General features: G+C 71.2%; 49 protein-coding genes, 1 pseudogene and 1 riboswitch. Of the genes and pseudogenes, 30 read left to right on the forward strand and 20 right to left on the reverse strand.

Going from position 1 to position 56,555, the window contains the following annotated elements:
- From ACFVYS_RS36520 to ACFVYS_RS36530, 3 genes are all read right to left on the reverse strand, one after another.
- Window positions 1-682: biotin/lipoyl-containing protein (locus tag ACFVYS_RS36520; RefSeq protein WP_389509193.1), on the reverse strand; the 682-nt coding region annotated here is incomplete at its 3' end.
- 68 nt (window positions 683-750) lie between these two features.
- Entirely contained in the window at window positions 751-2,139 is a 1,389-nt protein-coding gene (gene lpdA, locus ACFVYS_RS36525) for a dihydrolipoyl dehydrogenase (RefSeq protein WP_389509195.1), read from the reverse strand.
- A gap of 305 nt (window positions 2,140-2,444) precedes the next feature.
- The gene (locus tag ACFVYS_RS36530; RefSeq protein WP_389509197.1) at window positions 2,445-3,971 is read right to left on the reverse strand and encodes a leucyl aminopeptidase; all 1,527 of its coding nucleotides are present in this window, start codon (window positions 3,969-3,971) and stop codon (window positions 2,445-2,447) included.
- 344 nt (window positions 3,972-4,315) lie between these two features.
- Here ACFVYS_RS36530 and ACFVYS_RS36535 point away from each other — a divergent pair, with 344 nt between their 5' ends.
- Entirely contained in the window at window positions 4,316-5,137 is an 822-nt protein-coding gene (locus tag ACFVYS_RS36535) for an endo alpha-1,4 polygalactosaminidase (protein WP_389509199.1), read from the forward strand.
- Between the two features lie 4 nt (window positions 5,138-5,141).
- On the opposite strand, the gene ACFVYS_RS36540 is transcribed toward ACFVYS_RS36535, so the two are convergent.
- A complete protein-coding gene (locus tag ACFVYS_RS36540; protein WP_389509201.1) occupies window positions 5,142-5,987 on the reverse strand; it encodes an adenosylcobinamide-GDP ribazoletransferase in 846 nt (281 codons plus the stop codon).
- Between the two features lie 67 nt (window positions 5,988-6,054).
- On the opposite strand from ACFVYS_RS36540, the gene ACFVYS_RS36545 reads away from it, so the two are divergent.
- Window positions 6,055-6,819 (forward strand): hypothetical protein, encoded by a 765-nt coding sequence (locus ACFVYS_RS36545; RefSeq protein ID WP_389509203.1) that lies wholly within the window; start codon window positions 6,055-6,057, stop codon window positions 6,817-6,819.
- Here ACFVYS_RS36545 and ACFVYS_RS36550 read toward each other — a convergent pair.
- The 3 genes from ACFVYS_RS36550 to cobT form a co-directional block, all read right to left on the reverse strand.
- A complete protein-coding gene (locus ACFVYS_RS36550) occupies window positions 6,798-7,631 on the reverse strand; it encodes a hypothetical protein (protein ID WP_389509205.1) in 834 nt (277 codons plus the stop codon). The genes ACFVYS_RS36545 and ACFVYS_RS36550 overlap by 22 nt on opposite strands.
- Window positions 7,628-9,358, reverse strand: coding sequence for a phosphatidylglycerol lysyltransferase domain-containing protein (locus ACFVYS_RS36555; protein ID WP_389509207.1), 1,731 nt, complete (start codon window positions 9,356-9,358; stop codon window positions 7,628-7,630). Before ACFVYS_RS36555 ends, ACFVYS_RS36550 begins: the two co-directional genes overlap by 4 nt.
- Before the next feature lie 72 nt (window positions 9,359-9,430).
- Window positions 9,431-10,654, reverse strand: coding sequence for a nicotinate-nucleotide--dimethylbenzimidazole phosphoribosyltransferase (gene cobT, locus ACFVYS_RS36560; protein ID WP_389509209.1), 1,224 nt, complete (start codon window positions 10,652-10,654; stop codon window positions 9,431-9,433).
- A gap of 149 nt (window positions 10,655-10,803) precedes the next feature.
- Here cobT and ACFVYS_RS36565 point away from each other — a divergent pair, with 149 nt between their 5' ends.
- Window positions 10,804-11,703, forward strand: coding sequence for a class I SAM-dependent methyltransferase (locus ACFVYS_RS36565; protein ID WP_389509211.1), 900 nt, complete (start codon window positions 10,804-10,806; stop codon window positions 11,701-11,703).
- A gap of 3 nt (window positions 11,704-11,706) precedes the next feature.
- Here the strand turns inward: ACFVYS_RS36565 and ACFVYS_RS36570 are convergent, their stop codons facing one another.
- Entirely contained in the window at window positions 11,707-12,930 is a 1,224-nt protein-coding gene (locus ACFVYS_RS36570; RefSeq protein WP_389509213.1) for a bifunctional adenosylcobinamide kinase/adenosylcobinamide-phosphate guanylyltransferase, read from the reverse strand.
- Between the two features lie 114 nt (window positions 12,931-13,044).
- Between ACFVYS_RS36570 and ACFVYS_RS36575 the strand changes: the two genes are divergently transcribed.
- The gene (locus tag ACFVYS_RS36575; RefSeq protein ID WP_020130018.1) at window positions 13,045-13,257 is read left to right on the forward strand and encodes a hypothetical protein; all 213 of its coding nucleotides are present in this window, start codon (window positions 13,045-13,047) and stop codon (window positions 13,255-13,257) included.
- Between the two features lie 87 nt (window positions 13,258-13,344).
- On the opposite strand, the gene ACFVYS_RS36580 is transcribed toward ACFVYS_RS36575, so the two are convergent.
- Both ACFVYS_RS36580 and ACFVYS_RS36585 read right to left on the reverse strand, forming a co-directional pair.
- On the reverse strand, window positions 13,345-14,055 hold the full coding sequence (locus ACFVYS_RS36580) for a class I SAM-dependent methyltransferase (RefSeq protein WP_389509258.1): 711 nt from the start codon (window positions 14,053-14,055) through the stop codon (window positions 13,345-13,347).
- 83 nt (window positions 14,056-14,138) lie between these two features.
- Window positions 14,139-14,735 carry a DUF3043 domain-containing protein gene (locus tag ACFVYS_RS36585; RefSeq protein WP_389509215.1) on the reverse strand — a complete coding sequence of 199 codons (597 nt, stop codon included), beginning with the start codon at window positions 14,733-14,735 and terminating at the stop codon, window positions 14,139-14,141.
- 318 nt (window positions 14,736-15,053) lie between these two features.
- On the opposite strand from ACFVYS_RS36585, the gene ACFVYS_RS36590 reads away from it, so the two are divergent.
- From ACFVYS_RS36590 to ACFVYS_RS36615, 6 genes are all read left to right on the forward strand, one after another.
- Window positions 15,054-15,830: a PspA/IM30 family protein gene (locus tag ACFVYS_RS36590; RefSeq protein ID WP_389509260.1), complete on the forward strand. Its 777-nt coding sequence runs from the start codon at window positions 15,054-15,056 to the stop codon at window positions 15,828-15,830.
- Window positions 15,831-15,864: 34 nt separating this feature from the next.
- Window positions 15,865-16,143: a hypothetical protein gene (locus tag ACFVYS_RS36595; protein ID WP_355703225.1), complete on the forward strand. Its 279-nt coding sequence runs from the start codon at window positions 15,865-15,867 to the stop codon at window positions 16,141-16,143.
- Between the two features lie 229 nt (window positions 16,144-16,372).
- Complete coding sequence (locus ACFVYS_RS36600) at window positions 16,373-17,596, forward strand: sensor histidine kinase (RefSeq protein ID WP_389509217.1); 1,224 nt, start codon at window positions 16,373-16,375, stop codon at window positions 17,594-17,596.
- On the forward strand, window positions 17,593-18,276 hold the full coding sequence (locus ACFVYS_RS36605; RefSeq protein ID WP_389509219.1) for a response regulator: 684 nt from the start codon (window positions 17,593-17,595) through the stop codon (window positions 18,274-18,276). The genes ACFVYS_RS36600 and ACFVYS_RS36605 overlap by 4 nt, the downstream gene beginning before the upstream one ends.
- 256 nt (window positions 18,277-18,532) lie before the next feature.
- Entirely contained in the window at window positions 18,533-21,640 is a 3,108-nt protein-coding gene (locus ACFVYS_RS36610) for an efflux RND transporter permease subunit (protein ID WP_389509221.1), read from the forward strand.
- Between the two features lie 94 nt (window positions 21,641-21,734).
- A complete protein-coding gene (locus ACFVYS_RS36615; RefSeq protein WP_389509223.1) occupies window positions 21,735-23,972 on the forward strand; it encodes a PQQ-binding-like beta-propeller repeat protein in 2,238 nt (745 codons plus the stop codon).
- A 63-nt stretch (window positions 23,973-24,035) separates the two neighbouring features.
- On the opposite strand, the gene nadA is transcribed toward ACFVYS_RS36615, so the two are convergent.
- Complete coding sequence (gene nadA, locus ACFVYS_RS36620) at window positions 24,036-25,220, reverse strand: quinolinate synthase NadA (protein WP_389509225.1); 1,185 nt, start codon at window positions 25,218-25,220, stop codon at window positions 24,036-24,038.
- A gap of 277 nt (window positions 25,221-25,497) precedes the next feature.
- Here nadA and ACFVYS_RS36625 point away from each other — a divergent pair, with 277 nt between their 5' ends.
- Entirely contained in the window at window positions 25,498-25,854 is a 357-nt protein-coding gene (locus ACFVYS_RS36625) for an iron-sulfur cluster assembly accessory protein (protein WP_015033024.1), read from the forward strand.
- A 96-nt stretch (window positions 25,855-25,950) separates the two neighbouring features.
- Here the strand turns inward: ACFVYS_RS36625 and ACFVYS_RS36630 are convergent, their stop codons facing one another.
- Window positions 25,951-27,828: a hypothetical protein gene (locus ACFVYS_RS36630; RefSeq protein ID WP_389509227.1), complete on the reverse strand. Its 1,878-nt coding sequence runs from the start codon at window positions 27,826-27,828 to the stop codon at window positions 25,951-25,953.
- A 129-nt stretch (window positions 27,829-27,957) separates the two neighbouring features.
- A complete protein-coding gene (locus ACFVYS_RS36635) occupies window positions 27,958-28,167 on the reverse strand; it encodes a hypothetical protein (RefSeq protein WP_267020338.1) in 210 nt (69 codons plus the stop codon).
- Window positions 28,168-28,297: 130 nt separating this feature from the next.
- On the opposite strand from ACFVYS_RS36635, the gene ACFVYS_RS36640 reads away from it, so the two are divergent.
- Window positions 28,298-29,272: a carbohydrate kinase family protein gene (locus ACFVYS_RS36640; RefSeq protein ID WP_020130005.1), complete on the forward strand. Its 975-nt coding sequence runs from the start codon at window positions 28,298-28,300 to the stop codon at window positions 29,270-29,272.
- A 1-nt stretch (window position 29,273) separates the two neighbouring features.
- Here the strand turns inward: ACFVYS_RS36640 and ACFVYS_RS36645 are convergent, their stop codons facing one another.
- Window positions 29,274-30,656 carry a cysteine desulfurase/sulfurtransferase TusA family protein gene (locus ACFVYS_RS36645; protein WP_389509228.1) on the reverse strand — a complete coding sequence of 461 codons (1,383 nt, stop codon included), beginning with the start codon at window positions 30,654-30,656 and terminating at the stop codon, window positions 29,274-29,276.
- Between the two features lie 340 nt (window positions 30,657-30,996).
- Between ACFVYS_RS36645 and coxB the strand changes: the two genes are divergently transcribed.
- The 4 genes from coxB (at window position 30,997) to ACFVYS_RS36665 (ending at window position 35,469) form a co-directional block, all read left to right on the forward strand.
- Entirely contained in the window at window positions 30,997-31,956 is a 960-nt protein-coding gene (gene coxB, locus ACFVYS_RS36650) for a cytochrome c oxidase subunit II (protein WP_171396787.1), read from the forward strand.
- Window positions 31,953-33,689 carry a cytochrome c oxidase subunit I gene (gene ctaD, locus ACFVYS_RS36655; protein WP_389509230.1) on the forward strand — a complete coding sequence of 579 codons (1,737 nt, stop codon included), beginning with the start codon at window positions 31,953-31,955 and terminating at the stop codon, window positions 33,687-33,689. The genes coxB and ctaD overlap by 4 nt, the downstream gene beginning before the upstream one ends.
- Window positions 33,686-34,084 (forward strand): cytochrome c oxidase subunit 4, encoded by a 399-nt coding sequence (locus ACFVYS_RS36660; RefSeq protein ID WP_020130001.1) that lies wholly within the window; start codon window positions 33,686-33,688, stop codon window positions 34,082-34,084. Before ctaD ends, ACFVYS_RS36660 begins: the two co-directional genes overlap by 4 nt.
- Before the next feature lie 131 nt (window positions 34,085-34,215).
- Window positions 34,216-35,469: an Ig-like domain-containing protein gene (locus ACFVYS_RS36665; protein ID WP_389509232.1), complete on the forward strand. Its 1,254-nt coding sequence runs from the start codon at window positions 34,216-34,218 to the stop codon at window positions 35,467-35,469.
- Window positions 35,470-35,526: 57 nt separating this feature from the next.
- On the opposite strand, the gene ACFVYS_RS36670 is transcribed toward ACFVYS_RS36665, so the two are convergent.
- A complete protein-coding gene (locus ACFVYS_RS36670; RefSeq protein ID WP_057599607.1) occupies window positions 35,527-35,931 on the reverse strand; it encodes a response regulator transcription factor in 405 nt (134 codons plus the stop codon).
- A gap of 178 nt (window positions 35,932-36,109) precedes the next feature.
- Here ACFVYS_RS36670 and ACFVYS_RS36675 point away from each other — a divergent pair, with 178 nt between their 5' ends.
- The 6 genes from ACFVYS_RS36675 (at window position 36,110) to ACFVYS_RS36700 (ending at window position 43,280) form a co-directional block, all read left to right on the forward strand.
- Window positions 36,110-36,730, forward strand: coding sequence for a heme-copper oxidase subunit III (locus tag ACFVYS_RS36675; protein WP_020129998.1), 621 nt, complete (start codon window positions 36,110-36,112; stop codon window positions 36,728-36,730).
- A 65-nt stretch (window positions 36,731-36,795) separates the two neighbouring features.
- Window positions 36,796-37,608 carry a c-type cytochrome gene (locus ACFVYS_RS36680; RefSeq protein ID WP_057599605.1) on the forward strand — a complete coding sequence of 271 codons (813 nt, stop codon included), beginning with the start codon at window positions 36,796-36,798 and terminating at the stop codon, window positions 37,606-37,608.
- On the forward strand, window positions 37,605-38,666 hold the full coding sequence (locus tag ACFVYS_RS36685) for a ubiquinol-cytochrome c reductase iron-sulfur subunit (protein ID WP_020129996.1): 1,062 nt from the start codon (window positions 37,605-37,607) through the stop codon (window positions 38,664-38,666). The genes ACFVYS_RS36680 and ACFVYS_RS36685 overlap by 4 nt, the downstream gene beginning before the upstream one ends.
- Window positions 38,663-40,309, forward strand: coding sequence for a cytochrome bc complex cytochrome b subunit (locus ACFVYS_RS36690; RefSeq protein WP_389509235.1), 1,647 nt, complete (start codon window positions 38,663-38,665; stop codon window positions 40,307-40,309). The genes ACFVYS_RS36685 and ACFVYS_RS36690 overlap by 4 nt, the downstream gene beginning before the upstream one ends.
- 169 nt (window positions 40,310-40,478) lie before the next feature.
- Window positions 40,479-41,543 (forward strand): anthranilate phosphoribosyltransferase, encoded by a 1,065-nt coding sequence (gene trpD, locus ACFVYS_RS36695; RefSeq protein WP_389509237.1) that lies wholly within the window; start codon window positions 40,479-40,481, stop codon window positions 41,541-41,543.
- A gap of 79 nt (window positions 41,544-41,622) precedes the next feature.
- A riboswitch (SAM riboswitch) is annotated at window positions 41,623-41,739 on the forward strand.
- 179 nt (window positions 41,740-41,918) lie between these two features.
- Window positions 41,919-43,280 (forward strand): aminotransferase class V-fold PLP-dependent enzyme, encoded by a 1,362-nt coding sequence (locus ACFVYS_RS36700; protein ID WP_389509239.1) that lies wholly within the window; start codon window positions 41,919-41,921, stop codon window positions 43,278-43,280.
- A gap of 32 nt (window positions 43,281-43,312) precedes the next feature.
- Here the strand turns inward: ACFVYS_RS36700 and ACFVYS_RS36705 are convergent, their stop codons facing one another.
- Together ACFVYS_RS36705 and ACFVYS_RS36710 are read right to left on the reverse strand one after the other, a co-directional pair.
- Window positions 43,313-43,594, reverse strand: coding sequence for an Lrp/AsnC family transcriptional regulator (locus ACFVYS_RS36705; protein WP_020129992.1), 282 nt, complete (start codon window positions 43,592-43,594; stop codon window positions 43,313-43,315).
- Window positions 43,591-44,373, reverse strand: a complete 783-nt coding sequence (locus ACFVYS_RS36710) for a rhomboid family intramembrane serine protease (RefSeq protein ID WP_389509241.1) — start codon at window positions 44,371-44,373, stop codon at window positions 43,591-43,593. The genes ACFVYS_RS36705 and ACFVYS_RS36710 overlap by 4 nt, the downstream gene beginning before the upstream one ends.
- Window positions 44,374-44,546: 173 nt before the next feature.
- Between ACFVYS_RS36710 and ACFVYS_RS36715 the strand changes: the two genes are divergently transcribed.
- The 5 genes from ACFVYS_RS36715 (at window position 44,547) to ACFVYS_RS36735 (ending at window position 49,909) form a co-directional block, all read left to right on the forward strand.
- The gene (locus ACFVYS_RS36715) at window positions 44,547-44,786 is read left to right on the forward strand and encodes a hypothetical protein (protein WP_020129990.1); all 240 of its coding nucleotides are present in this window, start codon (window positions 44,547-44,549) and stop codon (window positions 44,784-44,786) included.
- A 69-nt stretch (window positions 44,787-44,855) separates the two neighbouring features.
- Window positions 44,856-46,199, forward strand: coding sequence for an NYN domain-containing protein (locus tag ACFVYS_RS36720; RefSeq protein ID WP_389509244.1), 1,344 nt, complete (start codon window positions 44,856-44,858; stop codon window positions 46,197-46,199).
- Window positions 46,200-46,410: 211 nt separating this feature from the next.
- Window positions 46,411-47,445: an NlpC/P60 family protein gene (locus tag ACFVYS_RS36725; RefSeq protein ID WP_314222675.1), complete on the forward strand. Its 1,035-nt coding sequence runs from the start codon at window positions 46,411-46,413 to the stop codon at window positions 47,443-47,445.
- A gap of 199 nt (window positions 47,446-47,644) precedes the next feature.
- Window positions 47,645-48,667, forward strand: a complete 1,023-nt coding sequence (locus ACFVYS_RS36730; RefSeq protein WP_389509246.1) for an NlpC/P60 family protein — start codon at window positions 47,645-47,647, stop codon at window positions 48,665-48,667.
- Window positions 48,668-48,706: 39 nt separating this feature from the next.
- Window positions 48,707-49,909 (forward strand): hypothetical protein, encoded by a 1,203-nt coding sequence (locus ACFVYS_RS36735; protein ID WP_389509247.1) that lies wholly within the window; start codon window positions 48,707-48,709, stop codon window positions 49,907-49,909.
- Here the strand turns inward: ACFVYS_RS36735 and ACFVYS_RS36740 are convergent.
- Complete coding sequence (locus ACFVYS_RS36740) at window positions 49,897-50,427, reverse strand: PadR family transcriptional regulator (protein WP_389509248.1); 531 nt, start codon at window positions 50,425-50,427, stop codon at window positions 49,897-49,899. The two genes, ACFVYS_RS36735 and ACFVYS_RS36740, sit on opposite strands and share 13 nt — an antisense overlap.
- Window positions 50,428-50,558: 131 nt before the next feature.
- On the opposite strand from ACFVYS_RS36740, the gene ACFVYS_RS36745 reads away from it, so the two are divergent.
- Window positions 50,559-51,887: an MATE family efflux transporter gene (locus ACFVYS_RS36745; RefSeq protein WP_389509250.1), complete on the forward strand. Its 1,329-nt coding sequence runs from the start codon at window positions 50,559-50,561 to the stop codon at window positions 51,885-51,887.
- Here ACFVYS_RS36745 and ACFVYS_RS36750 read toward each other — a convergent pair.
- On the reverse strand, window positions 51,848-53,083 hold the full coding sequence (locus ACFVYS_RS36750) for a glycosyltransferase 87 family protein (RefSeq protein ID WP_389509252.1): 1,236 nt from the start codon (window positions 53,081-53,083) through the stop codon (window positions 51,848-51,850). The genes ACFVYS_RS36745 and ACFVYS_RS36750 overlap by 40 nt on opposite strands.
- A gap of 78 nt (window positions 53,084-53,161) precedes the next feature.
- Here ACFVYS_RS36750 and ACFVYS_RS36755 point away from each other — a divergent pair, with 78 nt between their 5' ends.
- Together ACFVYS_RS36755 and ACFVYS_RS36760 are read left to right on the forward strand one after the other, a co-directional pair.
- Window positions 53,162-54,304, forward strand: coding sequence for a glycosyltransferase family 4 protein (locus ACFVYS_RS36755; protein ID WP_389509254.1), 1,143 nt, complete (start codon window positions 53,162-53,164; stop codon window positions 54,302-54,304).
- Between the two features lie 59 nt (window positions 54,305-54,363).
- A pseudogene (locus ACFVYS_RS36760) lies at window positions 54,364-54,618 on the forward strand (GMC oxidoreductase); the annotation flags it as partial.
- A gap of 28 nt (window positions 54,619-54,646) precedes the next feature.
- Here the strand turns inward: ACFVYS_RS36760 and ACFVYS_RS36765 are convergent.
- Window positions 54,647-56,443, reverse strand: a complete 1,797-nt coding sequence (locus ACFVYS_RS36765; RefSeq protein WP_389509256.1) for an AMP-dependent synthetase/ligase — start codon at window positions 56,441-56,443, stop codon at window positions 54,647-54,649.
- Window positions 56,444-56,555 lie beyond the last annotated feature (112 nt).

A 56,555-nucleotide genomic window follows, 5' to 3' on the forward strand; every position in this document is an offset into this window, starting at 1 on the left:
GGGCCGGGGCGGCGGCCGGCGCCGGGGCGGCGGGGGCCGGGGCAGCGGCCGGAGCCGCGCCCGGGGCGCCGATGACGGCGAGCTTGGCGCCGACCTCGGCGGTCTCGTCCTCGCCGACCGTGATCTCGAGCAGGACACCGGAGACGGGCGCCGGGATCTCGGTGTCGACCTTGTCGGTCGAGACCTCGAGCAGCGGCTCGTCCTCCGTGACCTCCTCGCCGACCTGCTTCAGCCAGCGGGTGACGGTGCCCTCGGTGACGGACTCGCCGAGCGCGGGCAGGACGACGTCCGTGCCCTCGGCGGAGCCGCCGCCGGTGGCGGCCTCGGCGGTGGGAGCGGGGGCCGGGGCCGCCTGCTCGGTGGATGGCGCGGCAGCGGCCGGCTCCGGTGCGGGCTCGGCGACCGGCTCGGCGGCCGGAGCCGGAGCGGCGGCCGGAGCTCCGGTGCCGTCGTCGATGACGGCCAGCTCGGCGCCGACCTCGACCGTCTCGTCCTCGGCGACCTTGATGGAGGCCAGGATGCCGGCGGCAGGGGAGGGGATCTCGGTGTCGACCTTGTCGGTCGACACCTCGAGCAGGGGCTCGTCGGCCTCGACGCGCTCACCCTCGGCCTTCAGCCAGCGGGTGACAGTGCCCTCGGTGACGCTCTCGCCGAGCGCCGGAAGGGTTACGGAAACCGCCATGGTTTCGGTTGCTCCTTACGAATTGCGGAAGTCTGTGTCGTCGCGGAGTCGCTTCTTCGACCGAGGGGTCAGTCGTGCGAGTGCAGCGGCTTGCCCGCCAGGGCCAGGTGGGCCTCGCCGAGCGCCTCGTTCTGCGTCGGGTGGGCGTGGATGAGCTGCGCGACCTCGGCGGGCAGCGCCTCCCAGTTGTAGATCAGCTGGGCTTCGCCGACCTGCTCGCCCATGCGGTCGCCGACCATGTGGACGCCGACCACGGCACCGTCCTTCACCTGGACGAGCTTGATCTCGCCCGCGGTGTTCAGGATCTTGCTCTTGCCGTTGCCCGCGAGGTTGTACTTCAGAGCGACGACCTTGTCCGCGCCGTAGATCTCCTTGGCCTTGGCCTCGGTGATGCCCACGGAGGCGACCTCGGGGTGGCAGTACGTCACCCGGGGGACACCGTCGTAGTCGATCGGGACGACCTTCTGACCGGCCAGACGCTCCGCCACCAGCATGCCCTCGGCGAAGCCGACGTGCGCGAGCTGGAGGGTCGGGACCAGGTCGCCGACGGCGGAGACGGTCGGGACGTTGGTGCGCATGTACTCGTCGACCAGGACGTAGCCGCGGTCCATGGCGACGCCCTGCTCCTCGTAGCCGAGACCGGCGGAGACGGGCCCGCGGCCCACCGCGACCAGCAGGACCTCGGCCTCGAACTCCTTGCCGTCGGCCAGCGTGACCTTGACGCCGTCCGCGGTGTACTCGGCCTTGGAGAAGAAGGTGCCCAGGTTGAACTTGATGCCGCGCTTGCGGAACGCGCGCTCAAGAAGCTTGGAGGAGTTCTCGTCCTCGACCGGGACGAGGTGCTTCAGGCCCTCGATCACCGTCACGTCGGAGCCGAAGGACTTCCACGCCGAGGCGAACTCGACGCCGATGACGCCGCCGCCCAGGATGATGGCGGACTTCGGCACACGGTCCAGGACGAGGGCGTGGTCCGAGGAGATGATCCGGTTGCCGTCGATCTCCAGGCCCGGCAGCGACTTCGGCACGGAGCCGGTCGCGAGCAGCACGTGGCGGCCCTGGACGCGCTGTCCGCCCACGTCGACGGAGGTCGGGGAGGACAGGCGGCCCTCACCCTCGATGTACGTCACCTTGCGGGAGGCGATCAGCCCCTGAAGGCCCTTGTAGAGCCCGGAGATGACACCGTCCTTGTACTTGTGGACGGCGGGGACGTCGATGCCCTCGAAGGTGGCCTTGACGCCGAACTGCTCGCTCTCGCGGGCCTGGTCGGCGATCTCGCCGGCGTGCAGCAGGGCCTTGGTGGGGATGCAACCCCGGTGCAGGCAGGTGCCGCCGACCTTGTCCTTCTCGATCAGGGCGACGTCCAGTCCCAGCTGCGCCCCGCGCAGGGCCGCGGCGTAACCGCCACTACCACCGCCGAGGATCACTAGGTCGAAAACGGTGCTGGCGTCGTTCGCCACGTCACGTCCTCCATGCATGTGCGCCGTGCGCCGGTCGTCGCTGACCGCCGGCGGCTGGTGTCCGGCCGCTCTTTCTTCGGCCCTGTGGTGGGGGCCCTGTCCTGCCGAGGCCCATCTTCGCACTTGCGGGAGGCGAACGAGACGCGGGGCCGGGGTGTGAGACACCCCACGCTCACTTGTGACATGGGGGACCGGCCCCCTCCAGGGGCGCGGGGAACTGCGCGACCGGCCACGTTCGGCCCGCACCCGCCACCTGACGGCCGGGCCCGAGTGACCAGGCGCACAGTCCCCTTCTCCCGGAGGGACTAGCCGAGGTCGCCGGAGGCGGTCAGCTCGGCCAGCCGCACCAGCGTCCGCACGGCGGTGCCGGTACCACCCTTGGGCGTGTACCCGAAGGGCCCGCCCTCGTTGAACGCGGGACCGGCGATGTCCAGGTGCGCCCAGGTGATGCCCTCGCCCACGAACTCGCGCAGGAAGAGACCGGCCACCAGGCCGCCGCCCATCCGCTCACCCATGTTGGCGATGTCCGCGACGCTGGAGTCCATACCCTTGCGCAGGTGCTCCGGCAGCGGCATCGGCCACGCAGGCTCGCCGACCTCCTCGGCGGCCTCGTGCAGCGCGGAGCGGAACGCGTCGTCGTTCGCCATGATCCCGAAGGTCCGGCTGCCCAGCGCCAGCATCATCGCGCCGGTCAGGGTCGCCACGTCGACGATCGCGTCCGGCTTCTCCGCGGAGGCCGCCCACAGCGCGTCCGCGAGGACCAGCCGGCCCTCGGCGTCCGTGTTGAGGACCTCGACGGTCTTGCCGCTGTACATGCGCAGCACGTCACCCGGGCGGGTGGCGGAGCCGGACGGCATGTTCTCGGCCAGCGCCAGCCACCCGGTGACGTTCACCTCGAGCCCGAGCCGCGCGGCGGCGACGACCGCGGCGAAGACCGCCGCCGCACCGCTCATGTCGCACTTCATCGTCTCGTTGTGCCCGGCCGGCTTCAGCGAGATGCCGCCCGAGTCGTAGGTGATGCCCTTGCCGACGAAGGCGAGGTGCTTCTTGGCCTTGGAGGACGTGTAGGACAGCTTCACCAGGCGCGGGGCAGCGGCCGAGCCGGAGCCGACGCCGAGGATGCCGCCGTAGCCGCCCTTGGCGAGCGCCTTCTCGTCGAGCACCTGCACCTTGATGCCGTGCTCCTTGGCCGCCGTCTGGGCGAGAGCGGCGAACGCCTCGGGGTCGAGGTCGTTCGGCGGCATGTTGATCAGGTCGCGGGCGCGGTTGAGTTCCTCGCCGACGGCGGCGGCACGCAGCAGCGCGGCCTTGTGGGCGGCGTCGCGCGGCTTCCCGCCGAGCAGGGCGGCCTCGGCGAGCGGTGCCTTGCCGTTCTTGGCCTTGGCGTCGTCGCCGTTGTGCTTGTACGCGTCGAAGGAGTACGCGCCGAACACCACGCCCTCGCCGATCGCGCCGATGTCGGCGGCGTCGGTCACCGGCAGGGCGAAGGCGGCCTTCTTGGCGCCGGTGAGGGTGCGGGCGGCCGCGCCGGCCGCCTTGCGCAGCGCCTCGGGGTCGAAGCCGGCGTCCTTCTCGGGCTCCTGGCCGAGCCCCACCGCGAGCACCAGCGGTGCCTTGAAACCGGCCGGGGCGGGCAGCTTGGTCAGCTCGCCCTCGGCCCCGGAGGCGCCCAGGGTTTCCAGGATGCCGGCGAGCCTGCCGTCGTAGGCCTTGTCGACGGCTTCGGCGCCTGGGGCAACGATCGGGCCTTTCGCGCCCTTGGCGACACCGATCACGATCGCGTCGGCCCGGAGGCCGGGCGCCGCGGCGGTGCTGAGAGTGAGAGCAGTCACGGTGGTGAAATCTCGCTTCCGATGTGGAGTTGCGGTGGCCGGAGTGTGTGGGTCGACCGGGCCCGACAGCCGACCCTAGATCCGGGTCGTGGGTGCGGTCGTATCCGGGGGTGTGCCTCACCGGCGCGGCGAACCGGCGTGACGGATCCCGGAATGAGCGTACGCGTGCGTGTGCGGTCGCTCACGCACGCGCGTGTTCACCTGTCGGTGGCGTCGTGGCCACTTCTCGATCCTCGCACCCCGTGAACCGGGCCACACCCCTCGGGTCGGGGTGGAGCGACGGCACGCGGCAGACATGGGCGATCATCGTCGGGTACGTCGCCGCACGATCCTGGAGCCGCCCGGTGAGACGCCCGACCCTGCTGCTGCCCCTGCTCGCCCTGTTGCTGGCGGGCTGCGCCTCCGCGTCGGACGGCGGATCGGACGACCGGCCCGACGACGAGGCGGGCGTCGGGACGGCGGACGGCCGGATCTGGCAGCCGGCCCCCGGCATCGACTGGCAGTGGCAGTTGAGCGGCCGGCTGGACACCGGCGTCGACGTACCGGTCTACGACATCGACGGCTTCGACCACACCGCGGCCACGGTCGCGGGGCTGCACGACGACGGCCGCAAGGTCATCTGCTACCTCTCCACCGGCGCCTGGGAGGACTGGCGCCCGGACGCGGCGAAGTTCCCGAAGTCGGTGATCGGCAAGGGCAACGGCTGGGAGGGCGAACGCTGGCTCGACATCCGCGCGTTGGACGTCCTGGAGCCCCTGATGGCGGCCCGCCTCGACATGTGCCGCGAGAAGGGCTTCGACGCGGTCGAGCCGGACAACATGGACGGCTACAAGAACACCACGGGCTTCCCGCTGAAGGCCGCCGACCAGCTCCGCTACAACCGTCTCATCGCCGAACTCGCCCACGACCGGGGCATGTCGGTCGGACTGAAGAACGACCTCGACCAGATCCCCGAACTCGTCGACGACTTCGACTTCGCGGTCAACGAACAGTGCGCCGAGTACGACGAGTGCGCGCACCTGACCCCCTTCATCGAGGCGGGCAAGGCCGTCTTCCACGTCGAGTACGAACTCCCCACGAGCGAGTTCTGCGCCGACTCCCGTCGGCTGCGCCTGAGTTCGCTGCTGAAGAAGTACGAGCTGGGGGTGTGGCGGGAAGCCTGCTAGCCGTTCAACGGCCCAGGCAGAACACCACGAGCGCGGTGGTCGCCGCCGTCTCCGCCAGAGCGCCGAAGACGTCGCCGGTGACCCCGCCGAAACGCCGCGTGCAGTGCCGCAGCAGCAGTTCGGCGACGGCGAGGGCGGCGAGGACCGCGAGCGCCGGCCGGACGGCGTCGTACGGCTCGAACAGGGCGCCCGGCTCGACGTGCCCGATCAGGACGACGACGCCGCCCTCGTACGGTCCGCACCACGCTCCCGCGACCGCCGCCGCCAGCGTCACGGCGACCACGGTGAGCACCGCCCCCCGCACCGGGACCACCCCGGCGACCGCCGCCCCCAGCCCTTCCGGTCGCGCGGCCGGCACCCCGGCGCGTGCCGCCAGGGTCAGCGCGAGCCGGGCGGTGGCCGCCGAGACGACGGCGGCCACCGCGCCCAGCGCCCACGAGGTGTCGTAGAGCTGCGTCAGCGCGGCCACCTGGGCGAGCACCACGAGGACGAGCGTCAGCACGCCGAACGGGCCGATGTCGGACTGCTTCATGATCCGCAGCGCGTCCTCGGCGGGCTTGCCGCTGCCGAGTCCGTCCGCGGTGTCGGCCAGCCCGTCGAGGTGCAGACCGCGGGTGAGGACGGCGGGCACGGCGGCCGAGGCGACGGCGGCGAGCAGCGTGCTCGCGCCCAGGTACAGCAGCAGCAGGCCGAGCCCGGCCGCGCAGCCGCCGACGACCAGCCCGACCGCGGGAGCGCCCAGCATCCCCCCGCGCGCGGCCTCGCGGTCCCAGCGGGTCACCCTGACCGGGAGCGCGGTGAGGGTGCCGAAGGCGAAGCGGAGGCCGTCGAAGGGCGAGGTCGTGGACACGGCGGCAGACTAGCCCGGACGGTCCGCCCACGAGGCAGCCCGCCCCCCGCCCCGGGAGACTGGTGACATGGTCGACTGGGTGCAGCGCAACATCGTCGAACCGGGCAAGGTCCCGCTGCTCATCGCCCTGACCGCGTTCGTCCTCACCTTCCTGATCACCCGGATCATCACGCGCCTCATCCGGGCGGGCAAGGGTCCCTTCGGCAACATCAGCTCCGGCGGGGTGCACATCCACCACGTGGTGCCCGGTGTCGTGCTGACCGTCGCGGGCGGCTTCGGCGCGGTGGCGAGCGGCCGGCACGGCTTCGGTGCCGGTGCCTTCGCGGTGGTCTTCGGCATCGGCACCGGCCTGGTCCTCGACGAGTTCGCGCTGATCCTGCATCTCGACGACGTGTACTGGACCGAGGCGGGCCGCAAGAGCGTGGAGGCCGTGGTCCTGACGGCGGCGCTGGGCGGACTGCTGCTGGTGGGCTTCTCGCCGTTCGGCGTCAACGACATGAACCAGGACGAGCTTCAGGACCGGGGCGGCGTCATCTCGACCGTCGTGCTCAACTTCCTGTTCTCGCTGGCCGTGCTGAGCAAGGGCAAGGCCAAGATGGCCGTGTTCAGCGTCTTCATCCCGTTCCTGGGCCTGGTGGGCCTGGTGCGGGTGGCCCGGCCCGGCTCGCCGTGGGCCCGCCGGCTCTACCGGCGGCGGCCCCGCGCCCGGGCGAAGGCGATGCTGCGGGCCTACCGCCACGACCGCCGCTGGGCGGGGCCGCGCCGGGTGGTGGGGGACTGGCTGGGCGGGAAGACGACCGCGGAGCTCGCTCAGTCCGAGGAGCGGAACTGAGCGATCCGGTCCGGGCCGGGTGGGTGCGCCGTACGGCGGCTGCGGGGCTTCGTGGCCGGCCGCGCCCCGTGGCGCGGCCGCGGACCGGCACCGCCCCGTACGCCCCGGCGCAGCCGTGTGCCCGCACCGCCCCTCGGCCCCCCGGCGGGCCGCCCGGGCCCCCGGGTGCGCCTGCGGGACTCCGCCACCGCGCACAGCGCCAATACCGCCGCGATCGCCGCCAGATGCTCCTTGCCCGCCAGGTTGTCCTTCAGCAGTACCTCCACCACCATCGCGACGATCACCGCCCCCGCCGTCACGTACGCGCGGTAGCGCCAGCCCAGGAACACCGCGAGGCCGACCACGGCAGCCGACGGGCCGGTGTCCACGATCCGGGCGTCGGCGGCGGGCAGGCCGAACGGGCTGCCGGGGCCGAGAGCGATGCCCACGCGCGCGTACAGCGTGCCCGCGAGTGTGGCGGCGTAGGCGATGACGAGGGTCCGCCACCAGCCCAGGGAGAGCTCCGCGATCCCGAACACCAGCAGGATCTGCGCGAGGGCGCCCCAGACCGGCAGATCCAGCGCGGGCACGAACAGGGACAGCGGGGTGCGCAGCAGGGCGAGCCCGAGCGGGTCCTCGGCCCGCACCGCTCCGAGGGCCTGGACCGGGCCGTAACCCCACGGCCGGTTCTGCACGACCTGGGTCACCGACGTCAGACACACCGCCCCGAGGGTCATCGGGACCGCCCGCCACCGGCGCCGCACCAGGGGGACGCGTACCGCCTCGTACAGCGGTCCCCACTCGGCGCGGGCCCGGCGGGCGACCGCGTTCACCGGTGGGTCTCCAGGTGCCCCCGGCGGCGCAGCCACTTCGGCGGCCCCGGCGCCTCCAGGAACCCCTCCGCCCGCGCCGACGCGACACCGATGCGGGGCAGGTCCGCGCTCTTCTCGAAGAGCAGGAAACGGGGCTCCCAGATGGGCCGGTACTTGGCGTTGGCGCGGTACAGCGACTCGATCTGCCACCAGCGGGAGAAGAAGCAGAGCAGCGACCGCCACAGCCGCAGCACCGGTCCGGCGCCCAGGCGCGCACCCCTTTCGAACACCGAGCGGAACACGGCGAAGTTCAGCGAGACCTGGGTGATCCGGAGCGTCCGCTCCTCGCGGGCGTGCCGGAGCAGTTCGATGACCATGAACTCCATCAGCCCGTTGTCGCAGTCGCGGTCCCGCCGCATCAGGTCGAGGGAGAGCCCGTGGGGTCCCCAGGGCACGAAGGAGAGCAGGGCCCGCAGTTCACCGCCGGCGTCGGCGCACTCCAGCATCACGCAGCGGCCGTCCCGCGGGTCCCCCAGCCGCCCCAACGCCATGCTGAACCCGCGCTCGGTGGCCCCGTCGCGCCAGTCGTCGGCGCGCCGGAGCAGGGAGGCCATCTCGTCGGCCGGGATGTCCTCGTGCCGGCGTACCCGCACCGTGTACCCGGCCCGGCGGACCCGGTTGCAGGCCTGCCGGACGGTCCGCATGGCCCGCCCCTCGAGGGTGAACTCGGCGACCTCGACCAGGGCCTCGTCCCCCAGTTCCAGCGCGTCCAGCCCGTGCCGGGCGTACACGGTCCCGGCCTCCTCGCTCGCGCCCATCACCGCCGGGATCCACCCGTGCGCCCGCGCCTCGGCGAGCCACGGTCCGATCGCCCCCGGCCAGGCCTCCGGATCCCCGATCGGGTCCCCGGACGCCAGCGACACCCCGCCGAGGACGCGATAGGCGACGGCCGCCTTCCCGGTCGGCGACCAGCACACGCTCTTCTCCCGCCGCAGCGCGAAGTAGCCGAGCGAGTCCCGCTCACCGTGCCGGTCGAGGAGCTCCCGCAGCCGCTTCTCGTCGTCCTCGGTGAGCGGATCGACGGCCCGGCGGGAGCGGAAGGCGGCGTACAGGACGGCGAGGACGAGCGCCGTGCTCAGCACGTTGACGGCGACGTCGACCCAGGTGGGCGGGGCGATGCCGGGGACGCGGTACTCGTCGGCGGCCACGGAGACCAGCCGCAGCGCGCCGTAGCGCCAGCGTTCGAGGAAGGTGGAGGGGGCGGACGCCCGGTTGGTGACCGTCACCAGCAGCGCGGCCAGCAGCGAGGTGCCCAGCAGCCCGCCGGCGCCGACGGCCGCGGCGAGCCGCGGATTGGACCGGTCGCCCTTCGCGTAGAACTCCCGCCGCCCGGCCAGCAACGCCACGACGAAGACGGCGGTCAGCGCGAGCGAGACCCAGTTCTGCGGGTGCCGCCGGACCTCCGGGAACGCCATGGCCAGCGCGAACAGCCCCAGGAAAGCTCCGCTCAGGCCCAGGTTGAGGATCCACGCGGCCCGTTTGCGCCGTCGCATCGTGACGGCCAGGAACGCGGTGAAGACCCCGGAGGCGAAGCCGGCCGTCAGCAGATACGGCGTGAAGAGGTTCTCCTGGTTGTGCCGCCGGACGTCCTGCCCCAGGGAGACCCACACCGCACTGAGGAAGTTGACGAACGCGACGGCACGCAGGTACCAGACGGCGAAGGCGGCGGCGCCCCGGGTGTTGCCCATGAGGGGTGATCATATGGGTGCACTTCAGGGAATCCGCTCTTTTGGCGCCTCCTGTCCCTTTAAGCCGCTTCGCTACTCCGTTTCCCGCTTCTCCTGATGCTGCTCGCCGGGGACTGCGGATGCCGCGGACGCCTCCGATGCCTCCGATGGCACGGAAGCCGCGGACGCCTTTGCCGCTTCCGGCTCCTCCGACTTCTCCAGCTTCTCCGGCTCCTCCAGCTTCTCCGGCTCCCCCGGCTTCTCCGGTTCTTCCGGCTTCTCGGGGAGTTCGGCCGCCAGTGCGGCGGCGGCCTGCACCAGCGGGAGCGCGAGCAGGGCGCCGGCGCCCTCGCCGACCTTCACGCCCTGGTCCAGCAGCGGCTCCAGGGCCATCCGGTCGAGTGCCTTCGCCTGTCCCGGTTCACCGCTCTTGTGTGCGGCCAGCCACCAGTCCGGCGCCCGGAACGCGACCCGCTGTCCCACGAGCGCGCAGGCGGCCGCCACCACGCCGTCCAGCACGACGGGCAACTTCCGTACCGCGCACTGGAGCAGAAAACCCGTCATGGCGGCGAGGTCGGCCCCGCCCACCGTCGCCAGCAGTTGCAACTGCTCCCCGAGCACCGGCCGCGCCCGCCTGAGCGCGTCGCGGACCGCCGCGCACTTGCGCATCCACGTCAGGTCGTCGATCGCCTCGCCGCCCCGCCCGGTCACCACGGACGCGTCGGTCCCGCACAGCGCGGCCACCAGCGCGCCCGCGGCCGTCGTCCCGCCGACGCTGATGTCGCCGAGCACGACCAGGTCCGTGCCGGAGTCGGCCTCCTCGTCGGCGACGGCCACGCCCGCCCGGAAGGCCGCCTCGGCCTCCTCGAGCGTGAGCGCGTCCTCGATGTCGATACGGCCGCTGCCGCGCCGCACCCGGTGCCGTACGACGTCCTCGGGGAACAGGTCCGGATCGCAGTCCAGCGCCATGTCCACGACGCGCACGGGCACGCCGAGCCGGCGGGCGAGCACGGACACCGGACGGCCGCCCTCGATGACCTCCCGCACCAACTCCGAGGCGCTGCCCGCCGGTCGGGCGGAGACGCCGAGCTCGGCGATGCCGTGGTCACCGGCGAACAGCACCACCCGCGGCCGCTCGACCGGCCGCACGGGCGACGAGCCCTGTGCCGCCGCCAGCCACTCACCCAGATCGTCCAGGCGCCCCAGCGATCCGGGCGGCACGATCTGACGGTCCCGGCGCGCCTCCGCGTCGCGGCGCACCCCACCGTCGGGGCGCTCGATCAGATCGGTGAAGTCGTCGAGATTAAGCGAGCTCATTCGCCGAACAGTACCGGCACCGATCGAACGGTTCCGCGCCACATCGCCACCACATCCGCGTGACGTCATTGCGCCCAAGATCGGTATCCCATACGTTCCGTTTTGACGCTAATTGTCGTTCGCTCTCGATGCCCTCCCCGGAGCCGCTCATGCCCCCCAGGCCCGTCCACGAGCCGCGCCGCGACGACTGCCCCTGGTGCGGCTCGAAGCGCCTGCGCACCCGGCTGCGCGCACCCGACCTGCGCCACCGCCGGCCGGGCACCTTCGTGGTCGACGAGTGCCGGGACTGCGCGCACGCCTTCCAGAACCCCCGCCTGACCCCCGAGGGGCTGGCGCTGTACGGCGCCGAGGGTGAGGAGCGGTCCGACCGCGGGCACCTCAGGGCGACGGCCCGGACGATGCTGCCCTTCCCCGAGCCGGAGAGCTGGCTGGACGTGGGCACGGGGGACGCGTTCTTCCCGGCGGCGGCCAGGGAGCTGTTCACCTACACGGCGTTCGACGGGGTGGACCCGACCCCGAGGGTGGAGCGGGCGAGAGCCGCGGGCCGCATCGACGAGGCACACCTGGGCCCCCTGACGGCGCCGGAGGTGCTGTCCCGCCTGCGCGGCCGCTACGACGTGGTCAGCATGCTCCACCACCTGGAACACACCCGGGACCCGAGGCGGGAGCTCGCGGCGGCGCTGACGGCCCTGCGGCCGGGCGGCCATCTCCTCGTCCAGCTCCCGGACCCGGCCAGCGCGTCCGCGGCCGTGCTCGGCAAGTGGTGGCACTCCTACGACCAGCCCCGCCACCTCCACCTGATCCCGCCGGCCAACCTACGGGCCGAACTCGAGGCCCAGGGCTGCGAGATCGTCGTGACGGACCATCGCACGCCGCACACCCCGCACGACCTGTCGACGGCCGTCTCGCTCTACCTGAACAGGAGCCGGCTGCGCCGGACGGCCGGGCCGCCGACCGCTCTGGCCGCCGTACTCGACCTCCTGCTGGCCCCGGCCCTGCGCCGCACACGCTTCTCGAACGCCTACCAGGTCATCGCGCGCAGGAACTGACCGTCAGGCGCCCGCCCCCGGCCCCCGCAGCACCAGTGCCTGGCCCGCCACCACCAGGACCACCTCCTCGCACTCGGCGGCGACGGCCGCGTTCAGCCGCCCCAGCTCGTCCCGGTACCGCCGGCCCGACGCGGTGGCCGGCACGATCCCCGATCCCACCTCGTTGGAGACCAGGACGACGGTCCGCCGGGCCGAGCGCACGGCCTGCGCGAGTTCCACCACCCGCGCGCGCAGCGCCCGTTCACCGCCGTCCGCCCACTGCGCGTCGTCCCACGCCCCGACGGAGTCCATGACGTCCGTCAGCCACAGGGACAGACAGTCGATCAGCAGCGGGGCGCCGTCCCGCGCCAGCAGCGGCACGAGGTCGCAGGTCTCCACCGTCCGCCACGACCCCGGCCGCCGGTCGCGGTGCGTCGCGACCCGGGACGCCCACTCGGTGTCGCCGCCCCGGGTCCCGCCGGTGGCGACGTACAGCACGTCCGGGAAGGACTCCAGCCGTCGTTCCGCCTCCACCGACTTTCCCGACCGGGCCCCGCCCAGCACCAGCGTCCGCCGCGACACGTCCGGCACGTCCTCGTAAACCCCCACGATCAGCGTCGAGCCGTCCGGCACCGCCCGCGCCCCGGCCGCCGCGAGCCGGCGCCGCAACTCCGCGCCCGGTGGCACGTCATGGTCCAGATGGACGGCGACCACATCGGTCGCCGGCCCCACCGCGCCCACCGCCCGCAGCTTCGCCAGCGCGTCCGGGCGCCCCACCAGATCCGCCAGGACCATGTCGTACGGCTCGGCGGCCTCGGACCCCTCCTCCAGGCCGGCCGGCGCGCCGCCGGGCGGCAGATACAGCAGCCGCTGCCCGTCCGGGCCGGCCACCGCGTACCCGGTGCCGGGCGCGTCCATCGCCACCGCCCGCACCCGATGCCCCGTCAGCAGCGGCGACTCCCGCCAGTCCGGCACCCGGCCGGGCTGCGGCAGTCCGGCCGGCACCTCCACCGGGGGCCCGTCGTGCGGATGCGTCAGCAGCACCTGCCGCACCCCGCCCAGCGAATGCCCGGCCCGCGCGGCCGCGAACGCCGCACCCGGCGTCAGATCGAGCAACAGGGCCCCGTCGACGAGCAGCGCGGTCGCCGCCCGTGCGTCAGCCCCCAGCGAGGTCGCGCACACGGCGCATGAGCAGTCGGGGCGGGGCAGTCCCGCGGGGGCACCGGTACCGAGCAGAGTGACTTCCACGGAGCTGATTTTCGCGCGTCTGACCAGCTCTTGCGCATCCGACTAGGCTGCACAGCAGAAGCCGGACCAAGATCCGGCTTCTGCTCTGCACGTGGTCACAGCTGGGAGGCGTACATGGCGGCATGGACGTGGCGGTTCGAGAAGGCCGACGGGACGGAGGTCCAACCAGCGGTACAGCCCGAGGAGTTCACCACGCAGGGGGACGCGGAGTCCTGGATCGGGGAAGTGTGGAAGGACCTCCTCGAAGGCGGCGCGGACCAGGTGCGGCTCTTCGAGGACTCCGCCGAGATCTACGGCCCGATGAGCCTGCACGCGAACGAGGCGTAGCCCTCCGTCGGGGTGGTCGCCGCACGGCCACCCCGGCCACCGCTCACCCGGACGAGTGAAGAACGCCGGTCCGGCCCAGCCCTGTGCTCAGCCGCGTACCCCGCACAGATGCAGCAGCGCCGCCACCTGCCGGTAGGGGTCGGTCCGCCCGGCCCGCTCCTCGGCGGACAGCAGGCTCTCCCACTGCCGCGGGTCCTGCGGGATCTCCGTCCCGTCCGCCGCCGTGTCCGTGAACACCCGCACGCCGTACCAGGCCTGGAGCGGTGCCCCGATCCCGGCCAGCGCGTCGGTCAGCGTCGCCAGCCGGTCCGCCCGTACGTCGAGCCCCAGCCGGTTGCGGTAGGCGACGGTGTCGAAGGCGCCGAGCGCGCCCGCCCAGTCGCCGGACAGACCCGGCCGCATGGCCAGCGCGTCCGCGTTGCGCACGAGCAGCGACAGCAGCCCGCCCGGGGCCAGCATCCGACCGAGCCCCGCGAGCAGCGCGTCCGGCTCCTCGACGTACATGAGCACGCCATGGCAGAGCACCACGTCGAAACTGCCGGGCAGGAAGTGCACACCGGTGTCCCGGCCGTCGCCCTCGATGATCCGCATCCGCTCCCGGATGCCCTCAGGCTCGCCGCACAGGGCCTCCCGGGCCGCGGCGATCATCGTCGCGTCCCGTTCGAGCCCGGTCACCTGGTGCCCGAGCCGGGCCAGCCGCAGCGCCTGCGTGCCCTGGCCCATCCCCACGTCGAGCACGCGCAGCCGCTGCCCCACCGGGTAGCGCCCCGTTATCTGCTCGTCGAGCTGCCGGGCCACCAGCTCCTGTCGTACGACGTCACGCAGCCCACCCAGCCTGTTCAACCAGGCCTCGGCCGCCCCCCGGGAGAAAGACGCAGTGCTCAGGGCCGTGCTCCGCGCTTGGTCTGCGGCTTGGGCAGCCGGAGCCGACGCATCTGCAGGGAGCGCATCAGCGCGTACGCCACCGCGCCCCGCCGGTTCTGGTCGGGGAAGCGCTCGGCGAGCTGCTTGCGCAGCCGGAAGCTCGTGACGAACGAGTCCAGCACGATCAGCACGATCACGACCAGCCACAGCAGCAGCGCGATGGTCTGGAGCGAGCCCACCCGCACCATGCTCAGCACGAGGATGACCACGGCCATCGGCAGGAAGAACTCCGCCACGTTGAACCGGGAGTCGATGAACTCGCGCGCGAACTTGCGGACGGGGCCCTTGTCGCGGACCGGCAGATACCGCTCGTCCCCGCCGGCCAGCGCCTGGCGCTGCCTGTCCAGCTGGGCGCGGCGCTCGCTGCGCTGCCGCTTGGCGGCGTCCTTGCGGGACGTCGAGGTGTTGGCGACGCTGCGGCGCTGGGACTGGGCCTCACTGCGCTTGGGCGTGGGCCTGCCCTTCTTGGCCTGCGGGTCACGGGGCTGCATGGAGTCGGTCACCACGGCCTTGTCGGCGGGGGCCTTCTCTTCCTTGGCACGGCTACGGAACACAAAACCCAAGGGTAAGCGCTCGCGGACATGGACCCCAGCCCGGACGGGAACGATCCGGCAACACCAGTCGTCTGTAGAGGGGACAGACCGGGACAGGAGCGGGAAAGAGGGGGCGCAGGGTGACCGATCGCTCACCCTGAAGGTCACCTACTCCCTACGCCGGAGCAAGGTCTTGGTCAGTCGTCCTTGGGGATGAGCGCATCCGTCCCCGAACAGTGCGTCAATGGATGCAGGGCCCGTACTGTGGGTTCTGTCGCAGAGCTGGAGCTGGACGTCAGAAGGGGGCGCGCGAAGCCCATGAGCGGTGTCATGAAGCGTATGGGGATGATCTTCCGCGCGAAGGCGAACAAGGCCCTTGACCGGGCCGAGGACCCGCGCGAAACCCTCGACTACTCGTACCAGAAGCAGCTGGAGCTTCTCCAGAAGGTCCGCCGCGGTGTCGCCGACGTCGCGACCTCGCGCAAGCGCCTGGAACTCCAGCTGAACCAGTTGCAGTCGCAGTCCTCCAAGCTGGAGGACCAGGGCCGCAAGGCGCTCGCGCTCGGCCGTGAGGACCTCGCCCGCGAGGCGCTCTCCCGCCGTGCGGCGCTCCAGCAGCAGGTCACCGACCTCGAGACGCAGCACTCCACGCTCCAGGGCGAGGAGGAGAAGCTCACCCTCGCGGCCCAGCGCCTGCAGGCCAAGGTGGATGCCTTCCGTACGAAGAAGGAGACCATCAAGGCCACCTACACCGCCGCCCAGGCCCAGACCCGCATCGGCGAGGCCTTCTCCGGCATCTCCGAGGAGATGGGCGACGTCGGCCTGGCCATCCAGCGCGCCGAGGACAAGACCGCCCAGCTCCAGGCCCGCGCGGGCGCTCTCGACGAGCTCATGGCCTCCGGCGCCCTCGACGACCCGACGGGCATCGCGAAGGACGACCTCCAGGCCGAGCTGGACCGGCTCTCCGGTGGTACGGATGTAGAGCTGGAACTGCAGCGCATGAAGGCCGAGCTCGCCGGAGGCAGCTCGGCCGGGCAGCAGGCCATCGAAGGCGGCAAGAACCAGCCGCAGTCCCAGCAGCAGCCGCAGGACACCCCGCGCTTCGACAAGCAGTAGCCCGGCGCCGGGGGCCGGAGCCGAGGAGGGCGACATGATCGTTCGGATCATGGGGGAGGGCCAGTGGACGCTGGCCGACTCCCATCTCGTCGAACTGAACAAGCTGGACGACGAACTGCTCGCGGAGATGGAGAGCGGCGACGAGGACGGCTTCCACCGCACCCTCGGCGCCCTCCTGGACGCTGTCCGCCGCCTCGGCGAGCCCCTGCCGGACGACGCCCTGGAACCCTCGGAACTGATCCTCCCGGCACCGGAAGCGAGCCTGGACGAGGTCCGGGACATGCTCAGCGACGACGGCCTGATCCCAGGCTGAGACCGCAGCCGGCCCCCCAGCGCCGGTCACGGTCGTTTCAGCCCGTCCGGCGATTGAGGACGAGGCCCGTTCTGGGTCGATGGCGGGGTCGCGGGCGGCGGCTTGTCAGTGCAGGTCACGGTCATTTCAGCCCGTCCGGCGATTGAGGACGAGGCCCGTTCAGGGCCGACGGCGGGGTCTGGGGGCGCCAGCCCCCAGCTACGGCAAGGAAAGCGACGGCAACTACAAAGTGACCCTCCTTTCCCGGGCCGAGTGCCGGCTCAAGGCCCACCCCCTCGCCCTGGACGCCGGCCTGGCCGCAGGCGTACTGCTCTGCATGCTGGCCGGCTCCTTCGTCGACCCCCACGGAGGGCACGGCGTCAGCTGGCGCATCCGCAGCCCGGACCCGCTCAGCCTGCTCCTGATGACCCTCTCCGCCGTCGCCCTCGTCTTCCGCCGCAGCGCCCCCATGACGGTCCTCGCCCTCACCGGCGCCGCCTCCGTGACCGAGTCCGTCACCGGCGACCCCCGGGCCCCCGTCGCCATGTCCGCCGTGATCGCCCTCTTCACCGTCGCCGCCACCACCGACCGCGCCACCACGGTGCGCGCCGGTCTGCTCACCATGACGATCCTCACGGGCGCGGCCATGCTCGCCGGACCGCTGCCCTGGTACGCCCAGGAGAACCTGGGGATCCTCGCCTGGACCGGCATCGGCGCCACCGCCGGAGACGCGGTCCGCAGCCGCCGGGCCGTCGTCCAGGCCATCCGGGACCGCGCCGAGCGCGCGGAACGCACCCGGGAGGAGGAGGCCCGCCGCCGGGTCGCCGAGGAGCGCCTGCGCATCGCCCGCGACCTGCACGACGTCGTCGCCCACCACATCGCCCTGGTCAACGTCCAGGCCGGAGTCGCCGCGCATGTCATGGACAAGCGGCCCGACCAGGCCAAGGAGGCCCTCGCGCACGTCCGCGAAGCCAGCCGCTCCGCGCTCAACGAACTGCGGGCCACCGTCGGGCTGCTGCGCCAGTCCGGCGACCCCGAGGCCCCCACCGAGCCCGCACCCGGCCTGGACCGGCTCGACGAACTGGCCGGCACCTTCCGCAGCGCCGGCCTCCAGGTCGAGGTGGCCCGTACCGACCACGGGACCAAGCTCCCGGCCGCCGTCGACCTGGCCGCCTACCGGGTCATCCAGGAAGCCCTCACCAACGTCCAGAAGCACGCGGGTTCCGGGGCGAAGGCCGAGGTCAGCGTCGTACGCGTGGGACCGAACATCGAGGTCACGGTCCTCGACAACGGGCGTCCCGCGGACGACGGGCCCCCGGCGGCCGGCGGCGGCCACGGCCTGCTCGGCATGCGCGAGCGCGTCACCGCGCTGCGCGGCACCCTCACCACCGGTCCCCGCTACGGAGGCGGCTTCCGCGTCCATGCGATCCTGCCGGTCAAGACCCGCACGGCCACCACGGGGGAGAACGCATGACCATCCGTGTCCTGCTCGCCGACGACCAGGCGCTGCTGCGCAGCGCGTTCCGCGTGCTCGTCGACTCGGAGTCCGACATGGAGGTGGTCGGCGAGGCGTCCGACGGCGCCGAGGCGGTCCGGCTGGCCAAGGAGGAGCGCGCCGACGTCGTCCTGATGGACATCCGCATGCCCGGCACGGACGGTCTCGCCGCCACCCGGCTGATCAGCGCCGATCCCTCCCTCGCGCACGTCAGGGTGGTCATCCTGACGACGTTCGAGGTCGATGACTACGTGGTGCAGTCGCTGCGGGCCGGCGCCTCCGGCTTCCTCGGCAAGGGCAGCGAGCCGGAGGAGCTGCTGAGCGCGATACGGGTCGCCGCCGGCGGGGAGGCCCTGCTCTCGCCGACCGCCACCAAGGGTCTGATCGCCCGCTTCCTGGCCCAGGGCGGCGCGCTGGACGACGACCACGACCCGGCCCGCTCGGCCCGGCTGGACGCGCTCACCGTGCGCGAGCGCGAGGTCCTCGTGCAGGTCGCCGGCGGCCACTCCAACGACGAGATCGCCGAGCGCCTCGAGGTCAGCCCGCTCACCGTGAAGACGCACGTCAACCGGGCCATGGCCAAGCTGGGCGCACGCGACCGGGCGCAGCTCGTGGTGATCGCGTACGAGTCGGGGCTGGTACGTCCGAGGGTGGAGTGACCCCGGCCCTGCCGTACTGCGCCCGGAGTAGGCGCGGGATAAGTAAATAGACCTGGAGCGTACGGATCGCCGTACCGGCATGGCCCAGGGTGAAGAGGCCACACGTGTCACACCCGTCACGCCTGTCACTCCTGTCATGCGTGTCACTCCTGTCATGCGTGTCACTCCTGTCACGCGTGCCGCACCTGTCACGCGTGTTCCACACCCGTCACGCCTGGCACCGCTTCTGCCGCTCACAGAGACGAGACCCGTACCCATGTCCTGGCTGTCCCGCTTCAGCCTCGCGCAACGGGCCCTGATAGGCCTCATGTCCATCGTCGCGATCGCCTTCGGCGCGATCGCGATCCCGCAACTGAAACAGCAGCTCCTGCCCACCATCGAACTCCCGATGGTCTCCGTCCTCGCGCCCTACCAGGGCGCCTCCCCGGACGTCGTCGAGAAGCAGGTCATCGAGCCGATCGAGGACAACCTCGAGGGGGTCGACGGCATCACCGGCGTCACCTCCACGGCGAGCGAGGGCAACGCCGTGATCGTGGCGTCCTTCGACTACGGCAACGACACCAAGCAGCTCGTCGCCGACGTCCAGCAGGCCGTGAACCGGGCCCGCGTCCAGCTCCCTGACGCCGTGGACCCGCAGGTCGTCGCCGGTTCCACCGACGACATGCCGACCGTCGTCCTCGCGGTCGCCTCCGACCGGGACCAGCAGGCCCTCGCCGACCAGCTCGACCGGAGCGTCGTCCCGGCGCTGCGGGACATCGACGGCGTCGGCCAGGTCACCGTCACCGGGGTCCGGGATCTCCAGGTCTCCGTCACCCCGGACGACGCGAAACTGGCGAAGGCCGGTCTGACCACGCAGTCCCTCGCCCAGGCGCTCCAGGCGGGCGGCGCGACCGTCCCGGCCGGCTCCTTCGACGAGGCGGGCAGCAACCGCACGGTCCAGGTCGGCGGCGGCTACACGTCCGTCGCGCAGATCGGGGACCTGCGGATCCCGGGGCTCGCCGGCCGAAAGCCGGTCCGGCTCGGTGACGTGGCCGCGGTGCGGCAGGAGGAGGCCCCGGCGGACTCCCTCACCCGCACGGACGGCAAGCCCAGCCTCGCCGTGATGGTCACCATGGACCACGACGGCAGCGCGGTCGCCATCTCCGACGCCGTCGACGAGAAGCTGGCCGACCTGCGCCAGGACCTCGGCTCGGGCGCGACGATCACCGTCGTCAGCGACAGCGGTCCGGCCGTCGCGAAGGCCATCGAGGGCCTGACCACGGAAGGCGCCCTCGGTCTGCTCTTCGCCGTCCTCGTCATCCTGGTCTTCCTGGCGTCGATCCGCTCGACGCTGGTGACGGCGGTCAGCATCCCGCTCTCCGTGGTCCTGGCGCTGATCGTCCTGTGGACGCGGGACCTCTCGCTGAACATGCTGACGCTGGGCGCGCTGACCATCGCCGTCGGCCGTGTCGTCGACGACTCGATCGTCGTCCTGGAGAACATCAAGCGCCACCTCGGCTACGGCGAGGAGCGGCAGTCCGCGATCATCACGGCAGTCCGCGAGGTGGCCGGGGCGGTCACCTCCTCCACCCTCACCACGGTCGCCGTGTTCCTGCCGATCGGCCTGGTCGGCGGCATGGTGGGCGCCCTGTTCGGCGCGTTCTCCCTCACCGTGACGGCGGCCCTGCTGGCCTCCCTGCTGGTCTCGCTGACGGTCGTCCCCGTCCTGTCGTACTGGTTCCTGCGGGCCCCCAAGGGCACCCCCGAGGACGCCGAGGAAGCCCGCCGCGCGGCCGAGGAGAAGGAGGCGAAGAGCCGCCTCCAGCGCGTCTACGTCCCCGTGCTGCGCTTCGCCACCCGGCGCCGTCTCACCAGCGTGGCGATCGCGGTCGTCGTGCTGATCGCGACTTTCGCCATGGCGCCCCTGCTGAAGACCAACTTCTTCGACCAGGGCGAGCAGCAGGTCCTGACGGTCAAGCAGGAGCTGAAGCCGGGCACCAGCCTGGCCGCGACCGACGCCCGGGCCAAGAGGGTCGAGCAACTCCTCGCCGGCACCGAGGGCGTGAAGGACTACCAGGTCACCGTCGGCTCCTCCGGCTTCATGGCGGCCTTCGGCGGCGGCACCGACACCAACCAGGCCTCCTACCAGGTGATGATCGAGGACTCCGCCTCCTACAAGGACGTCCAGAAGCGGGTCGAGGACGGGCTGAAGAAGCTCGACGGCATCGGCACGACCACCGTCACCGCCGGTGACGGCTTCGGCAGCCAGGACCTGAGCGTCGTCGTGAAGGCGGCCGACGCGGGTGTGCTGCGCACGGCCGCCGAGCAGGTCCGCAAGGCCGTGGCCGGCCTCGACGACGTCACGGACGTGACCAGCGACCTCTCGCAGAGCGTGCCGCGCATCTCGGTCAAGGCGAACGCCAAGGCCGCCGCGGCCGGCTTCGACGACCAGACGCTGGGCGCGGCGGTCGCCCAAGCGGTCCGTGGGACGACGGCCGCGAAGGCGGTCCTGGACGACACCGAGCGCGATGTCGTCATCACCTCGGCGAAGCCCGCCGCGACGCTCGCCCAGCTCGAGGCCCTGCCTCTGGGCACGGTGAAGCTCGGTGACATCGCCACCGTGGAACTGGTCGACGGCCCGGTCGCGATGACCCGCATCGACGGCCGCCGGGCGGCCACCGTCACCGCGAAGCCGACCGGCGACAACACCGGCGCGGTGAGCGCCGACCTCGCCTCGAAGCTCGACGCGCTGAAGCTCCCGGCGGGTGCCACGGCCGAGATCGGCGGGGTCTCGCAGGACCAGGACGACGCGTTCAAGAACCTCGCCCTGGCGATGCTCGCGGCGATCGCGATCGTCTTCATGCTGCTGGTGGCGACCTTCCGGTCGCTGGTCCAGCCGCTGATCCTGCTGGTCTCCATCCCCTTCGCGGCGACCGGCGCCATCGGGCTGCTGCTCGTCACCGGCACCCCGATGGGCGTCCCGGCGATGATCGGCATGCTGATGCTCATCGGCATCGTGGTGACCAACGCGATCGTCCTGATCGACCTCGTCAACCAGTACCGCAAGCAGGGGTACGGCGTGGTCGAGGCCGTGGTCGAGGGCGGGCGGCACCGGCTGCGCCCCATCCTCATGACGGCGCTGGCGACCATCTTCGCCCTGCTCCCGATGGCCCTGGGCGTCACCGGCGAGGGCGGCTTCATCGCCCAGCCGCTGGCGGTGGTCGTGATCGGCGGTCTGATCAGCTCGACCCTGCTCACCCTGCTGCTCGTCCCGACGCTGTACGCGATGCTCGAACTCCGCAAGGAGCGCCGGGCGAAGAAGCGTGCCGCGAAGCGGCAGCAGCCCGCGCAGCCCGAGAAGACCCCGGAACCGGCCGGAGTCTGACACCGCCGCGCCGAACCCCCTTCCCCCGTACGGGTTACATATCCTGTGAGCTCTCACTGCTCGCACTGCTCGACGGGGGAAGGGGACCAGGGCGTTGCCACTGCACAAGGACGACCCGAAGGCGCTCGGCGGATACCGGATCGTCGACCGGATCGGATCCGGTGGCATGGGCGTCGTCTACCTGGGCCGGTCCCGGTCGGGGCGTGAGGTCGCCGTCAAGGTGGTGCACGCCCAGTACGCGGAGGACAAGGTCTTCCGGGCCCGCTTCCGGCAGGAGATCGACGCCGTCCGCAAGGTGAGCGGTGCCTTCACCGCCCCGGTCGTGGACGCCGATCCGGAGGCCGAACGGCCCTGGATGGCCACCCAGTACGTGCCCGGACCCGCGCTCTCCGCCCGCATCCGGGGCAACGGCCCGCTGAAGGGCGCGGAGCTGCGCCGGCTGGCCCTGGGCCTGGTGGAGGCGCTGCGGGACATCCACCGGGCCGGGGTCGTCCACCGCGACCTCAAGCCCTCCAACGTCCTGATGGCCGGGGACGGCCCCCGGGTCATCGACTTCGGCATCTCCCGGGCCACCGAGAACCAGACCCTCACCGAGACCGGTCACGCCATCGGCACCCCGCCGTTCATGTCCCCGGAGCAGTTCAAGGACGCCCGCTCGGTCGGCCCCGCCTCGGACGTCTTCTCCCTCGGCGCGCTGCTGGTGTTCGCCGCGACCGGCCGCGGCCCCTTCGACACCGACAGCCCCTATCTGACGGCGTGGCGGGTGATGCACGAGGAACCGAAGGTGGACGCGGTCGCCGAGCCGCTGCGCGCGGTGCTGACCCGCTGTCTGGCCAAGGAGGCCGCCGACCGGCCCGGACTCGATGAGCTGGCCGGGGAGTTCGCGGAGGCGCTGCCCGAACCCGCGGCGGGTGACATGGAGACGGTGACCCTGCGGCTGCCGCCCGCGCCCGCGGCGGACGAGGAGCCGGGCCCGGCCGTTGCCGCGCCCCGCACCGGCCGGCGCTCCCGGCTGCGCCGGTGGCCGGTCCTCGCCGGAGTGGCGGGCCTGCTGACCGTGACCCTCACCGGCTATCTGCTCGACCTCGGTCCGTTCGCCGGCAGCGGGAGGTCGGGGCAGTCCGACAGCACGGGCTCCGAGTCCATGGCCTGGGACCCCCTGCCCAACGGCTGGAAGCCCTGGCGGACCTCGGTCTACGGCACCGCCGTGAGCGGGGTGGCGAAGCCGCTGGAGGGTGCCGGGACTTCCTACGGCACCTCCCTGTCCTGCGCGATGGGCAAGGACGCCCTGTACTGCGGGGGCGACGGCGTCCTTCCGGTCCGCGTCGACGGGACGACGGGCCGTCTCGCCTGGCGGGCGGACTCCCAGCCCTCGGGCCTGGCACAGGAGAGGTACGACAGCACGGTCCTCGGGGTGCACGACGGCGTGCTGGTGGCAACGCAGTCGGTGCTGAACAGCGCGGGCAACGGCCAGATCCCCACCGCCGTCGCCCTCGACGCCACCACCGGCAAGCGGATCTGGTCGCGCCCGTTGAACCAGACGGGCCGTGTCGACCCCGCGGTCGTGGGCGATCTGCTGATGACCGCGGACGGCTACCGCGTGACCGCCCGCGCACTGCGCGACGGCAGCAAGCGCTGGACGGCCACCCTGCCCGTCGCGGCCAGCTACGGCTGCCGGTTCTACGACGTCGACGGCGTCCCGTACGCCGGCTGCTCCGACGCGGGTACCCCGTCGCGCACCGTGTTCTACGCCGTCGACCCGGCCGACGGCTCGACCCGGAAGGTGAGCGTGCCGGACGGCGACGTCGAGTACGTCGGCGCCGTCGGCGGCGATCTGGCCTTCGTGGCGGGCGTGCCCCGGGACCTCGGGAACTCCGGGGAGTCGGCGTACGGCGAGGTCGTGCTGATCGACCCGGACACCGGCGACGTACGGAGGAAGACGCTGCCGGACAGCCCGCGCGGCCGGGTGGCCCTGGTGGGCGGAGTGCTCTGTTTCGCGTCCTCCGCGGGGCAGTTGGTCGCCCACGCGCCCGAGACCGGGGAGCGGCTGTGGCAGACCTCGACGATCCTCGAGCAGCCCGGCACACCCGTCGCCGACGGCCAGGGGCAGGCGGTGTTCGCGGCCAGTGCCTCCGGGCGGGTCGCGGCCGTCGACCTCGAGACGGGCGACCTGCTGTGGGAGTCCGCCGCGTGGGCCGAGCAGGTCGTCGGGGCCGACTACTCCTCGGCGCAGATCTACCTCGACCAGGGCGCCCTGGTGGTGCTCAGCCCCGACGGGACGGTCTTCACGCTGGACCCGGCCCACCCCGACCAGGAGCCGCTGTCGGGGTGATCCGGGCCCACCGCGTCCGGCGACGTCAGGGGCCGGTGGGCCAGGGGTGCCAGGGCGGTGCGGCTACGGCAGCGCCAGCATCCGCTCCAGCGCCAGCTTCGCGAACGTCTCGGTCTCCCGGTCGACCTGGATCCGGTTGACCAGCTTGCCCTCGGCGAGGGACTCCAGGGTCCAGACCAGGTGGGGGAGGTCGATCCGGTTCATCGTCGAGCAGAAGCACACCGTCTTGTCGAGGAAGACGATCTCCTTGCCCTCGGGCGCGAAGCGGTTCGCCAGCCGGCGCACCAGGTTCAGCTCCGTGCCGATGGCCCACTTCGAGCCGGCCGGGGCCGCCTCCAGCGCCTTGATGATGTACTCGGTCGAGCCGACGTAGTCCGCCGCGGCCACGACCTCGTGCCGGCACTCGGGGTGCACGAGCACGTTCACCCCGGGGATCCGGGCGCGGACGTCCTCGACCGACTCCAGGCTGAAGCGGCCGTGCACCGAGCAGTGGCCCCGCCACAGGATCATCTTCGCGTCGCGCAGCTGCTCGGCGGTCAGCCCGCCGTTGGGCTTGTGCGGGTTGTACAGGACGCAGTCCTCCAGGGACAGGCCCATGTCCCGTACGGCGGTGTTGCGGCCGAGGTGCTGGTCCGGCAGGAAGAGGATCTTCTCGCCCTGCTCGAAGGCCCACTCCAGGGCCCGCTGGGCGTTGGAGGAGGTGCAGATCGTGCCGCCGTGCTTGCCCGTGAACGCCTTGATGTCCGCGGACGAGTTCATGTACGAGACGGGCACGACCTGCTCGGCTATACCGGCCTCGGTCAGCACGTCCCAGCACTCGGCGACCTGCTCGGCGGTGGCCATGTCGGCCATCGAGCAGCCGGCGGCGAGGTCGGGGAGGACCACCTTCTGGTCGTCGGACGTCAGGATGTCCGCGGACTCGGCCATGAAGTGCACACCGCAGAACACGATGTACTCGGCCTCCGGGCGGGCGGCCGCGTCCTTGGCCAGCTTGAAGGAGTCGCCCGTGACGTCGGCGAACTGGATGACCTCGTCGCGCTGGTAGTGGTGGCCCAGCACGAAGACCTTGTCACCGAGCTTCTCCTTGGCGGCGCGGGCCCGCGCGACCAGGTCCGGGTCCGAGGGCGAGGGCAGGTCGCCGGGGCACTCGACGCCCCGCTCGCTCCTCGGGTCGGCCTCACGGCCGAGCAGCAACAGGGCGAGCGGAGTCGGCTGTACGTCGAGCTCCGTGGTCTGGGCGGTGGTCACGGCACGCACCTTTTCTACTTTTCGTCGATCTGACGTTATCTATCATAACCCGCTTCACGTCACTTTGACGATGGTCATCGCGTCGATGTGACGTGAATCCCGCGCCCCGGACGGCGCCGCTCCGGAGGCCGCTGTCCGCCGCATCGCGCGTGTGCGAGCATGAAAGGCAAGAAGAGGAAAGAAGTGGAAACACGACTCCTCGGCGCGGAATGAATCCGCGGTCCCGACGGTTGGAAACGTCGGCAAGCAGTCTCCGTACAACCCGGGAGAGATGTAGATGTCCGTATCGGACGAGAAGACCACTGTCAGCGACGGCATCCTCCTGTCCGACGCTGCCGCGGCGAAGGTCAAGGCCCTGCTCGACCAGGAAGGCCGCGAGGACCTGGCACTGCGCGTCGCCGTTCAGCCCGGCGGCTGCTCCGGCCTGCGCTACCAGCTCTTCTTCGACGAGCGTTCGCTCGACGGTGACGTGGTGAAGGACTTCGACGGCGTCAAGGTCGTCACCGACCGGATGAGCGCCCCGTACCTGGGCGGCGCCTCCATCGACTTCGTCGACACCATCGAGAAGCAGGGCTTCACGATCGACAACCCGAACGCGACGGGCTCCTGCGCCTGCGGCGACTCCTTCAGCTAGGTCGCCCGTTCGCACCGCTGAACGACACGAAGGCGGCGGCCCCCTCCAACGGGGCCGCCGCCTTCGCGTTCGCGCCGCGCGAACGGCTACCGGGCGCTACTGGGCCTGCGGCAGCCGCGCGCCCGCCTTCTCCAGCGGGATCGCCGCGCCGTCCGACCCGACGACCTTCCGGCTGCCCAGCGACTCGTTCAGGTGCACGGTCTGGTGGTACTCCTTGGCGATCAGGATGCAGACCTTGTCCTTCCAGGGCGTCTCGGTCACGGTGACCTTCACCTCGTCACCGCTCTCGGCCGCCGTGGCCTTGTAGTCGCCGCACACCCCGCCGGTGAAGCTCACGACCAGGTCGTCGCCCTCGGCGGTGTAGCCGTCCACCTTCACGTCCCGCGTGCCCGAGGAAGCGGTCGGCGTCGGCGTGGGCGTCGTGGCGGACTTCAGATAGGTCGGCTCGACGGCCGGCTGCGTCACCGTGTAGCCGTCCGCGGCCCCCGAGCCCTTCACGTCGAACAGCCAGGACGGCACGAGCACCTGCCGTCCGCCCGAGGTGTGCGGGGCGAGCCCGAGCACCGCGTCCTCGACCGTCGCCGTCTGCCCCTGGGGAGCCGTCGTCGACGCACCGCAGGGGCTCTCCAGCCGGTCCTTCAGCGGCACCGGACTGGCACAGCCGCCGATGCCCATGCGGTGGTCCGTCCCCGGCGCCGCGTTCAACGCGTCCAGCGCCTCCCGCGCGCTCAGCAGCGGGTACGTGTCGCCCTTCACCGGCGTTTCGAGCTGCCCGTTCCCGCCGACCACCTCGCCCTGGGCGCCGACGCTGATCCCGGTCGTCCAGCCGTAGGTGGGCAGCCCGCCGAACACCGGCTCGGCGTTCACCACCCGCCGGCTGCCCATGACCTGGCTCGCGTCCAGCTGGGCGCCGTCCTGCCCGACCGCCTCGAGAACCGGCGCCGCCGCCTTCTTCGCGGCCGCCTCGCTCACCGGGGCGCCGGACTCGGCCGAGGGAGTCACGGTGCACTTGTCGGTGCCGGCCGTGCAGTTGTCGGTGCCGGGCGCGTACCGGGTGAAGGTCCACATCCCCGGTGCCTGCCGGTTCACCCGCAGCACCGGGCCGGAACCGTCGTTCCCGGCGCCGACCTTCCACGCCTCGCCGTCGACGACCGGCGTCCCCTCGGCCCCCAGCGCCTTAGCCAGCCGGGCCACCTCGTCCTTGGTGACCTCGCCCTTCGCCCAGTACACCGGCGCGGAGCCGGGACCGTCGGGAAGGGTGCCCGCGGCCTTGTAGGTCACCCCGTAGGGGTTCGGCTCACCGGGGGCGATGCCGCTCGTACCGCCCTCGGGGGTATCGGTACCCGTACCCGTACCCCCGGAGTAGTCGTCCAGAAGGAGTGCCGCGGGCGTGCCGTCCCCGGACGGCGCCCCGGAACCGGCGTTCCCGCCGGAGCCGCCGACCGCGCTGGAGGTCAGATAGGCCCCGCCTCCGCCCACCAGCAGCACGGCGGCCGCGACGGAGGCGATGAGCACGGGGGAGCGGCGGCGCGGTCCGGCCGGGGGCACGCCCTCGGCCACCGGCCCGACGACGTGCTCGTCCGCGCCGGAGCCGGAATCGCCCGGCACCCCGCCGACACCGGCGCCGGTGTCGGCGCCGACACCGGCCTCGGCCGCAGCGGCCTGCTCACCGGCGTCGGCGTCGGTGTCCGCGGTAGTGGCGTCCGCGGTGCCGGTGTCCGCGGTGTCGGTCTTGGCGGTGGTGCCGCCCTCGGAAACGGCGGGAGCCCCGGCGTCGGAGCCGGCCGGGGTGCCGGTCGGGCCGGCCTCCTCGTCCACAACGCCGGTCTCCGCGGCCGGCGCCTCCTCGGTCGGCGCGTCCTCGGCCCGCGCTTCCTGGGCCTCGGTCTCGCGGACCTCGGCCTCGGCCGTCTCCGAACCCGTCTCCTCCGGCTCGCGCGCGGCGTCGTCGTTCTCGGGTCGCTCGGTGTTCACCGCATCGCTCCTTCGGCTGCCCTGCTGGCGTACCTCACATCCCCTTTACGGGGGACGGCGATGGGACGCGACGGGGGAGCGCACGGTTCCCTTCCGAGCGCCGTACCGAAGGAAATCGAGGGATTACCCCTAGTTGCCGTAGTCCGGCATCGCCTCCAGGAGCCGCGCCGACGCCGCCGGAACGATCACGCCGAGAATGAGTGACGGGGAGACCGGACGGGAAGTGATCTTCTCCGGGGCGGCCCAGTGCCGAGCCATCCGGGCGCCGTCACCGCGCAGCGACGCCAGGTCGCCGTCGAGGTCGGCCGGAGCGGGGGCGTGGACCTTGAGGTTCGTCATAGCCGAACCGTATGCACGCCGGAGGCCGCGAAGAAAGATCTACTATCGGGTAGTTTCGGCTGCTTCAGTGGCGCGGATCCACCGGGTAGCGTGAACTGTCAATCCCCCTCCCCTCAGGAGAGTCCACGCCGTGCGCATCGCAGTCACCGGCTCCATCGCCACCGACCACCTCATGACGTTCCCCGGCCGCTTCGCCGACCAGCTCGTCGCGGACCAGCTGCACACGGTCTCGCTCTCCTTCCTGGTCGACAACCTGGACGTGCGCCGGGGCGGCGTGGGCGCGAACATCGCCTTCGGCATGGGCCAGCTGGGGACCGACCCGATCCTGGTCGGCGCCGCGGGCGCGGACTTCGACGAGTACCGGGCCTGGCTCGACCGGCACGGCGTCGACACCGGGTCGGTCCGGATCTCCGAGACCCTGCACACCGCCCGTTTCGTGTGCACCACCGACGCCGACCACAACCAGATCGGCTCCTTCTACACCGGAGCGATGAGCGAGGCCCGCCTCATCGAGCTGAAGACCGTCGCCGACCGGGTGGGCGGCCTGGACCTGGTCCTGATCGGCGCCGACGACCCGGAGGCGATGCTCCGGCACACCGAGGAGTGCCGTACCCGGTCGATCCCCTTCGCGGCCGACTTCTCCCAGCAGATCGCCCGTATGAACGGCGACGAGATCCGGATACTGCTGGAGGGCGCGACGTACCTGTTCTCCAACGAGTACGAGAAGGGCCTCATCGAGTCCAAGACGGGCTGGACGGACGCCGAGATCCTCTCCAAGGTCGGCCACCGCGTCACCACCCTCGGCTCGCGCGGCGTCCGTATCGAGCGGGCCGGCGAGGACCCGATCGAGGTCGGCTGCCCGGAGGAGGAGGCCAAGGTCGAGCCCACGGGCGTCGGCGACGCCTTCCGCGCCGGCTTCCTCTCCGGCCTGGCCTGGGGCGTCTCCCACGAGCGTGCCGCGCAGATCGGCTGCATGCTCGCCACTCTCGTGATCGAGACGGTGGGCACCCAGGAGTACCAGCTGCGCCGCGCCCACTTCATGGACCGCTTCACCAAGGCCTACGGCGACGAGGCCGCAACCGAGGTCCGCAAGCACCTGGCCTGATTCAGGACAGCCGGCGGACCACATAGGCCGAGCCGCGGTCCGCCGGCTCCTCACCGACGTACTCCTGGTCCCGCATCTCGCACCAGGCGGGGATGTCCAGACGGGCCGCCTCGTCGTCGGACAGCACCCGTACCGTGCCCCCGACCGGCACCTCGCCGATGACCTTCGCCAGCTCGATGACGGGAATCGGACACCGCTTGCCCAGCGCGTCCACGACGAGCTCGTCGCCGCGTACACCGGCACCGGTCACCGCAGCGGGCGCCCCGAGCTTCTCCCGCACCCCCGCCACCGCCCCCGGCAGCACGGCGAGGAACCGCTCGACGTCCTCCTCGGCGACCCCCGTCGGCAACGAAACCCGCACGTTTCCCTCACTCAGCACCCCCATCGCCCTCAGCACATGGCTGGGCGTCAGCGTGCTGCTGGTGCAGGACGACCCGGAGGAGACGGAGAACCCCTCCCGGTCCAACTCGTGCAGCAGCGCCTCCCCGTCGACGTACAGACAGGAGAAGGTGACGATCCCGGGCAGCCGCCGCAGCGGATCCCCGACGACCTCCACATCCGGTACGACGGCCGCCACCCGCGCGCGGATCCGCGCCGTCAGCTCCCGCAGCCGTACCGCCTCGGCGGCCGCCTCCGCCCGCACCGCCCGCAGCGAGGCCGCCGCGGCCACGATCGCCGGAAGGTTCTCGAACCCGGCCGCTCGCCCCGACTCCCGCTCGTCCACCGGCCCTTGGACGGCGAACCGCGCCCCCTTGCGCACCGCGAGAAGCCCCACCCCGGACGGCCCGCCCCACTTGTGCGCGCTCGCCGCCAGCAGCGACCAGGGCCCCTCCACGGGCCCCCAGCCGAGCGACTGCGCCGCGTCCACCAGCAGCGGCACCCCCGCCGCCCGGCACAGCTCGGCCACGGCCGCCACCGGCTGCTCGGTCCCCACCTCGTGGTTGGCCGACTGGAGACAGGCCAGCGCCGTGTCGGACCGCAGGGCGTCGGCGTACGACTCGACGGCGACGGCACCGGTCCTGACCACCGGCACCCGGGTCACCGCCCCGCCCTCCGCCTCGAACGCCTCTGCCGAATGGAGTACCGAGGAGTGTTCGACGGCTGACACGATCAGGTGACGTCCGACCCGTCGGCGCCCGGCCAGCGCGCCCGCGATCCCGGTGTGCACGGCCCGCGTTCCGGAAGCGGTGAAGACCAGTTCGTCCGGCCGGCAGCCCACCGCCTCGGCGGCCGCCTCCCGGGCGGCGTCCAGCAGCATCCGCGCCCGCCGCCCTTCCCGGTACAGGCGGGCGGGGTCGGCCCACCCCTCGTCGAGCGAGGCCAACAGGGCCTGGCGGGCCACGGGATGCAGGGGAGCGGCAGAAGCGGCGTCGAAGTAGGACACACGGCAACGGTAAAGCGCCGGTGGGACCGGTACCCCACCCCGGGGACGCGGGACCGTTCCGATCCGCGGCTCCGCCGCGCGGGCGCGACAGGCCCCAGGAGGCCCGCAGCCGTCATACATGCCGCATTGACGAGCTATGAGGCACTATCAGGCGCTCATCCCACCCCTTCGGGGTGACCCACGGCGCGTATGCCACCCTCCCCGCGAACCCCCGAAGGGCGTCGGCTAGGGTTTGGTCCGCATAAACATCCAAACCCCTGCCCGACGCAGGGCGGCGACCGACCCGCGAGAAGGCAGGCCGCAGCCAACCGCGCGGGCGAGACTCTCGGGAAGGCGCTACGTGAGTCCCAACGGCTCCGACCGCTCGCCGCGGCGCCCGATGCGGCGGAAGCTGCTCCAGGCAATGACCGCGGGCCTGGTCCTGGCGACCGCCACCGGTTGCACATACAAGGACTTCCCCCGCCTTGGTATGCCCACCCCCGTCACAGAAGAGGCTCCGCGGATCCTCTCCCTGTGGCAGGGCTCCTGGGCAGCCGCGCTGGCCACCGGCGTGCTGGTGTGGGGCCTGATCCTGTGGAGTGCTTTCTTCCACCGGCGCAGCCGCACCAAGGTCGAAGTTCCTCCGCAGACCCGGTACAACATGCCCATCGAGGCGCTGTACACGGTGGTTCCGATCATCATCGTCTCGGTGCTGTTCTACTTCACAGCCCGTGACGAGTCGAAGCTGCTGAGCCTCGACAAGAAGCCCGATGTCACGGTGAACGTGGTCGGCTTCCAGTGGAGCTGGTGCTTCAACTACATCGAGAGCGTCGACGGTTCCGACGGGGACGCGAAGACCGACAAGAACCTGGCCGCGATCCCGGACCGGTTCAAGACGGACTTCCCCGACAACGCCGGCGGCGTCTACACCTGCGGTACTCCCGGTGAGCGGAACCCGCAGACCAACAACCCCGGCCCGACCCTCTGGCTCCCTGAGGGCAAGACGGTCCGCTTCGTCCTCACCTCGCGTGACGTCATCCACTCCTTCTGGGTGGTGCCGTTCCTGATGAAGCAGGACGTCATCCCGGGCCACACCAACTCCTTCCAGGTGACCCCCAACAAGGAGGGCACCTACCTGGGCAAGTGCGCCGAGCTCTGCGGCGTCGACCACTCCCGGATGCTCTTCAACGTGAAGGTCGTCTCCCAGGAGCGCTACGAGCAGCACCTCAAGGACCTCGTGAAGAAGGGGCAGACCGGTTACGTTCCCGCGGGCATCGAGCAGACGAGCCACGAGAAGAACCGGGAGACGAACAACCTGTGAGCATCCTCAACGAACCCCAGGGTGCCGCCGCAGCTGAGGACTCGTACGAGAACGAGCTGCCGGTCAGGCGCAAGCAACCCGGCAACGTCGTGGTGAAGTGGCTGACGACCACCGACCACAAGACCATCGGTACGTTGTACCTGGTCACGTCGTTCGCGTTCTTCTGCATCGGTGGCGTGATGGCGCTCCTCATGCGCGCCGAGCTCGCCCGACCGGGCCTGCAGATCATGTCGAACGAGCAGTTCAACCAAGCGTTCACGATGCACGGCACGATCATGCTGCTGATGTTCGCGACGCCGCTGTTCGCCGGCTTCACGAACTGGATCATGCCGCTCCAGATCGGCGCGCCCGACGTCGCGTTCCCGCGGCTCAACATGTTCGCCTACTGGCTGTACCTGTTCGGCTCGCTGATCGCCGTCGCCGGCTTCCTCACCCCCCAGGGTGCGGCCGACTTCGGCTGGTTCGCCTACGCCCCGCTGTCGGACGCGGTCCGCAGCCCGGGCATCGGCGCCGACATGTGGATCATGGGTCTGGCCTTCTCCGGCTTCGGCACCATCCTCGGCTCGGTCAACTTCATCACCACGATCATCTGCATGCGCGCGCCCGGCATGACGATGTTCCGGATGCCGATCTTCACCTGGAACGTCCTGCTGACCGGTGTCCTGGTCCTGCTGGCCTTCCCGGTCCTGGCGGCCGCGCTGTTCGCCCTGGAGGCGGACCGCAAGTTCGGTGCCCATGTCTTCGACGCGGCCAACGGCGGCGCGTTGCTGTGGCAACACCTCTTCTGGTTCTTCGGCCATCCAGAGGTGTACATCATCGCCTTGCCGTTCTTCGGGATCATCTCCGAAGTGATCCCGGTGTTCTCCCGCAAGCCGATGTTCGGCTACATGGGCCTGATCGCGGCCACCATCTCGATCGCCGGTCTCTCCGTGACGGTGTGGGCGCACCACATGTACGTCACGGGTGGCGTACTGCTGCCGTTCTTCTCCTTCATGACGTTCCTCATCGCCGTACCGACGGGCGTGAAGTTCTTCAACTGGATCGGAACGATGTGGAAGGGCTCACTGTCCTTCGAGACACCGATGCTGTGGGCGACGGGCTTCCTCATCACCTTCACCTTCGGTGGTCTGACCGGCGTCATCCTGGCCTCGCCGCCGATGGACTTCCATGTGTCCGACTCGTACTTCGTGGTGGCGCACTTCCACTACGTCGTCTTCGGCACCGTCGTCTTCGCGATGTTCTCCGGCTTCCACTTCTGGTGGCCGAAGTTCACCGGCAAGATGCTCGACGAGCGCCTCGGCAAGATCACCTTCTGGACGCTGTTCGTCGGCTTCCACGGCACCTTCCTGGTCCAGCACTGGCTGGGCGCCGAGGGCATGCCGCGTCGGTACGCCGACTACCTGGCGGCCGACGGCTTCACCGCCCTGAACACGATCTCGACGATCAGCTCGTTCGTCCTCGGTCTGTCCGTCCTGCCGTTCTTCTACAACGTGTGGAAGACCGCCAAGTACGGCAAGCCGGTCGGCGTCGACGACCCGTGGGGCTACGGCCGCTCCCTGGAGTGGGCCACCTCCTGCCCGCCGCCGCGCCACAACTTCCTCACCCTGCCGCGGATCCGCAGTGAATCCCCGGCGTTCGACCTGCACCACCCCGAGATCGCCGCGCTCGAGCAGCTGGAGCACGCCGGCCACGGTGCCAGTGCCATCTCGGGCAGCAAGGAGGCCGGCAAGTGAAGATCCAGGGCAAGATGTTCGTCTGGCTGAGCGTCTTCGTCCTCGTCATGGCGATCGTCTATGGCGTGTGGTCGAAGGAGCCGGCCGGTACCACGGCCCTCTTCCTGGCCTTCGGCCTGTGCATCATGATCGGCTTCTACCTGGGCTTCACCGCCCGGCGGGTCGACGCGGGCGCGCAGGACAACAAGGAGGCGGACGTCGCGGACGACGCCGGCGAGCTGGGCTTCTTCAGCCCGCACAGCTGGCAGCCGCTGTCGCTGGGCATCGGCGGCGCCCTGGCCTTCCTGGGGGTCGCTGTCGGCTGGTGGCTGCTGTACTTCTCCCTGCCGCTGATCCTCATCGGTCTGTGGGGCTGGGTCTTCGAGTACTACCGCGGTGAGAGCCGCACCCAGTAGCACGCACTGAACGCATGCTGAGCCCGGACACTCCGTCAGGAGGGTCCGGGCTCACGCTTTTGCCGCAACGGTGCTCCTCCGTCCGTGTCACTCAGCGCGCCGCGGCCGACCCGGCTCCCTAGCGTGAAGCCATGAGCCACGAACCCCGCCCTCGCACCGTCGTCGGCTGCACCCTGCTGGTGATCGCCCTGGGCGCGGTCGCCAGCGCCTGCGGCTCGGACGGCAACCCGCTCTCCGCGCGTCCCTACGACGCGACGGACCAGATCTCCTTCAACAACCTCGGTGGCGACGGGAAGAAGTCCGACCCGGACAAGCCCCTGGAGGTCACCGCGGAGGACGACGACCGCATCACGGACGTCACCGCCGTGGACGCCGCAGGCCGTTACGTGGCGGGCGAACTCGCCGCCGACGGCAGCCGCTGGCACAGCACCGAGCCGCTGGCCGCGAACGCCCACTACACGGTCCGCGTGAGCACCGAGGACGACGACGGCGCCCCCGGCCGCCGGGTGCTCACCTTCGACACGGGCAAGCCCACCTCGAAGAAGCGCCTGGGGGTCGTGTTCGGCCCCGACGCGGGCGAGTACGGCGTAGGCCAGCCCGTTACCGCCAAGCTCGACCAGCCCATCAAGGACCCCGCCCAGCGGGCCGTCGTCGAACGCGCCCTCAAGGTCGACTCGACGCCGTCCGTGCAGGGCGGCTGGCACTGGGTGGACGACAAGGAACTCCACTACCGGCCGCAGGAGTACTGGCCCGCCCACGCCAGTCTCCGGGTGCACAGCAACCTGGACGGCATCAAGATCAGCGACCGGCTGTGGGGCGGCCCCACGAAGGACCTCAAGCTCACGATCGGCGACCGGGTGATCGCCGTCACGGACGCGTCGTCGCACTCCATGACGGTCTTCAAGAACAACGAGGAGATCAACCAGATCCCCGTCACCACCGGCAAGCCCGGCTTCGAGACCCGCAACGGCGTCAAGGTCGTCCTGGGCAAGGAGTACTTCGTACGGATGCGCGGCACCACCGTCGGTATCGCGGAGGGCTCCTCGGAGTCCTACGACCTGCCCGTGTACTACGCCACCCGCGTCACCTGGAGCGGCGAGTACGTCCACGCCGCCCCCTGGTCCGTGGGCTCCCAGGGGTACGCGAACGTCAGCCACGGCTGCACCGGCATGAGCACGTCCAACGCCGAGTGGTTCTTCGACAACATCCGCCAGGGCGACGTCGTCCAGGTCGTCAACAGCTACGGCGACACGATGGAGACCTTCGGCAACGGCTTCGGCGACTGGAACCTGGACTGGAAGAAGTGGACCAAGGGCAGCGCGCTCACGGGCGGCAAGCAGAAGGCGGAGCCAGACACCTCGAGACTGCGGCCTGCCGCGGTCTAGGCACTGCCGGAGGTCGGTTGCCGGGGGCGCGGGGATCCCCACACCCCTGTGCCCCCGCTAGGCGCTCTGTGTAAGGCTCTTGCGCCGCATCAGGGACGCCAGGGCCGAAGCGAACTCCACGGGCTCCACAGGCAGCGTCACAGCCGCGTCAGCGCGGCTCCAGGTGGCGAGCCAGGCGTCCTGGGGCCGTCCGATGAGCAGAAGCACCGGCGGGCAGCGGAACACCTCGTCCTTGATCTGCCGGCACAGCCCCATGCCGCCCATGGGCGCGGCCTCGCCGTCCAGGACGACGACGTCGACGCCGCCCCGGTCCAGCTCCCGCAGCACCGCCGCAGGCGTCGCGCACTCCAGGAACTCCACCACGGGGACGTCCGGCGCGGGCCTGCGCCCGGTCGCGAGCCGGACCTGCTCGCGGGTGTTGGCGTCGTCGCTGTAGACCAGCACCGTGGCGGTCGCCTGCATGCTTCCTCCGTGACATCAGCGTCGTACGGACAGAACCGATGCCGCGGATGCTACTCCCTTGAACACGTCGTCAACACCGCTTGGAACACCACTTCGATGGGCCATACGGGCAGTACACACGGTGCGAACACTCCGAACGGCACCCCCCGGAGTGAGGGCGGGATAAGGGACCGACATAATGTCGGTCGTGGCGACAGCAACGACAGTAGAAACCGGGCACGCGCACCCGTCGGTCAATCGGCCGAACCTCACCAGTGTCGGAACCATCATCTGGCTGAGTTCCGAGCTGATGTTCTTCGCGGCCCTCTTCGCGATGTACTTCACCCTGCGATCGGTGACGGGTCCTGATCACTGGAAGGAAATGGCCGAGGCCCTGAACTTCCCGTTCTCGGCCACCAACACCACGATCCTGGTGCTCTCCTCGCTCACCTGCCAGCTCGGCGTCTTCGCCGCCGAGCGCGGGGACGTGAAGAAGCTCAGGATGTGGTTCATCGTCACCTTCATCATGGGTGCGATCTTCATCGGCGGTCAGATCTTCGAGTACACGGAGCTGGTGAAGAAGGACGGGCTCTCGCTCTCCTCCGACCCGTACGGCTCGGTGTTCTACCTGACCACCGGCTTCCACGGCATGCACGTGACGGGCGGCCTCATCGCCTTCCTGTTCGTCCTCGGGCGCACCTACGCGGCCAAGAGGTTCACCCACGAGCAGGCGACCGCGGCCATCGTCGTGTCCTATTACTGGCACTTCGTCGACGTCGTCTGGATCGGCCTCTTCGCCACGATCTACATGATCAAGTAGCCGGGCACGCTCGCTCCCGCACATCCCAAGCATCGACGCAGAAGATCCTGACACCGGGGTAATCCGTGAAAAAGCTCTCCGCACGACGACGCCATCCGCTGGCGGCGCTCGTCGTCCTACTCCTCGCGCTGGCGGCTACCGGGGGGCTGTACGCCGCGTTTGCGCCCGCGAGCAAGGCGCAGGCAGACGACACCGCCCAGTCCCTCGCCATCGACGAGGGCAAGAAGCTCTACGCCGTTGGCTGCGCAAGCTGCCACGGCACCGGCGGTCAGGGGACCTCCGACGGCCCGAGCCTGGTCGGCGTGGGCGCCGCGGCCGTCGACTTCCAGGTCGGCACCGGGCGTATGCCCGCGGCCACCTCGCAGGGCGCCCAGGTGCCCGCGAAGAAGGTCATCTACACGCAGGCCGAGATCGACCAGCTCGCCGCGTTCATCTCCTCCCTGGGCGCCGGCCCGTCCGTCCCGACCGACGCCGAGTACGGCCCGGAGGGTGCGGACATCGCCAAGGGTGGCGAGCTGTTCCGCACCAACTGCGCGCAGTGCCACAACTTCACCGGCAAGGGCGGTGCCCTCACCAAGGGCAAGTACGCTCCGACCCTCGAGGGCGTGGACCCGAAGCACATCTACGAGGCCATGCAGACCGGCCCGCAGAACATGCCTTCCTTCCCCGACACCACCCTGTCGGAGCAGAACAAGAAGGACATCATCGCGTACCTGCACGCGGTCAACAGCGACGAGACGAACAACCCCGGTGGTCTGGAGCTGGGCGGCCTCGGGCCGGTCAGTGAGGGCCTGTTCGCGTGGATCTTCGGTCTCGGTGCCCTGATCGCGGTAGCCGTCTGGGTCGCCGCTCGGACCGCAAAGGCCAAGAAGTCATGAGTAGCCAAGACATTCCAGAAGAGAACCTGCCCGCTGAGCAGGGCCACGCGCACGGCAGCGCCGTAGGCGTCGCGGACGAGCAGAACCCGTTCGCGGACCCGGGGCTGCCGCCTCACGAGCATCGCATCCAGGACATCGACGAGCGGGCCGCCAAGCGGTCCGAGCGTGCGGTCGCCTTCCTGTTCACGCTGTCGATGCTCGCCACGGTCGGTTTCATCGCCTCGTACGTGGCGATCCCGGCCGACAAGTCGATCTTCGTGTTCCCGATCGGCCACCTCAGCGCGCTGAACTTCGCGCTGGGTCTGACGCTGGGCACGGCGCTGTTCACCATCGGCGCCGGCGCGGTCCACTGGGCCCGCACCCTGATGTCCGACGTGGAGGTCGCCGACGAGCGGCACGCGATCGCCGCGCCCCCCGAGGTCCGTGCGAAGGTTCACGCGGACTTCAAGCAGGGTGCCAAGGAGTCCGCGCTCGGCCGTCGCAAGCTGATCCGCAACACGATGTTCGGCGCGCTCACCCTCGTGCCGCTGTCCGGTGTCGTGCTGCTGCGCGACCTCGGCCCGCTGCCCGAGGACAAGCTGCGTCACACGCTGTGGGCCAAGGGCAAGCTGCTCGTCAACATGAACACGAACGAGCCGCTGCGTCCCTCGGACGTCGCCGTCGGTTCGCTCACCTTCGCCAAGCCCGAGGGCCTGGAGGAGCACGACGAGGAGTTCCAGAACGAGATCGCCAAGGCGGCCCTGATGATCGTCCGGCTCCAGCCGGACAACATCAAGGACAAGCAGGAACTCGACTGGTCCTACCAGGGCATCGTGGCGTACTCGAAGATCTGCACCCACGTCGGTTGCCCGATCTCGCTGTACGAGCAGCAGACGCACCACGTGCTGTGCCCCTGCCACCAGTCCACCTTCGACCTCTCCGACGGTGCCCGAGTGATCTTCGGTCCCGCCGGCCACGCCCTGCCGCAGCTGCGCATCGGTGTGAACGACGAGGGCTATCTCGAGGCGCTCGGCGACTTCGAAGAGCCCGTCGGTCCTGCTTTCTGGGAGCGCGGATGAGCACGAACGAGAAGACCGAGAGCACCGAAGCCCGCGACCGCGGGAAGGCTCCGGCGGGCGAGCGGATCGCCGACTGGGCCGACGGCCGGCTGGGGATCTACTCCCTGGCCAAGGCCAACATGCGCAAGATCTTCCCCGACCACTGGTCGTTCATGCTGGGTGAGATCTGCCTCTACAGCTTCATCATCATCATCCTCACGGGTGTGTACCTGACGCTGTTCTTCCACCCGTCGATGAACGAGGTGGAGTACCACGGCAGCTACGTCCCGCTCCAGGGACAGCTGATGTCCGAGGCGTTCAGCTCGACCCTGCACATCTCCTTCGACGTGCGCGGCGGTCTGCTCATCCGGCAGATCCACCACTGGGCGGCGCTGATCTTCCTCGCCGGCATGTTCGTGCACATGATGCGGGTGTTCTTCACGGGCGCGTTCCGCAAGCCGCGTGAGATCAACTGGCTGTTCGGCTTCCTGCTGTTCGTCCTCGGCATGTTCACCGGTTTCACCGGTTACTCGCTCCCGGACGACCTGCTCTCCGGCACCGGTGTCCGCTTCACCCAGGGCGCGATCCTGTCGATGCCGATCGTCGGCACGTACATCTCGATGTTCCTGTTCGGCGGGGAGTTCCCGGGCCACGACTTCGTGGCGCGGTTCTACTCGATCCACATCCTGCTGCTGCCGGGCATCATGCTCGGGCTGGTGGTCGGCCACCTGATCCTGGTCTTCTACCACAAGCACACGCAGTTCGCGGGCCCCGGAAAGAGCAACAAGAACGTCGTCGGCATGCCGCTGCTGCCGGTGTACATGGCCAAGGCCGGAGGCTTCTTCTTCCTGGTTTTCGGTGTCATCGGGGTCATCGCGGGCATCGCGCAGATCAACCCGATCTGGGCCATGGGCCCCTACCGTCCGGACCAGGTGTCCACCGGCGCCCAGCCCGACTGGTACATGGGCTTCGCCGAGGGTCTGATCCGCTTCATGCCGGGCTGGGAGATCAACATCTGGGGCCACACCCTGGTCCTGGGTGTGTTCATCCCGCTGGTCCTGTTCGGTGTGCTGCTCGCGATTCTCGCGCTCTACCCCTTCATCGAGTCGTGGGTCACGGGCGACAAGCGCGAGCACCACATCCTGGACCGCCCGCGCAACGCCCCGACGCGCACCGCGCTGGGTGTCGCCTGGGTCACGATGTACATGATCATGCTGGTCGGCGGTGGCAACGACCTCTGGGCCACCCACCTCCACCTGTCGATCAACGCGATCACCTGGTTCGTCCGGATCTTCTTCATCGCCGGACCGGTCATCGCGTACATCGTCACCAAGCGGATCTGCCTCGGCCTCCAGCGCCGGGACCGGGACAAGGTGCTGCACGGTCGCGAGACCGGCACCATCAAGCGCCTGCCGCACGGTGAGTTCATCGAGATCCACGAGCCGCTCAGCCAGGAGCAGCTGCACACCCTCACGGCGCACGAGCAGTACGAGCCGGCCGCGATCGGCGCCGCCGTCGACGAGAACGGCGTCGAGCGCAAGGTGAAGGGCAAGGAGAAGCTCCGCGCCAAGATCAGCGGGGCGTACTTCGGTGAGGACCAGCAGATTCCGAAGGCCACCGTCGAGGAGTACAAGGAGATCACGAGCGGCCACGGCCACCACTGATCGCTGAGGCGTCGCCACGCCGCAGGAAAGGGCCCCGTCCGGTCTTCGGACGGGGCCCTTTGCCGTGCCCACGGGCTGGATAGGGTGGGGTGCACCTTGTCACGAGGCGCACGACGGCACACGACGTCCGACGTACCCGACGAACACGACGACACACGCAGGAGCGGCTATGAGCGCTGTGACCCCCGCTGGAGGCGACACCGCGGCGGGCCGTTCCTGGCCCGAGGTACTGAACGGTCTGCTGTACGGCCGCGACCAGGACGCCGACGCCACGTTCTGGGCGCTGGACCGGATCATGCGCGGCGAGGCGACCGACGCGCAGATCGCCGGGTTCGTGGTGGCGCTGCGGGCCAAGGGCGAGACCGTCGCAGAGATCAACGGGCTCGTCCGGGCGATGTACGAGCACGCCAACCTGATCGAGGTGCCCGGCCGGACCGTCGACATCGTCGGCACCGGAGGGGACGGCGCGAAGACGGTCAACATCTCCACGATGTCGGCGATCGTCGTGGCCGGCTCGGGTGCCACGGTCGTCAAGCACGGCAACCGGGCGGCGTCCTCCGCGTCCGGCGCCTCCGACGTCCTGGAGAAGCTCGGCGTCAATCTGGAGCTGACCCCGCGGCGGGTGGCCGAGGTGGCCCAGGAGGCCGGGATCACCTTCTGCTTCGCGATCAAGTTCCATCCGGCGCTGCGTCATGTGGGCGCCGCGCGCGGCCAGTTGGGCATCCGCACGGTGTTCAACGTGCTCGGCCCGCTGACCAACCCCGCCAAGGTGCGGGCCCAGGCGGTCGGGGTCGCGGACCCGCGGATGGCGCCGGTCGTCGCGGGCGTCTTCGCCGAGCGCGGCAACTCGTCCCTGGTCTTCCGGGGCGACGACGGTCTCGACGAGCTGACCACGACGGCCACGTCCCATGTGTGGGTCGTCCGCGACGGCAAGGTCACCGAGGAGACCTTCGACCCGCGTGACGTCGGGCTCGAACTGGTCCCGGTCGAGGCGCTGCGGGGCGGGGACCCGTCGTACAACGCGGAGGTCGCCCGCCGCCTGCTGGAGGGCGAGACGGGCCCGGTGCGGGACGCCGTGCTGCTGAACTCGGCGGCGGCGCTGGTGGCCCTGGAGCCGGGCTCCGGGACCCTTGCCGGGCAACTGCGCGACGGCATGGCCAAGGCGGCCGAGTCGATCGACTCGGGTGCGGCCAAACGGGCGCTGGACCGCTGGGTGGCCGCCACCCAGGCGTGACGGCTCTCCGCTGACCGTCGTCCCGCGATCCGGACACGGGTTGCGGGACGGCGATCACTTCACGTACGTTCCTGTATCAGGTCATGAGTGACAGTCATGAGGCCCCGGCCGACTGTCCGGCAACCCTCCGTCCGTGGCGGGGTGCCCCGGGTGAAGACCAGGTCGTAGGCAGCGAGGTCTACGGCAAGCGCGGACCCCTCGCACTCTTCTGAGTGAGTACCGCCAGGGGTCCTGGTCGTTCGAGGGAGCCTTCCGTGAGCAAGCGAATGCGATAGGGCGTAGAGCCCCGCCTCCGCACACCCCTTTCACTTCCTCCGTGCTAGAGCCATGTCCGCTCGCACGGCGGTTCCCCCTTGCCTCTCACGGGAGTTCGCCATGTCTGTCTCCACCGCTGCCGCCGCCCGTACCGTTTGTGCCCCGCTGCCCGTTCTCGGCCGGGATGTCACCGTCCCGCTCGTGACGGGCGGCGAGGTCACCTACGCGGCGCTCGACTACGCGGCCAGCGCCCCCGCCCTCCAGCGGGTCTGGGACGACGTGGCGGCCTACGCCCCGTACTACGGCAGCGTCCACCGGGGCGCCGGCTACCTCTCGCAGCTGTCCACGGACCTCTTCGAGAACGCCCGCAGGACGGTGACCGAGTTCCTGGACTGCCGCCCCGACGACCAGCTGGTCTTCACCCGCTCGACGACGGACTCCCTCAACCTGCTGGCGCGGGCCCTCCCGGCCGGCTGCCAGGTCTTCGTCTTCGAGACCGAGCACCACGCCTCGCTGCTGCCCTGGCAGGACGCCCGGGTCACCTACCTGGATGCCCCGCGCACCCCGCGCCAGGCCGTCGAGACGCTGGAGCGGGCCCTCGCCGACCGGGACCCCCACGGCCCGGCCCTGGTGTGCGTCACCGGCGCCTCGAACGTCACCGGCGAGCTGTGGCCGGTACGCGAGCTGGCGGCCGCCGCGCACGCCCACGACGCCCGGATCGTCCTGGACGCGGCCCAGCTGGCCCCGCACCACCCGGTCTCCGTGCGGGAGCTCGACGTCGACTGGATCGCCTTCTCCGGTCACAAGCTGTACGCGCCCTTCGGGTCCGGCGTGCTGGCCGGCCGCGCCGACTGGCTGGTGGCGGCCGACCCGTACCTCGCGGGCGGCGGCGCCAGCCGCAAGGTCACGCGGCGCGAGGACGGGGGAGTGGACGTGGAGTGGCACGAGAGCGCCGCCCGCCACGAGGCCGGCTCCCCGAACGTGATCGGCGCCTACTCCATCGCCTCGGCGTGCAAGGCCCTCACCGAGGCGGGCTTCGACAGCCTGGTCGCCCGGGAGGAGTACCTGATCGCGAAGGTGCGGGCCGGTCTGGCCGAGGTCCCGCAGGTGAAGGTGCTGTCCCTGTTCGGCGACGACGCCCCGCGGGTCGGCGTGATCTCCTTCGTCGTCGAGGGCTGGAACAGCTCCCACTTCGCCGCCGCCCTGTCCGCCGAGTACGGCATCGGGGTCCGCGACGGCCTCTTCTGCGCCCACCCCCTGGTCCGTACCCTGCTGGGCAGCGACCCCCGGAACCAGGGCGAGTGCGGCGCCCCCGAGGCGGCTCCCGGCGAGAAGTCGCTCAACGCGATCCGGGTGAGCTTCGGCGCGGGAACCCCGGACGAGCACGTGGAGCGCTTCGTGAGCGCGGTGCGCGAACTGGTGAGCGAGGGCGCGCGGTGGCAGTACCGGACGGAAGACGGCCGCTGCGTGCCCGCGGTCTGAGCGACGGTCCGCCGGGAGGCGGTGTCAGCCGGTCAGGAGTCCAGCCCGATCGCGAACGCCGCCTCCAGGTCGTGCTGCGAGTAGGTGCGGAAGGCGACGTGCGTGTCCGTGCCCTCCACCCCGGGGATCTTGCTGATGCTGCCCGGGATGACCTCCGCCAGGTCCTCGTGCTCCTTCACCCGCACCATGGCGATCAGGTCGTACGTCCCGGTGACGGAGAAGACCTCGCTGACGGAGTCCAGCGAAGCGATCCGCTCCGCGATCTCGGGAATCCGGTCCACGCTGGTCTTGATGAGGACGATCGCGGTGATCACGGCTGGTTCTCTCCCTCGGGAGCCGGAGCTGGGGCGGGCTTCACTCTAGTCGCCCGCCCGTCCCCCACCGCCGCCCTTCCCGGGCCGCCCTTCGGGCGCCCCATTCCGAAACGGGCCCACGCGTAGAGGAGTCCCAGGCCGAAGCCCACCAGGTGCGCCAGATAGGCCACCCCCGGCCCCTGGGCGGCCCGCCCCGCCGCCACCCACTGCAGGGCCGCCCAGAAGGGCAGCACGACCCACGCGGGGAAGCGCAGCGGCAGGAAGAACAGGAACGGCAGGAGACTGGTCACCCGCGCCCGGGGGAACAGATACAGAAACGCGCCGAGGACCGCGGAGATCGCCCCGGAGGCGCCGACCAGGGACTGCGACGACTCGGCGTTGGCGGCGGCGTAGCCCAGCAGGGCCAGGTAGCCGCAGCCGAGGTAGAAGAACGTGAACTCGACGCGGCCCATCCGGTCCTCGGTCATCGTCCCGAAGACGTAGAGGAAGAGCATGTTGCCCAGCAGGTGCACCCAGCTGCCGTGGACGAAGAGGGCCGTGGCCGGGGTCAGGGCGGCCCGTGGCGCGCCCTCGAAGAGCTCGCCGGGCACCACGCCCCAGCGCCGGAAATAGGCGCGCTGCGCCGCCAGCAGCTCGTCGCCGGAGCCGTACGACGGATTGAAGCCCGAGGCGGGCCCGATCAGGAAGATCAGGCAGCACAGGGCGATCAGTGCGTAGGTCACCGGCGCCGGGCGGTTGCGGACCACCCTGCCGACCGTCCCGTTCCAGTCGCCGATCATGAGAACAAAGCATGACGTAAGCAGACGCACTCGTCCGGACCGCCTCGCCGCCGCGGACGGATGGGCGGCGAGTACCCGCCAGGCCGTAGGGTTACGAGCCATACGCGCGGGGGAGCCTCCGGCCCGACCCCGACAACCGGAAGCACGACACTAGAAGGAAGCGGATAGCCACGATGACGGTTCCCCTGCCGACCGCCGCGACGCGGTGGCGCTGCACGCTCTGCGGCAACCTCACGCGGTTCGACGTGACGCGCTCGTCGAAGGTCGTCGAGTACGTGCACCTCGACCTCGCCGGTGAGCCGAAGGTCGAGGAGCGCGAGGTGGTCAGTGAGACCATCGAGTCGGTGCGGTGCCGCTGGTGCAACGCCGTGGACCAGGTGGAACTCGTGGATCGGCCGGGCGCCGGTTCCTGACGATGGGGGTCCCCCCGCTCGAGCGAAGCCGAGAGTGGGGGAGGCCCGCACAGTATTGGGGTGTGACGGATGGTGGAGAGCGCAGGCGGGGGGCCGGGCGACGGCGCCGCCGAGATGCTCGACCGTCCGCTGCCGGACGGCGTGCGGCGCAGGGTCGTACAGATCGTCTCCGACGGCTTCGGCGGGCTGACCGTCGGCGAACTGCCCGTCCAGTTGCGGCAGTACGCCCGGTTCGCACCCAACCGGCGGGCGAAGTTCGCGGGCAACGCGATGGCCGCCGCGCTGGAGACCGATCCGCTCTTCCGGCAGCGCATCGCCGAGAAGTTCAGAGAGGCCCAGCCGGAACTCGCCGGCGCTCTCGACTCCGGCTCGCCGACCCCGGCCGCGGACCCGCACGAAGTGGCGGCCGCGGCCTATGTGCTGCGGCCCACCGGCTGGGTGAAGCTGGTCACCGCGGCCGGTGAGGAGGCCCAGCGGGCGGACGCCGAGCGGGCCGGCGAGGAGAGCCGGGCCGAACTGGAGCGGCTGCGCGAGGAGCTCGACCGCGCCCGTGAGCAGTCCCGGGCGGGCAGCGAGGGGCTGCGCGCCGAACTGGACGCCACGAAGAAGGAAGCGGAATCGCTCCATCGCAAGCTGCGGTCGGCCCTCAGCGACGTGAAGCGGGGCGAGGCGGCGCTGCGCAAGGTGCGCGGCGAGCTGGAGACCGTACGCGCCGAGGGGCAGACCCAGGTGTCGGCCGCGGAGAGCGAGACCCGGCGGCTGAAGGCGCGGCTCGGCGAGGTGGAGGCGGCGCTGGAGGCCACCCGGCGGGCGGCGCGCGAGGGGCGCAGCGTCGAGGACATGCGGCTGCGGCTGCTGCTGGACACGGTGCTCGACGCGGCCCAAGGGCTGCGGCGGGAACTGGCGTTGCCGCCGGTGTCGGTGCGTCCTGCGGCAACCGTCGACGCGGTCGAACCGGGACGAATGACCCCGAAGGACATCGCCACCCGTGCTCTGTCGGAGAACGATCCGGCCATTCTCGACCAGTTGCTCGCGCTGCCCCAGGCCCATCTCGTCGTCGACGGCTACAACGTCACCAAGACCGGCTATCCGCAGATGCCGTTGGAGAAGCAGCGGCTCAGGCTTCTCGGGCAGCTCTCGCAGCTCGCCGCGCAGACCGGGGCCGAGGTCACCTGTGTCTTCGACGGGGCCGAACTGGCCGCTCCGGTGCTGCTCGCGCCGCCGCGCGGGGTGCGGGTGCTGTTCTCCAAGCCGGGTGTCACGGCCGACGAGCTGATCCGTCAGCTGGTGCGGGCCGAGCCGCCGGGGCGGCCGGTCATCGTCGCCTCGACCGACCGTGAGGTGGCCGACGGGATCGCCGAGGCGGGTGCCCGACCGGTGGCTTCCGCGGTACTTCTGAAGCGGCTGTCCTAAACGTCGAAGTTCCAGGTTTATTGCCCGAATTGGTGGGATCGTCACGCAACGTAGCGTCAATCGAGCATGACTACACGTGAGTTGATTGAAAAAACTGCGTCGCATGATGGGTTTTTTTCTCCTGAGGATTTGAACTGATCACGGCGAGGTCACTAAGGTCAGGGCTCGCATCTCCAAACGGGTGATCACTCAAAAGAAGGAGCCCGTCTCCGTGGCGTCCCACCGTCGACCGAAGCAGCCGAGTCGCGCACGCGTGACCGTGCTGACCACCGCAGCCGCCGCTGCCGTCGTACTGAGCTCGCAGGCCGCCAACGCGGCACCCAGCGAGAAGCTCACCAAGGACGAGGTCAAGACCAAGGTCGACAAGCTCTACGAGGACGCGGAGCAGGCCACCGAGAAGTACAACGGTGCCAAGGAGAAGCAGGAGAAGCTCCAGAAGGAGATCTCCACCATCCAGGACAACGTCGCTCGCGGTCAGGCCGACCTCAACGAGCTGCGCGACTCCATGGGTCTGGCCGCCGCGGCCCAGTACCGCACCGGGTCCATAGACCCCTCCCTGCAGCTGCTCCTCTCCTCGAACCCGGACGACTACCTGGACAAGGCGTCCGCCGCCGACCAGCTCAGCGCCCAGCAGGTCGAGGCGCTGAAGAAGATCCAGGAGAAGCAGCGCGAGCTCGCCCAGGAGCGCAGCGAGGCGTCCACCAAGCTCAAGGACCTCGCGACCACCCGCACCGAACTGGGCAAGAAGAAGAAGGAAGTCCAGGCCAAGCTCACCGAGGCGCGCAAGCTCCTCAACACGCTGACGGCCAAGGAGCAGGCGTCCCTCGCGGCCGCCGACGCCCGCGCCAGCCGCGACGCCGGCGACCGGGTGGACCTCGGCGACTCCCCGACGGGCTCCGGCCGGGCCATGGCCGCCTTCCAGGCCGCCCAGAGCCAGCTCGGCAAGCCCTACCAGTACGGCGCCACCGGCACCGCGACGTACGACTGCTCGGGTCTGACCTCCTGGGCCTACGCCCAGGCCGGCGTCTCCATCCCGCGCACCTCGCAGGCCCAGGCCAACGCCGGTACGCGCATCTACTCGCAGAGCGCCCTCAAGGTCGGCGACCTCGTCATCTTCTACGGCGACCAGCACCACGTCGGCTTCTACGCGGGCAACGGCCAGGTGCTGCACGCCCCGCGCACCGGCACCGTCGTGCGCTACGAGTCGATCAACAACATGCCCTTCCAGTTCGGCGTCCGGATCTGATCGGTCCCGAGATCGGGACACCACGCCGCCCGAACGGGCGAATTACGACAACGAGAAGTGACCCCACGCCCCGCCGGTGACCTGCGTCAGCGGCGGGGCGTCACTGTGCGTTGCCGCCGAGGTCTTTGGCCGAGCCCCCACCGCGGGGCTACTGTCTGCCGCGTTTCCCTGTCCGCCAGCGGAAGGAGCGCGGCTTCCCGTGGGGTCCCATCGCCGCCTTGCACAGTCCGGGTTCGACCGGGGCGCCGGCAGCGCCCTGAGCGTGCTGTCCGTCGCGGCCGCCGCACTCGGCGCCGTGTCCGCCGTACCGGCCACGGCCGCTCCGCACGACGACACCCGGGCCGAGGTGGACCGTCTCTACGAGGAGGCCGAGAAGGCCACCGAGGCCTACAACACGGCCGACGAGCGCGCCGACACCCTGCGGGGGCAGGTCGGCGTGGCCCAGGACCACATCGCCCGGCAGCAGGAGCGCATCAACGGCCTGCGTGAGCAGCTCGGTTCGCTGGCCGGCGCCCAGTACCGCTCCGGCGGCCTCGACCCCTCCCTGGCGCTGCTGTTCTCCGACGACCCGGAGGAGTACCTCGCCAAGGCGTCCGTCCTGGACCGGATCACCGCCCACCAGGCCGGGGAGCTGAGGGAACTCCAGGGCGCCATGCGCGAACTCACCCAGGAGCGCGCCGAGGCGGCGGGCAAGCTCGCCGAACTGGAGAAGAGCCGCAAGGCCGTGGTGCGGCACAAGCGGACCGTGGAGCAGAAGCTCGCCAAGGCGCGGCAGCTGCTCAACGCCCTGCCGTCCGCCGAACGCGCCGCCTTCGACCGGTCCTCCCGCTCCGGCCGGGACACCATGCCCGACCTGTCGGGCGCCGTCCCGGCCTCCGGCCGCGCGGGGGCCGCCGTGGCCGCCGTCCGCTCCGCGCTCGGCAAGCCGTACGTGTGGGGCGCCAACGGGCCCACCGGGTTCGACTGTTCGGGCCTCATGCAGTGGTCGTACGCGCAGGCCGGGATCTCGCTGCCGCGCACCTCGCAGGCCCAGGCGCACGCGGGCCGGCGGGTGCCGCTCTCCCAGGCCCAGCCCGGCGACATCGTCACCTACCGCTCCGACGCCAGCCATGTCGGCATGTACGTCGGCAACGGGCAGGTCGTCCACGCCCCCTATCCGGGTGCGCCGGTGCGTTACGACCCGGTCGGGATGATGCCGGTCTCGTCCGTCACCCGGCCCTGAACGGAGCCCCGGCGGGGCCGCCGCCGTACGATCGGGAGGATGGCTGGTCGAGGGCGGGCGCGCGGACCCGGGGTCCTGGGGCTCTGTCTGCTGCTCGTCTCGCTCCTCGGCCTGCTGGTCGGCTGCGGCGGGCGGGCCGCGTCGGACCACGCGAAGACCGAGGTGCAGCGGGTCCTCGACCGGCGGGCCGCCGCGGTCCTGGACCACGATCAGGGCGCCTACGCGGCCACCGGCGCCGCCGCCGGGTACGCCGCGGTGCGGGCCGTTCCGCTGGCGACCTGGTCGTACCGGGTGACGGCGTTCCACCGCAGCGGGGACACCGCCACCGCCGACGCCGCACTGAGCTACCGCGTCGACGGCTACGACAAGGCCCCGGTGACCACGGCCCGGGTGCTGCGCCTGACCCGTGACGGGGCCGGCCGGTGGTCGGTGGCCTCGGACAAGCCGGCGACGAAGGCCGGCCAGCAGCTGTGGGACCAGGGCACGGTGAGCGTCGTACGGGGTGCGCACAGTCTCGTGCTGGGGGTCGGGCAGTCCGAGGCGCGGCTGCGGTCCTTCGCCGACCTGGCCGACGACGCCGTCCCGGAGGTCTCGGCGGCCTGGGGCACCGGCTGGGCGGGGCAGCTCGTCGTCCTCGTACCGAAGTCGCTGGAGGGCATGGCGGGGCTGCTCGGCTCGCCCGCCTCCTCCTACCGGGGGATCGCCGCGGTCACCACGGGCGAGACGGGCGGCGGGGCCAGGACGCCCGCGGACCGGATCATCGTCAACCCGGACGCGTACGGCATGCTCGGCCGGGTCGGCCGGCAGGTGGTCCTCACCCATGAGGCCACCCATGTCGCGACCCGCGCCCACACCAACGCGGCCACCCCGCTGTGGCTGTCCGAGGGGTACGCCGACTGGGTGGGCTACCGCGGTACCGGTCGTACCCCGGCCGAGGTCGCCCCGGAGCTCCAGCACGCCGTCACGGACGGCGCCGTACCGGTCGCGCTGCCCACCGACGGCGACTTCGGCTTCTCCGGCGACGCCGACCGGCTGGCCCAGGCGTACGAGGGCGGCTGGCTGGCCTGCCGGATGATCGCCGAGCGGTGGGGCGAGGTGAAGCTGGACGCGTTCTACCGGGCCGTGGGGGAGCGCCGCGAGCGGCCGGGGGCGGTGGAGGGCGCGCTGAAGAGCGTGCTGGGCACCTCCCTCGCGCAGTTCACGGCGGACTGGCAGGGCTACCTGAAGGCTCAGCTCGCCTGAGTCAGCTGCTCGATCGCCTCGCGCAGCCAGGCCCGCTCCGCCTCGCCGGTCGCCCGGGCGACCCGCAGCATGCCCTGCCGGAACAGGTCCCCGGCCTCCTCCGCCCGTACGGGCTTCCCCTCGGCGTAGAAGAAGCTCGCAGGTGTCTCGAGGAAGTCCAGCCGGCGCCGTAGGACGGCCGCCTGTTCCCCCCGGTCGGGCAGGTGCCGCAGGAACGCGAGGACCGTGTTGAAGCGGACGTGGTCGGTGATCTCCGGCTGCCGGGGGTGACGGAGACGTTCCAGCAGGTCCGCCCGGCCCTCGTCGGTGAGGGAGAGCACCCGGCGGGGGGCCGCGCCGGCGCCGTCCTCCCGGTGCTGGTCGAGCTTGCCCGCGGTGACGAGACGGGTGATCGCCGGGTAGAGCGCGCCGTCGCTGACCGGGCGGACATGGCCGGTCAGTGCCTTGATCCGCTCCTTCAACTCATAGCCGTGCAAAGGCTCTTCGGCCAGGAAACCGAGGATCGACAGCTCGAGCATGGCCCTCCCTTGCGGACACGATGACGCCATGCTACCTCTTATCGAGTTACCTCGTTTAGAGGTAACTCGACAAGAGGCAATCCGTTCGGAGGCGGCGCGCTCGGAGCTGCCTCGTACGAGGGGGATCCGTCATGGCCGGTCATCGCACACAGCTCGTATCGCTCGCCCGCCCCGTCTACTTCTCGCTGCTCGCCTCCGTCGCCGCCGGGATCATCAACACGGTCTGGGTGTCCCGGCTCGGCGGGTCCGCGGTGGCCGCCGTCGCCGTCGCCACCAACGCCGAGAACGTGCTGCTCGGGGTCGCGCTGGTCTTCGCCTCCGGGACGACGGTGCTGGTCGCCCACGCCAGAGGGGCACGGGATCCGGGTGCCCTGCGGGCGGCCGTGCGGGGCGGCTGGGCGCTGTGCGCGGTGGTCACGCCGGTCGTCGCGGGCGGGGGCTTCCTGCTGCGTGAACCGCTGGCCCGGCTGGTCCTCGGGGGGCACGGCGGCCCCGCCCTGCCCCTCACCGTCTCCTACTTCGCGATCTCGATGCCGGGCATCGCCGTCTTCTTCGGCCAGCAGCTCGTCGACGGCGTCCTCAAGGGGGCCGGGGACACCAGGACCCCGATGCGTCTGGCGCTGCTCGCCAACGGCCTGATCCTGGTCTGCGACCCGCTGTTCATCCACCGCTACGGCGTCCGGGGCGCCGCCGTCTCCACGGTGCTGTGCCGGTGCGTGGCGCTCGGGGCCGGACTGCTCGCCCTGCGGCGCGACGCCGTGCTGCGTACGGCCGCCCGGGCGGCGCCCGCGCTCTCCGCCGGCGCCTCGCTGCGGCGCACCCTGAGGACGGGGCTGCCGATGTCCGCCGACTTCACCCTGCGCCAGGGCGGCGCGCTCGCCCTGGTCGCCGTGGTGGCCCGGCTGGGGGTCACGGCGGTGGCGGCCTACGCGATCGCGTACAAGGTCATGTACGTGGCGACCATGGCCTTCTACGCCGTCCGCCAGGCCGCCTCCATCCATACCGCGCACACCCGGGGCGAGGGCCGCGAGGAGCGCCGGGCGATCGGGCGGCAGGCCGTGCTGGTCTCGGGGGCCGTCGGTCTGGTGGCCGCTGTGCTGCTGTGCGCGACGGCCCCCTGGATCATGGCCGCCTTCGGCGCCGGGCCCGCCGTGGCCCGTGAGGGCGTGCTGTTCCTGCGCTGTGTCGGGCCGTATCTGCTGCTCATGGCCGGGTTCATCGCCCTGGGCGGGGTCTTCGAGGGAAGCGGGGGCGCGCCCGTACTGCTGCGGGTGACCGTGCTCGGCACGGCCGTCCAGCTGCCGTCGGCGTACGCGCTGTCGGGGCTCGGGCTGCCGGGGGTGTGTCTGGCGCTGGCGCTCGGCATGGCGGTGCAGTGCCTGGCGGTGGGGGTGGTGCTGCGGCGGGCGTGGCCCGGGCGTCAGGGTGAGACCGCGGGCTCGCTGGTACGGGCGGCCTGACCGGCCGGGGGAGCGGGGACGGCGTTCTGCGCCGTCGAGCGCCACAGCCGGACGGCCGCGACGATCGTGGCGGCCACCAGCAGGCCGTTGCGCAGGAACATGAGGGTGACGCCGAGCGGGCTGCTCGCGACGACGTCCGCGAAGAAGACGGGGAACTCCAGCACCGTCACGAAGGACGCGGCCAGGACCAGGACAGCGGGCAGGACCATACAGCCGGCGCGGAAGCACAGGCAGACCGCCGCGAGGCCGATCAGCCACACCAGGTACTGCGGGCTGATCACCCGGCTGGTGACGGTGAACAGCAGGACCGCCGTGAACGCCGCCTCCGCGAGCGTCTGCGGCGCGAAGCGCCTCGCCGTCAGCCGCCACAGCAGCAGCCAGCCGAGCGCGACCGCGGTCAGCCCCAGGGCCACGTCGCTCACCACGTCGACGTACGGGCCGAGGAACTCCAGCGAGCCGTAGTTGAGCAGCACCCGGCCCTGCCAGCCGAACCGCCGGGCCACATGCAGGGCGAGCGCGCCCAGCGACTCCACCTCGGTGCCCCGGTCGCGCTGGAAGGTGAGGAAGGCGAAGGCGCCGGGCATGGTCAGGGCGAAGAGCGCGGCCAGCGCGCCGACGGTCACCACCGCCGCGCCCCAGGCCCGCCTGCGCACGGCGCCCGCCAGCAGCAGCACGGGCCACACCTTCAGCAGCACCGCGAGACCCGTCAGCGCGCCCATCACCCGGGGCCGCCGGACGCCGGCGACCAGCGCGGCGACCGCGACCGCCGTCACCGTCACGTCGTAGCGGGAGTAGACGGTAGGACCGAGCAGAGGCACGCCCGCCACCCACATCCAGGCGCCGCGCAGCGACCGGCCGGGGCGCAGTCCCGTGTTCAGCAGCAGCATGAGGACGGCCAGGTCGGCCAGGAAGGCCAGGACGAAGAAGGCCGACGCGTAGTCGAGGAAGGGCAGCAGGCCGGGGGAGAGGATCGCGAGGGCGGCGGCGGGCGGGTACTGCCAGGTGACGTCGGCGGCCGGGAACGTGCCGCCGCTCAGCACCTCGTACCAGCCCTGGTAGGTGACGGAGATGTCGCTGGTGACGTCCGGGCCGGGGAAGAGGAACACCTTGAAGACGAAGAGCAGCAGCGCGAGCCGGGTCACGCCCCAGGTCGTCAGCAGGCACGTCAGGGGCCGCCCCGCGGCCGTCGTCTCCATGGCCCACATGATCTCCCGCGGGGCTGTGAAGCACGGTCGGACGCGGCTGTGAAGAGCGTTTGGATAAGGTCGGCTGCGATGCACAAGACCCTGATCGTGACGAACGACTTCCCGCCCCGCCCGGGCGGCATCCAGGCGTTCCTGCACAACATGGCACTCCGGCTCGACCCCGACCGGCTCGTCGTCTACGCGTCCACCTGGAAGCGTTCCCGCGAGGGCGTCGAGGCGACGGCCGCCTTCGACGCCGAGCAGCCCTTCACCGTCGTACGGGACTCCACGACGATGCTGCTGCCGACGCCCGGGGCGACCCGCAGGGCCGTCGGGCTGCTGCGGGAGCACGGGTGCACGTCGGTGTGGTTCGGGGCGGCCGCGCCGCTCGGGCTGATGGCGCCGGCGCTGCGCAAGGCGGGCGCCGAGCGGCTGGTGGCCACCACCCACGGGCACGAGGCCGGGTGGGCGCAGCTGCCCGCGGCCCGGCAACTGCTCGGCCGGATCGGCGAAAGCACGGACACGATCACCTACCTCGGCGAGTACACCCGCTCGCGGATCGCGACCGCGCTGAGCGCCGGGGCGGCCGGGCGGATGGTGCAGCTGCCGCCGGGCGTCGACGAGAAGACCTTCCACCCGGGGTCGGGCGGCGAGGAGGTGCGGGCGCGGCTCGGGCTGACCGACCGGCCGGTGGTGGTGTGCGTCTCGCGGCTCGTGCCGCGCAAGGGCCAGGACACGCTGATCCTCGCCATGCCGCGGATCCTGGCCGCCGAGCCGGAGGCGGTCCTGCTGATCGTCGGGGGCGGCCCGTACGAGAAGGACCTGCGCAGGCTCGCCCAGGAGCGCGGGGTGGCGGACGCGGTGCGCTTCACCGGGGCGGTGCCCTGGTCGGAGCTGCCCGCCCACTACGGCGCCGGGGACGTCTTCGCGATGCCGTGCCGGACGCGACGGGGCGGACTGGACGTCGAGGGGCTCGGGATCGTCTACCTGGAGGCGTCGGCGACCGGGCTGCCCGTGGTCGCCGGGGACTCGGGCGGGGCACCCGACGCCGTGCTGGACGGGGAGACGGGGTGGGTCGTGCGGGGCGGTTCCCCGGCCGACGCGGCCGAGCGCATCGTCGCCCTGCTCGGGGACGCGGAGCTGCGCCGCCGGATGGGAGAGCGCGGGCGCGCCTGGGTGGAGGAGAAGTGGCGATGGGACCTGCTGGCGGAGAAGTTGAAGACCTTGCTCTAGCTTCCCCCCCCGCCCTGGGCGGAGGGACACAATCCGCTGATGCTGCGCACATGAACAGCTCCACCGTCTACCGCTACGACCTCTTCGGCTCGTCCCGCAAGGTCTTCGCCGACGACTTCACGTACCACCCGCTCGGTGGCTGCGTGCTGGGGAGGGCGACCGACAACTACGGCCGGGTGAAGGGGCTTTCGAAGCTGCACGTCACCGACGGCTCGCTGGTGCCGGGCAACGTCGAGGTGAACCCGTTCGTCACCGTCACCGCCCTCGCCGAACGCACGACGGCGCGGGTCCTCGTGGAGGACACCGCGCCATGACGCTCCGTCAGGATGTACTGAAAAGACGTTACTTGGCGTAGATCGCCTCGATCTCGCCCGCGTAGTCCTTCGCCACCACATTGCGCTTGAGCTTCAGCGACGGCGTGAGGTGGCCCGAGTCCTCCGTGAACTGGGAGGGGAGAATGCGGAACTTCCGCACCGATTCCGCCTTCGAGACCGCGGCGTTGCCGTCGTCGATCGCCGACTGGATGGCGGCCTGCAGGTCGGCGTCCCCGTGCAGCGACGCCGCGGTCGAACCCGCCGGCTTGCCGTGGTCGGCAGCCCAGCGGCCCAGGAACTCCTCGTCGATGGTGACCAGCGCGCCCACGAACGGCCGCCCGTCGCCCACCACCATGCACTCCGCCACCAGCGCGTGCGCCCGGATCCGGTCCTCGATCACGGCCGGCGCGACGTTCTTGCCGCCCGCGGTGACGATGATCTCCTTCTTGCGCCCGGTGATCCGGAGGTAGCCGTCCTCGTCGAGGGTGCCGATGTCACCGGTGTGGAACCAGCCGTCGGCCAGCGCCTCGGCGGTCGCGGCCGGGTTGTTCCAGTACTCCTTGAAGAGGTGCTCGCCGTGCAGCAGCACCTCCCCGTCGTCCGCGATCCGCACGACCGAGCCGGGCAGCGGCTGACCGACCGTGCCGATCTTCTGCCGGTCCCAGGGGTTGAAGGCGGTGGCGGCGCAGGACTCCGTCAGGCCGTAGCCCTCCAGGACGGTGAAGCCGATGCCGCGGAAGAAGTGACCGAGGCGCTCGCCCAGCGGGGCGCCGCCGGAGATCGCGTACTCGCCCCTGCCGCCGAGGACCGCGCGCAGCTTGCTGTAGACGAGCCGGTCGAAGACCTTGTGTTTGATCTTCAGTTTCAGCGGCGGGCCCGCCGGGAGCTCCAGCGCCTTGCTGTAGGCGATCGCGGTGTCGGCCGCCTTGTCGAAGATCGCGCCCTTGCCGTCCGCCTGCGCCTTGGCGCGCGCCGAGTTGTAGACCTTCTCGAAGACCCGCGGCACGCCCAGGATGAGCGTCGGGCGGAAGGCGGCCAGCTCGTCGGTGAGGTTCTTGATGTCCGGGACGGTGCCCAGCTTGATCGGCGCCATCATCGGGGCGATCTGCACCAGCCGGCCGAAGACGTGCGCCAGCGGGAGGAAGAGCAGCACACTGCACTCGCCCGTGCGGAACAGCGGCCGCAGCCGCTCCACGACGTTCCCGCACTCGGCGAAGAAGCTGCGGTGGGTCAGCACACAGCCCTTGGGGCGGCCGGTCGTACCGGACGTGTAGACGATGGTCGCCGGGTCGTCGGCCTTGGCCTGCGAGCTGCGCTCCTCGACGACCTCGTCGGAGACGTCCCTGCCGAGCCGCCCGAGCTCCTCGACGCCCCCGGCCTCGATCTGCCAGACGTGCTTCAACGCCGGCAGCGACTCGCGCACCGACTCCACGGCCGCCGAGTGGCTGTCCAGCTCGACGACGACGGCGGTCGCGCCCGAGTCGGAGAGGATCCACTGCACCTGCTCCGGGGAGCTGGTCTCGTACACCGGCACGGTGACCGCGCCCGCGCACCAGATCGCGAAGTCGAGCAGCGTCCACTCGTAGCGGGTGCGCGACATCAGGGCGACCCGGTCGCCGGGCTGGACGCCGGAGGCGATGAGGCCCTTGGCGGCGGCGTGCACCTCGGCCAGGAAGGCCGTTGCCGTCACGTCCTGCCAGGCGCCGCCCACCTTGCGGGCGATGACGGCGACGTCGGGATGCTGCGCGGCGTTTCTGCGGACGATGTCGGTCAGATTGCCGTCCGCAGGGACCTCGTACAAAGCCGGAAGGCTGAACTCGCGCAAGACTGCTGCTCCTCATCGGGCGCCGGCGCCACGACGTTGTGTGCTGCGACGATGCGGTCCAAGGCTCGGGACTGTGCTCGGGACCTCGGCGGATCTCGATGGTTGAAATCCT

Source organism: Streptomyces sp. NPDC058295 (assembly GCF_042880655.1).
Classification (GTDB): Bacteria; Actinomycetota; Actinomycetes; order Streptomycetales; family Streptomycetaceae; genus Streptomyces; species Streptomyces coriariae.

Bases quoted from the DNA above. Each gene is read 5' to 3' on its own strand.
- ACFVYS_RS36545 (WP_389509203.1), top strand. From the start codon at position 6,055: ATGGTCGACTGGGTGCAGCGCAACATCGTCGAACCGGGCAAGGTCCCG.
- ACFVYS_RS36555 (WP_389509207.1), bottom strand. From the start codon at position 9,358: ATGGGCAACACCCGGGGCGCCGCCGCCTTCGCCGTCTGGTACCTGCGT.
- cobT (WP_389509209.1), bottom strand. From the start codon at position 10,654: ATGAGCTCGCTTAATCTCGACGACTTCACCGATCTGATCGAGCGCCCC.
- ACFVYS_RS36565 (WP_389509211.1), top strand. From the start codon at position 10,804: ATGCCCCCCAGGCCCGTCCACGAGCCGCGCCGCGACGACTGCCCCTGG.
- ACFVYS_RS36575 (WP_020130018.1), top strand. From the start codon at position 13,045: ATGGCGGCATGGACGTGGCGGTTCGAGAAGGCCGACGGGACGGAGGTC.
- ACFVYS_RS36590 (WP_389509260.1), top strand. From the start codon at position 15,054: ATGGGGATGATCTTCCGCGCGAAGGCGAACAAGGCCCTTGACCGGGCC.
- ACFVYS_RS36595 (WP_355703225.1), top strand. From the start codon at position 15,865: ATGATCGTTCGGATCATGGGGGAGGGCCAGTGGACGCTGGCCGACTCC.
- ACFVYS_RS36605 (WP_389509219.1), top strand. From the start codon at position 17,593: ATGACCATCCGTGTCCTGCTCGCCGACGACCAGGCGCTGCTGCGCAGC.
- ACFVYS_RS36610 (WP_389509221.1), top strand. From the start codon at position 18,533: ATGTCCTGGCTGTCCCGCTTCAGCCTCGCGCAACGGGCCCTGATAGGC.
- ACFVYS_RS36625 (WP_015033024.1), top strand. From the start codon at position 25,498: ATGTCCGTATCGGACGAGAAGACCACTGTCAGCGACGGCATCCTCCTG.
- ACFVYS_RS36635 (WP_267020338.1), bottom strand. From the start codon at position 28,167: ATGACGAACCTCAAGGTCCACGCCCCCGCTCCGGCCGACCTCGACGGC.
- ACFVYS_RS36665 (WP_389509232.1), top strand. From the start codon at position 34,216: ATGAGCCACGAACCCCGCCCTCGCACCGTCGTCGGCTGCACCCTGCTG.
- ACFVYS_RS36670 (WP_057599607.1), bottom strand. From the start codon at position 35,931: ATGCAGGCGACCGCCACGGTGCTGGTCTACAGCGACGACGCCAACACC.
- ACFVYS_RS36675 (WP_020129998.1), top strand. From the start codon at position 36,110: ATGTCGGTCGTGGCGACAGCAACGACAGTAGAAACCGGGCACGCGCAC.
- ACFVYS_RS36685 (WP_020129996.1), top strand. From the start codon at position 37,605: ATGAGTAGCCAAGACATTCCAGAAGAGAACCTGCCCGCTGAGCAGGGC.
- ACFVYS_RS36690 (WP_389509235.1), top strand. From the start codon at position 38,663: ATGAGCACGAACGAGAAGACCGAGAGCACCGAAGCCCGCGACCGCGGG.
- trpD (WP_389509237.1), top strand. From the start codon at position 40,479: ATGAGCGCTGTGACCCCCGCTGGAGGCGACACCGCGGCGGGCCGTTCC.
- ACFVYS_RS36700 (WP_389509239.1), top strand. From the start codon at position 41,919: ATGTCTGTCTCCACCGCTGCCGCCGCCCGTACCGTTTGTGCCCCGCTG.
- ACFVYS_RS36710 (WP_389509241.1), bottom strand. From the start codon at position 44,373: ATGATCGGCGACTGGAACGGGACGGTCGGCAGGGTGGTCCGCAACCGC.
- ACFVYS_RS36715 (WP_020129990.1), top strand. From the start codon at position 44,547: ATGACGGTTCCCCTGCCGACCGCCGCGACGCGGTGGCGCTGCACGCTC.
- ACFVYS_RS36720 (WP_389509244.1), top strand. From the start codon at position 44,856: ATGGTGGAGAGCGCAGGCGGGGGGCCGGGCGACGGCGCCGCCGAGATG.
- ACFVYS_RS36735 (WP_389509247.1), top strand. From the start codon at position 48,707: ATGGCTGGTCGAGGGCGGGCGCGCGGACCCGGGGTCCTGGGGCTCTGT.
- ACFVYS_RS36740 (WP_389509248.1), bottom strand. From the start codon at position 50,427: ATGCTCGAGCTGTCGATCCTCGGTTTCCTGGCCGAAGAGCCTTTGCAC.
- ACFVYS_RS36745 (WP_389509250.1), top strand. From the start codon at position 50,559: ATGGCCGGTCATCGCACACAGCTCGTATCGCTCGCCCGCCCCGTCTAC.
- ACFVYS_RS36750 (WP_389509252.1), bottom strand. From the start codon at position 53,083: ATGGAGACGACGGCCGCGGGGCGGCCCCTGACGTGCCTGCTGACGACC.
- ACFVYS_RS36755 (WP_389509254.1), top strand. From the start codon at position 53,162: ATGCACAAGACCCTGATCGTGACGAACGACTTCCCGCCCCGCCCGGGC.